A 57,088-nucleotide genomic window follows, 5' to 3' on the forward strand; every position below is an offset into this window, starting at 1 on the left:
AGGCGTGCCATCAACCCGCAAGCGGCGCTGGCTGGTCTTTGATCAGATTGGCGGGGTCCGGGGCGGAGCCCCGCGCCCTAAACAGGACACGCCCAGAGCAAGGTGACCACCCGCCCGGTCGCGTCTCGCACGGAACGTGACTCGCTCAACGCAAGGCGACCACCCGCCCGGTCGCGTCACGCACGGAACGTGACTCGCTCAACGCAACGCGCCCCACCCACAAAGCCGCGGATCACACGGAACGCAACTCGCCCAACGCAAGCCGACCACCCACCAGGCCGCGCCCCACCCGCGTCAGCACTTCTCCATCTGAGGAGTCCGGTTCTCAGGCGCCTCATCCACCTTGAGCTCCCCACCCTCCCACACCATCACATAAACAACCCGCCACCGAATACACCGCTCCGGCAACGCAACCGGCGCTTTCGCAACGTCCTGAATGGACACGAACGAGATCAACACCCGCAACCGCCGAGCCACCACATCGGACTCGATCCGCTGCACCACCACCCCACCATCCCGGGTGGTCTCATACGCAGCCGTCCAAGTGGACTCAACAGCCTGCGAAACCCGCCGCGAAGACACCACCGACCGCCATGCCGCGAAGTCCCGAGCGTTGATCGCGTCGAAGAACTTCTGCAGCACCGCCTGCACAGCGGTCCGATCGGGGTGGAAGAACGAGTCAGGACTCAACCGAACCTGAGCGACCCCGGGCAACGGCTCCCCGGACACCGAAGACGAGGGCACCACAGGCTCCCCCTGAGCCTCGGCCGGCCGCGAGTAGACCGTCCGCCCCACCATCCCGGCGGCCACCGCGGCACCGGTGATCACCACCACTGCCGGCACCAACCAACGGCTAGCCACACTCCCCACACAGGCAGCCTAGCCGCCCGCCCAGTCACCCAGCCCACGCCGCCAACCACACAGCCCACGCCGCCAGCCACTCACTCAACCCACGCCGCCAGCCACACGGCCCACGCCGCCAGTGACACGGCCCACGCCGCGCAACTGCCGCACCCCCGCGCGCATAACGAGGCCCACTCACAAAGGGTTCGTTGCATCGAAACATAAACCTTCACCCGAAAGACTACATTCGACACAGATGCAACTTGCATGTAGCAAGACAATGATTGCTACATAAAGCAGGAAACGCAATCTCATACTCCGAATGAGTTCTTTCGGGCTACCCCATACCGCCGATCGGCCGTACTAAACGCGCATTTGTAGCGTTTAGCAGCTTCACTCGAAAAGAGCACACAACACAGCGCGTGCATGACGGTTGCCAGCACCCAACTATACGTAGCGATCGACCTGGAATACCGCAGCTCACCGCTGTGCACCCATACGGAACGATACAGTGCCGTTTAGCATAATCCCAAGACGGGTGGGCTGACTGGCCACTCAGCAAACCTCGCAGCCGGGTGAGCTGGATCCAAACCTCGCCACGAAGCGTGACATACGCGCTGGTAACCGATCATCATTCGGACACGAACGGGCTACCCATATACCTCGAATGGCGGATTGGCCCTAGGCGCCGAATTGTGCGGAAATATGCCGCGTCAAACAAAACGCAAACGGGCCGAGGAGGGAATTCGGTGGACCTCAGATACGAGGCGTTCTGCTTCGCAGATCGACGGTTCTACGATCTGCAGAGCAGCACCGAAAGCGATCTCCCCGGCGACGACTTTTCGCGTGAGCTGCCCGAGCTCCCGGTCGACTGGGTGCAGATCGAGCGCAACGTGTGGCGTCACCTGCACCCCCGTGGAGTGCAGCTCCCCAAGCAGGGCTGGAAGATCCACGTCTCCGCTGGTCTCGACAACGCCGGCGCGGTTCTCAAGGCGACTTTCGACTACTGCGTCGAGCGGCGAATTCCGTTCAAGTACCTGCCGACGATCTCGGTCGTGCTGGCCCGCAACTCCAAGTACGCGCCCCGTGAGGGCAGCGGCAAGCTGATCACGATCTACCCGACCGGCACGGAGCAGCTCGAGCAGATCCTCTCCGAGCTCGGCGCGATCCTCGACGGGCAGCACGGCGCCTACATCCTGAGCGACCTGCGCTACGGCAAGGGCCCGCTCTACGTGCGCTACGGCGGGTTCTCCGAGCAGTGGCTCGAGGTCGACGGCCAGCAGGTGCTCGCGATCGAGGGCCCGGACGGCAAGCTCATCGCGGACAAGCGCAAGCCGGTCTTCAGCGTGCCGGAGTGGGTCGAGCTGCCGGAGTTCCTCGCGCCGCACCTGGCCGAGCGCAACGCCGGCGACCCGGAGCAGTTCCCGTACCAGATCAAGCGTTCGCTGCACTTCTCCAACGGCGGCGGCGTCTACCTGGCGACGCGCAAGAGCGATGGTGTGGAGGTCGTGCTCAAGGAGGCGCGGCCGCACGCCGGGCTCGACCGCGAGGGCCGCGACGCCGTGGCACGGCTGGAGCTCGAGCACGAGATCCTCACCAAGCTCAAGGGCGTCAAGGGTGTGCCGGAGGTGTACGACCGCTTCACCGAGTGGGAGCACCTCTTCGTGGCCATGGAGTTCATGCCGGGGCGCTCGCTCGGGCAGTGGCTCGGCCACAACTACCCCCTGACGCACAAGGAAGCGACCGACGAGACGCTCGCCGAGTACAGGGAGCGCGCGCTCACCCTCGTCGGCAAGGTCGAGGACCTCATGAACAGGGTCCACGAGCGCGGGGTCGTGTTCGGCGACCTGCACACGCTCAACATCCTGGTCGATGACGACGACGAGATCTCGCTGATCGACTTCGAGCTGTCGTCCACGATCGAGAACGTGCACCGGCCCACGCTGGGCGCGCCCGGTTTCCAGGCCCCGGCAGACCGCGAGGGCTTCGAGATCGACGAGCACCCGCTCGCCGCGCTCAAGCTGTGGATCTTCCTGCCGCTCAACACCGTGCTCGAGCTCGCCCCCGCGAAACTCCCCCAGCACGTCAAGGTCATCCAGCAACGCTTCGGGCTCTCCGGCGAGTACTGCCAGGCGATCATCGACGTGCTCGCCCCGCGCGTCGACCCGCCGGCCGACCCGGCGTTCACCGAGTTCGACGAGGACAACCCGGACTGGACGGTGGTGCGCAAGGAGATCGCCACGGCGATCCTGCACAGCGCGACGCCACAACGCCAGGACCGCCTGTTCCCCGGCGACATCGAGCAGTTCGAGGTCGGCGGCACGTGCTTCGGTTACGGCGCGGCGGGTGTGCTGCACGCGCTCGACGTCAGCGGTGAAGGCCGCTACCCCGAGCACGAGGACTGGCTGATCAGGACCGTCCGGCGGGACCCGCCGAAGCAGCCGGGTTTCTTCGTCGGCGCACACGGCATCGCACACGTGCTGGAGAACTTCGGCCATCACGACGTCGCGACCGAGCTCGTCGAGAGCTACGCCGCACTGGTTCCCGCCACGCAGGACCACGGGCTGAGCGCCGGACTGTCCGGCATCGGACTCAACCTGCTGCACTTCGCGGACACCCGCCACGACGACAGCTTCGCGATCAAGGCCGAGGAGCTGGCAGAACGGCTCGCGAAGCAGCTGGCCGACGTGCCAGGACCGGGCGACAAGGCGCGGGCCGGGTTGATGCACGGCTGGTCGGGACCGGCGTTGTTCTTCCTGCGGATGTTCGAGCACACCACCGAACGACGCTGGCTGAAGCTCGCGGAGCAGGCGCTCGAACGCGACCTGGCCGAGACGATGGTCGCGCTCGACGGCTCGCTGCAGGTGCGGGACGGCACGTTCCGGAGCCTGCCGTACGTCGGCATCGGCGGCGCGGGAATCGCGATGGTGCTCACCGAGTTCGCCGCGGTCGCGCCGGAACGCCCGTGCGTCGAGAAGCTGCCCGGACTGCTCAGCGGCTGCACCGGAGAGTTCGTCATCCAGCCCGCGTTCACGCTGGGCAGGGCCGGTCTGATGGCCACCCTCGCCCACGCGATCAGGACCACGCCGGACGAACGGCTCGAACGCTCGGTCCAGAAGCACCTGCGGGCACTCGGCTGGCACGCCGTGCGCTTCGGCGACGGGCTCGCGTTCCCCGGCGTGCAGCTGCGCAGGCTCTCCATGGACCTCAACACCGGTGGTGCGGGCGTGCTGCTCGCCATCGCCTCCACAGTGGACGGAAGTCCACCACTTCCCTTCCTCGGAAGGGCTCAGGCCCCGGTCCTCTCGGACCGGTAGCAGTAACCCCCGAAAGATCCTCTAAATAAGGAGATCATCATGGGCTTCATCCTCGACATGCAGGAGCTCGAGACCCCCGAGGCGCCGAGCAACGCGATGGCGTCGGGCGGCGGCGGTGGCGGCGGCTCCACGACCGCGTCCAACGCGTCGCTGCTGCTCCCGTGCTCGCACTCCACCGTCAGCCTGCTGGCCTGCTGACATCGCCTCAACTGAAACACCGCGGTGAGTGAGCGGCATAGGCGAAGTATGCCGCTCACCCGCCAACTGCAGGGCCCGGCAGCCGGCCAGCTGTCGGGCCCTCGCTCATGATGCGCCCTGACGACTCCCGGAGGAACAGCGATGGCCAAACCCGGTGACGCTCTGCTGTTCTCCACGGTCAGACGTGACTTCCGCCCGTGGTTGTTGCTCCTCAACGCCGCTGTGGCGACAACCGGTGGCCTGCTGCTCCCCACGGCGCTCGCGAGTGCCGTGGACATGGCGTTGAGCGGGAAGTTCGTGCTGGTCACCGTCCTGTGGCTGCTTCTGCTGGCAGGCACCGAGATCATCGGCGACGCGATCGGCATCGTGCTCGCCGCGAGCATCACCGCCCGTGCCACGGCGTGGCTGCGCAAACGGCTCTCCCGCCACCTTCTCGCGCTCGGTCATCCGTCCCGTTTCGCCGCGGGCGACGCAGTGAGCCGGTTGACCGGCGACTGCGGCAACGCGGGCAGCGTCGTGGTCACCTTGATGTCCTTGATCATCACCGTGGTGTCGTCGGTGGGCGCGATCGTGGCGCTGGCGTTGCTGGACTGGCGGCTCGCCGCCGTGTTCGCGGTGAGCGTGCCGCTGGCGATGTTCCTGGTGCGCACGCACATGCAGCTCACCGCCGACGACGTGCTGGCTTATCAGGAGGTCTCCGGCGAGATCTCGGCCCGCCTGCTCGACGCGGTGGCCGGCAGGCACACGATCGCCGCGGCGGGCATCGCCGACCGCGAGGCCGGACGTGTGCTGCAGCCGCTCCCCCGCCTCGCGGCCGCCGGCGGCGGCATGTGGCGCACCCAGGCGAAGATGATGTGGCGCGCGGGACTTCTGCTGCCCGTCGTGGAGCTGGCCGTGCTCACCGCCGCCGGTTTCGGCATTCTCGAAGGCAGGCTGAGCACCGGTGACGTGCTCGCCGCACTCGGCTACACCGCGCTCGGCATGGGCATCGTCGGCCAGATCACGCAGCTCACCGTGCTGGAACGCACCCGCGCCTCGGCCACCAGGATCGCCGAGGTCCTCGACACCCCGCCACCACATCGCCCCGCACTCCTCAGCAGCACGGGAATCGAGCTCCGCGGCGTCAGCGTCGACGGCGCCCTGCACGACGTCAGCCTCACGATCCCCGACGGCGCGTTCGCCGCGATCGTGGGCAGCTCCGGCGCGGGCAAGTCGACGCTGGCCGCGGTGCTCGGCGGACTGTCCCCAGTGGACAGCGGCACGGTGGCCAGAGACGGCGCGGTCGGGTACGCGTTCGAACGTCCGGCACTGCTCGGCACCACGATCGGCCGTTCCATCGGCTATGGAACCGACGCCGGCGAGATCCAGGTTCGTGACGCCGCTGTCGCCGCCCAGGTGCACGACGTGCTGATCCGCTTGCCGCAGGGCTACGAGACACCGGTGTCCGACGCTCCCCTGTCCGGTGGTGAGGCCCAGCGGATCGGCTTGGCGCGCGCGATCGTCCGCGACCCCGAGGTCCTGGTGCTCGACGACGCCATGGCCAGCCTGGACACGGTCACGGAAGCCAAAGTGGACGCGGCGCTGACAACGGCGCTACCAGGCCGGACACGGGTCGTCGTGACACATCGGCCGGCGACGGCAGCGCGTGCGGACGTCGTGGTGTGGCTGGAGAACGGCCGGCTCAGAGGTACCGGAACCCACCAGGAGCTGTGGGACGACGAGGACTACCGCGCCGTGTTCACCGGGGGCGAGTGATGCGTTTCTACCTCTCCACGCTGGCAGGACACCGCAGAGGCGTCCTGATCCTGCTCGGCTGGTCCATGCTCGAAGGCGTGCCCGCGTTCTTCGGCGGCAAGCTCGTCGGCACCGCGGTCGACAAGGGCTTCGCCGCGGGAGATCCGCTGTCCGGCGTCCTCTGGCTGCTCGCCTTCGCCGCACTCGCGGTCGCCGGAGCGCTCGGCCAGCGCCAGGTGTTCGCGAGGCTCGGCGACGTCGTCGAACCCATGCGCGACGCCCTCGTCACGCAGGTCGTCAAAGGTGTGCTGAACGACCCGACGCACCGCCGGACCCCGGACGCAAGCGCCGTGGCCATGATCACGCGGCACGTCGAGGTCGTCCGCGACGCCACCGCCGGCGTTCTGGTGCAGGCCCGTGCACTTCTGGTCACCACCGTCGCCGCGCTCATCGGTCTCGCGACCACGGCGGCCGCGCTGATCTGGCTGGTGGTGCTGCCGATCGTCGCGGCACTGGTGTTGTTCGCGCTCATGCTTCCCTCGCTGGCCAAGCGGCAACGCGACGTCGTGATGGCCGACGAACGCACAGCGGAAGCGGCCGGCGCGGTGCTCACCGGACTTCGCGACGTCGCGGCCTGCAACGCGTCCGAGGAGGCTTACGAGGACATCGCCGCGCAGATCGACCAGCAGGCCAGGGCCACCGTCAGCGTCGCCTGGGCGAACTCGTTGCGCGCCACGGTGATCGCGGTCGGCGGCTTCGCCCCGATCGTGCTGCTGGTGGCGTTCGCTCCCCCGCTCGTCGCATCGGGCCGGCTGACCACGGGCGCGGTGCTGGCAGCCGTCGTCTACCTGACCAGCAGCGTGAACCCCGCGCTGCACGGCCTGGCCCGCACCACCAGCACCGTCGTGATGCGGCTGATGGTTGCCCTCAAACGACTCCAGGAAGCCGCGCCGCAGGACGTCAAGGAGACCGGCGAGGAAACGCCGTCGAACGGCGAGTTCGTGCTGAAGGACGTCACGTTCGGCTGGAGCCCGGACGCGGAACCCGTGGTGCGCGGACTGTCGCTCAGCCTGCGTCCCGGCGACCACCTGGCCGTGGTCGGGCCGTCCGGCATCGGCAAGTCCACAATGGCCAGTCTGCTGACCGGCCTGATGCCACCGGACGGCGGTTGCGTCCTGTTCGGCGGCGCACCGGTCGACCTGGTGATTCCCGAGGTCCGGCACCACGCCGTCGCGCTGATTCCACAGGAGACGTACCTGTTCACGGGCACCGTGCGGGAGAACCTGACGCTGCTCGCGCCGTGGGCGACGGACTCCGATCTCGTCGAAGCGGTGAAAAAGGTTGGCGCCAAACCACTTCTGGACCGGCTCGGCGGCCTGAACGCGTCGATCGGCCACGCGGGCGAAGGGCTTTCCGCTGGTGAGGCGCAACTTCTGGCACTCGCGCGGGTCTACGTCACGTCCGCGAGCGTCGTGATCCTCGACGAGGCGACCTCACATCTGGACCCCGCGGCGGAAGCCAGGGTCGAACGAGCTTTCGCCCAAAGGGACGGCATTCTCGTGGTGATCGCGCACCGGCTGAGCTCCGCGCTGCGGGCGAACCGCGTGCTGGTCATGGACGGCGGCAAGCCCCTGCTCGGCACCCACGAGCACCTGCTCAAGACGTCCGCGCTCTACGGGCAGCTCATGCTGGCCTGGGATCCCACGCGCCACGAGGAAACCCCGCTGCCCAAACGGTAGCGGGGTCCACTCAGGACTATCCGACCCGATGTAGCCAGGTCACCGGCGCGCCGTCTCCCGCGCGCCGGAACGGTTCCAGCGCGTCGTCCCACGCCGCGCCGAGGAGCTCGTCGACGCCGTGCGCGAAGGACTCACCACCACGGGCTCTGACCGCAAGCGCGCGGAGCTGGTCCTCGTTGACCACGATGTCACCGTTGGCCGACGTGCGGGCGTGCCACAGGCCCAAAACGGGCGCGAAGCAGAAGCGCTCGCCGTCCTGACCGGGGGACGGTTCCTCGGTCACCTCGAAGCGAAGCATTGGCCACGCGCGCAGCGCAGCCACGAGTTTCGCGCCGGTACCGGCGTCTCCGGTCCATGCGCATTCAGCGCGCAACTGGCCTGGTGCCGCGGGTTGCGCTGCCCATCTGAGGTCGACTCGTTCACCGAGGGTGCCCGAGATCGCCCACTCGACGTGCGGACAGACCGCAGACGGCGACGAGTGGACGTAGACCACGCCACTGGTGCTGCCACGGGTGCTCACTGCTGACCTCCGCTACTCGACGAGGGACGTCTTCCCCTACGCCTTTGCCGAGTGAGGTGATCACCGTGAAAGCCCGTTCGCTGCATTCTGCCTTGACTTGAGCCATGTCCGCCATAAGAACCAGCTCGATCATCACCCGACCGGGGCAGATACAGGTCTTAAGTCCCGATCTCCCCGGCCGAGTGATGCGTGATCGTGATCTACAGAGCGTTTACCGCGGCGACGACGTCGACTAGACCAGTGCCCTTGTCGAACGACGACGTGTACGGACCCACGGGCTGGTAGCCGGTGCCGTACTTGTGGGCCGAGGACTTCAGCGCCCGCTCGATGTCGGCGGGGGTCGCGGAAGGCTTGGCCTGGAACAGCTGCGCGACGATGCCGGCGATCTGCGGTGCCGCCATCGACGTGCCGCTGATGGTGTTGTACGTGCCGAGGTCCAGCAGCCCCGGACCGTTCTGCGGGGCCAGGCCGGTCGAGCAGATCGGCAGGTACAGACGGCAGGCGGAGACGATGTTCTCACCGGGCGCCGAGATGTCCGGCCAGGTCGAGGGATCGGTCTTCAGGCCGCGCGACGAGAAGTCGGACACCGCGCCGTCACGGGTGCCCGTGCCCTGGTCGTTGTACGAGGCCGCCGAGATCACGCCGGGCGTCGGGTCGATACCGGGCGGGTTGGACAGGTTGGTGGTGCCGTCACCGCCGTCGTTGCCGTTCGCCCACACGACGACGACGCCCTCAGCCACGAGCTGACGCTGCAGCTTGACCGTCACCGACTCGGGGTCGAACGCACCGCCACCAGTCGGACCATACGAGTTGTTGATCACCTTGATCGGCGGGCACGTCGCCGCGGGCACGCCGGCGCCGCACGGGGCGTTGTGGTTCTCCAGCACCCAGTTCAGCGCGGCGTCCGCGCCGAGGATGAGGATCGCCGCGCCGGTCGAGATGACCACGCCCTTCGCGCCCGGCGCGGACCCGCCGACCTGGGTGCCGTCGGCGAGCTTGTAGGGCGTGCCGATCGCGATGCCGGTGACGTGCGTGCCGTGGCCGCCCAGCGAGGTCGTGTCGGTGTCGACGATGTTCGGCACCGGGACGATGCAACTGGTGTCCGTGGACCCGTCCGCGACGCAGAGGCTCTTCAGGCTGCGGACGATCTTGCCGCCGGCGAACGCGGGGTGCGTCGGGTCCACGCCCGAGTCGATCACCGCGACCGAGACGCCGGCGCCGGTCAGCCCGGAGGACTGCTGGGCCTCGGCGCTGCGCGTGGCGGTCGTGCCGGACGAGCCCAGGAACCTGGCCGCCCTCGCCACCTCGACGGTGCGGACGCCCGGCTTGGCGCGTGCCGAGGAGATCTGCGCGGAGGTGCCGCGAGCAGCGACGACGCCGATCTTGCGGAAGCTCGTGAGCTTCTGCAGACCGGCCGCCTCCACCGCCTGTTCGGCGGAGGTGAGATCAGTGCCGTGGACGTAGACCGTCGAGGTCGGCGCGGCCGTCGCGACAGGGGTTGAGGCGGCCACGAGCACTACAGCGAGGAGTGCGGCGCGTTTGAACATGGACCCTCCGTGAACATAGGCAGGCAATCCATCTAACGAGTGATCCACTTTCCGGTGACGGGTGTCACGCAACGTCTCGACTGGCTGCGGTCGATCGACCCCAGACCGCTACCGTGTCCCCCCGTGCGGAAAGGTGGGGTCTCGTGCGGCTGATCCGTCTGGGTGCTGAACCCTCGGCCATTGGGGCGGACATCCGCGCCGCCCTGACGGCGTGCGGCACGGGAACCTCGGCCCTGGGTGGAGTCGCGCTGATCGGCGTGCAGCCACCGGACTGCCCTGTGCCGCTGGACGCGATCGTCGTGCTGCCCAAGGGTGTTCTGGTGATCGTCGGCGTCGACCTGCCGGACCCGGCGGTGAAGCTCGAGGCACCGCTGGGCGGACAGTGGAAGATCGACGGGTGGCCGCTGGTCAGCCAGGACGGCGCGGCGAACCCGGCGACCGAGGCGGTGGCGGCGGCCACGGCGGTGGCGCAGCGGATCCAGGCGATGCGCGCGGAGCCGTTGCCGGTGAGCACGGTCGTGGCGGTCGGGCCGTTCGTGAGCCAGGTCGTGCAGCCCACCTCGGACCTGAACCGCGGCGTGCGGGTGCTACACCCCAAACCGTCCACTTTGCTCTCCGCGGCCCGTGAGCTCGCGACGTCCTCGGTGCTGTGCACGGCGGACCACGCGGTGAAGCTGCTCGCGATCCTGCAGACCACCGGTACGCCGCCGGACGCGCGGATGTTGCTGTCCGAGGGGTTCAGCGACGCGGTCTCCCCCGATCTCGCGGCCGCCAGCACGATGCTGATCCCGAAGATCCAGGCCGCGCCGTTGATCAGCAGCAAACGCTTGCCCACCAAGGTTCCGCTGCCGTACCTGGCGATCGGCGCACTGGTCGCGGTGCTGCTCATCGTCTGGCTGCTGGTCGCCCTGCCCGGCGACGACAAGCCGGCCGACGCGACGCCCGTGCCGTCGGCGACCCAGCCGACGACGGTGGTCGTGGACGGCACGACGTTCGTGCCCAAGGACGTCAAGAAGGACAAGGACTGCCAGGCCCAGGCGTTCGGTGACGCGAAGGCGTGGCTGATCGCGAACGAGTGCGGCCAGCTGCAGCGCGCCATCTACGAGACGAGCGTGCAGGGCAAGCAGGCCACGGTGCTGGTGGCGGACCTCGACCTGCTGGACTCGCCGAGCGCGACCGCGTTCCACAAGATCGTCACCGCGCCGGGGTCCGGCGGCGTGCACGGGCTCGACGGCAAACCGCTGGAGAACGCGGCGTTCGCGAGCGGCGTGAAGGGCTCCCACGTGCAGCTGGCGTTCGTGGTGTGGTCCGGCGGCGCGGGCGACCAGGCGCTGGACCCGATCGCGAAACAGGCGTTGCGACTGCCCGCCGCCCGGTAGAGGGTTGGGGGCATGATCGGACAACTTCGTTCTGTGGTGCTCGACTGCCCTGACCCCTCCGCGCTGGCGTCCTTCTACGAGAAGCTGCTGGGCGCCGAACGCCTGGCCGGTGGTGACGAGACCTGGCAGGTGATCGTCGCTTCCGGCACGCGCGTCGCGTTCCAGCTCGCTCCCGAGTACCAGCCGCCGACGTTCCCGGATCCGCACGGCTCGCAGCAGTTCCACCTCGACGTGCTGGTCGAGGACATCGAGGAGGCCGAACCTCGGGTGCTGGAGCTCGGCGCACGGTTGGTGCAGAAGGACAACGACGACACGTTCCGGGTCTACGCGGACCCCGTCGGGCATCCGTTCTGCCTCGTGTGGCTTTCTTGATCGAGGCCTACTGTGGCGGGCATGGACTTCGACGTCATCGTCATCGGTGGTGGCCCTGTTGGTGAGAACGTGGCGTGGCGGACGGCCGCGGGAGGCCTGTCCACCGCCATGATCGAGAAGGAGCTGGTCGGCGGCGAGTGCTCGTACTGGGCGTGCATGCCGTCGAAGGCGTTGCTGCGACCCGGTCACGCGCTCGCGGCCGCCCGGCGCGTCCAGGGTGTGAACGCCGGGTCGCTCAACCCCGCCGAGGTGCTGGCGCGGCGCACGAGTTTCACGTCCAACTGGGACGACTCCGGCCAGGTCAAGTGGGCCGAGTCGGAGAACATCACGGTCATCCGCGGTGAGGGTGAGGTGACCGGCGAGCGCGAGGTCACCGTCGGCAACGAGGTGTACCGGGCGCGCCAGGCCGTCGTCGTGTGCACGGGCAGCGTGCCGAAGATGCCGCCGCTGGAAGGCATCGCCGACACTCCTGTGTGGACGTCGCGGGATGCCACGTCAGCGCGCGAAGTTCCGGACTCGCTGGTGGTGCTGGGCGGCGGTGTGGTCGGCGTCGAGATGGCGCAGGCGTGGTCGCGGCTCGGGTCGAAGGTGACGCTGGTGGTGTCCGGCGACCGGCCGTTGCCGCGCCTGGAGGACTTCGCCGGGCCGCTGGTCGTCGAGGGTCTGCAGGAAGACGGCGTCGAGGTGTTGCTGAACGCTCGTGCGTCAGCGATCGCGCCGGGTGCGCTGACGTTGCAGGACGGCCGGGTCGTGAAGGGCTCGGAGATCCTCGTCGCGACCGGACGCGTGCCGGCGACCAAGGACGGCAAGCCGCTGACCATCGACGACAGCTGTCTGGTGTCCGGTGTGGACGGACGCTGGCTGTACGCGGCGGGTGACGTCACCGGACGGGCGCTGCTGACGCACCAGGGCAAGTACCAGGCGCGGGCGGCCGGCTCGGCGATCCTGGAGCGGTCGCGCGGGTTCGAGCCGAAGCAGTGGTCGGCCGGGCAGGCGTGGGCGGACCACGTGGCGGTGCCGCAGGTCGTGTTCACCGACCCCGAGGTGGCGTTCGTCGGGCACACCGCGGAGGAGGCGCGCAAGGCCGGTCGCGAGGTCAAGGTGGTCGACCTGGACATCGCGGTCGCCGGCTCGTCGCTGCACGCGGACGGGTACAAGGGCAGGACCCGGATGGTCGTGGACGAGCGCACGCGGACGCTGGTCGGCGTCACGTTCGTCGGCCAGGACGTGGCCGAGCTGCTGCACTCGGCGACCGTCGCGATCGTCGGGGAGGTCACCGTGGACCGGTTGTGGCACGCGGTGCCCTCGTACCCGACGATCAGCGAGGTCTGGCTGCGGATGCTCGAGGCCTACGGACTCTGAGCGACCTGACCGTCCAGGACTGATCCCAGCATTGTGGTGAGCAGTTCGTTCGCCGTGCCGACCACGTACGCGCGGTCGTCCTCGTCGACGCGTTCGGCGAGTTTGAACAACGCGTCCGCGGTCTGCACGGCGATCCGGAAGGTGAGCATCACCGGTGCGTCGCCGTGCGCGCCGAAGCGGTTGACGAACATCTCCGCCAGCCGTTCGGCCATGAGTTCGTACTGGTCGACACTGGAGTCGAGCCGGTGGCTGTCCAGCATGTCGCTGAACCGCACCCGGCCGAAGCCGGGCACCTCCGTCAGCATCCGCATGTAGACGCTGACGATCTGCGTCATGGCCTCACGCCACGTCTCGGCGAGGAGGTCCGTGGCGAACAGCTCCTCGACCTCGCGGAGATAGGTCTCCATCCCGCGAAGTGCCAGAGCGTGGACAACGGATCTTTTGTCCGGGAAGTACTGATAGAAGGAACCAATGGGCACTCCGGCCACATCGACGATGCGCGCCGTGGTGATGTCGTCGTAGTCGTATTCGTTCAGCAGGCTCGCACAAGCGTCCAGGATCGCGGAGACAGTAGCCGCGCCACGCTGTTGCACCGGCTGTCGACGCATCACCCTGGCTAACCTGCCTTTGGCCGGGTCTTCATGCACGCGAACATCTTTATCCATACGACCCGCTAAGCCCAAGCACAGGTTCCCGACAGGTTTCAGCCTGGATCTCCACGCCGTTTGCGGTGAACTACCCAACCGAAGTCCACAACGCAGACAACGGCGAGTAGTAAAAGCACGATCCCGAGCCACGCGAGGTCAGCTCTGAGTGCCAGCCACCCGGCGACCGAGTTGAAGACCAGGCCAAACCCGGCGAGCCACAACCGCAGCGTCAGAGCACTGCGCGGAGGTGCCGGGGGTGGCAGGTAGTCGCTCACCTCACCCGGTTTCCCTCAGCAGGGGTGCCTCAACCCGTCGCAGAGGCCTCGGAGGTTTCGTCACATAGGGCCTAACGAGACGCGTCAGGGCCAGACCAGGAGCGATGAGCGGGACCACGGCGGTCAGCACGGCGGCTGTGACGCCCGCTCGCATCACGTCCCTGGGCATGACGGCGATCTTGTCGACGACGAACGCCCTGCGGCCGGTGAGCGACACGGCCGCCAGGATGATCAAGAACACGACCATGCTGAGCATCGCGCGCTGGACCGCGTGTTCGTATCCGGCTGCTTCTCCCGCGATCAGCACCGCGAACCAGCCGGCGAGCGCGGGCAGCTGAGCCTGCTCGGTGGTGGCGGCCCAGCTCAGGCCGCCGAGGGTCGCGAGCCAGGCGAGAACGCTCTCCCGTTCCTGCGCCCAGATGGAGGCCGCGTCGAGGGGAATACCGGTCCAGGCGAGTACGCCGAGCGGGGTGAGGGGTGTGTCGGCGAGTTGGCCGAGCACCCAGGCGAGCGTCCACGCGGACAGCAGGACCGCGAGGACGAGCTGCCACCTCGGCCTGCGCACCACACAACGGGCGAGCCGGACGATCTCCGCACGCGTCATACCCCCACCATGCCGTTCCCAGGTGGTTTGCGGAGAAACGTCACCCCAACGCTCACCCTCCTGGACCTCCGCCAGGGCGGTTGATCACGCAGCGCTATCCACGATCGGGGGACAGATCTTTTCTATGCTGAGGACATGAGCATTGATCAGCTTCTGCGGCTGCCCAGCTACCTGATGCTCCAGCTGGTCAGGGAAGCCCGCCGGCTGGCGCGGGGCGACCTGCGTCCGCCGCACGTGACGGTGCTGGCGTTCCTGGCCGAGCAGGAGGCGGTGGCGCAGAAGCGGATCAGCGACGGCGTGCGGATGGACGCCAGCGACCTGGTGTCGGTGCTCGACGATCTCGAGGGACGTGGGTTCGCCCAGCGCAAACGGGACGAACGAGACAGGCGCCGCTTCACCGTGTCGATCACGGACGCGGGTGTGCGGGCCCTGCACGAGCGACTGGAGACGGCTCGTGCGCATGAAGAGGAGCTGCTGGCGCCGTTGACCGTGTCCGAGCGCGTTGAACTCACCACACTGCTGCGGAAGGCGTACCTGCATCACACTGACTTGCGTGTAGATTAGACAGTCTGCGCTCACACGAACGGGGTGCGGGCAAGGAGATGCGGAACGGGATTAAAACCCGACGCCGCATTATATCGAGAAATGAGGCAAGTTGTCAAGCCCCTCCGATGACCTCCGGCTCGCCGAAATGGAGCCGGAGCAGGAATACGTGGCCATGTTGTACGGCCGGCTCGACGACCTCCGTGAACAGACGTCGAAACGACTCGCACAATCGTTGCGACAAACTGGCGGCACGCACCAGATGCGGTCAGAACGCGACACCTCGGTCGCGATGTACACAGATCAATTGGCTCAGTACAGCGCGGTGGAGAACGGGCTCGCGTTCGGCAGGCTCGATTTCCACAACGAAGACCGCTTCTACATCGGCCGAATCGGTCTGTTCGACGAGGACAAGGAATACGAGCCGCTGCTGATGGACTGGCGCGCTCCCGCCGCCAGGCCGTTCTACCTCGCGACCGCCGCGTCCCCGGACGGCGTGCGCCGGCGCCGCCACCTGCGGACCCGCTCGCGCAAGGTGATCGGCCTCGACGACGAGGTGCTCGACATCAACTCGGCCGACGTGTCCCGCAGCGAGTCCCTGACCGGCGAGGCGACGCTCCTGGCGGCGTTGAACGAGTCGCGCACCGGCCAGATGAGCGACATCGTCGCGACGATCCAGGCCGAGCAGGACACCATCATCCGCTCCGAGCTCAACGGCGTCGTCGTCGTGCAGGGCGGTCCGGGCACCGGCAAGACCGCGGTAGCCCTGCATCGCGCCGCATACCTGCTGTATACACACCGTCGACAGCTGGCGAAACGCGGCGTTCTCGTGGTCGGCCCGAACACGACGTTCCTGCGATATATCAGTCAGGTCCTCCCCTCCCTCGGCGAGACAGGCGTCCTGCTGTCCACAGTCGGCGAGCTCTATCCAGGTCTGACGGCCACGGGTCGCGAGTCCGCGGAGGCGGCGGCCGTGAAGGGCCGCATCCAGATGGCCGACGTGATCGCCGCGGCCGTGCGCGACCGCCAGGAGGCCCCGCCGTCCGTCGAGATCCGCTTCGACAACGACACGCTGCGCCTCGATCGCCGCGCCATCTCCGACGCGCGGGGCAGGGCGCGCCGGACCCGCCGCCCGCACAACGAGGCCCGCCGCACGTTCGCCCGCGAGATCATCTCGACGCTGGCGGGAATGGTGGCCGGTCGCCTCGGCGGGCACCTGCTCGACAAGGCGGACATGGACGACATCCGCCGCGAGCTCCGCGAGTCGGAGGAGGTCCAGGCCGCGATCTCGTCGCTGTGGCCAGTGCTGACCCCGTTCTCGCTGCTCTCCGAGCTCTACGCGAACCCGAAGCGCCGCAACCGCGCGATGTCGCGGTTCACGCGCGAGGAACGCGACCTGCTGCAGCGTTCGTCGGACGACTGGACCCCGGCCGACGTCCCATTGCTGGACGAGGCGGCCGAACTGCTGGGCGAGGACGACTCGGAGGCCAAGGCCCGCGCCGAACGCCAGCGCCGCCAGGCCATCGAATACGCCCAGGGCGTCCTCGACATCCTCGACCTGGAAGACGACGCCGACCCCGACATCCTGATGGCCACGGACCTGATGGACGCCTACCGCCTGGCCGAACGCCACGGCGTGGACCGCTACGAAACCGCAGCGGAACGCGCCGCCGCCGACCGCACCTGGACATTCGGCCACATCATCGTGGACGAGGCCCAGGAACTCTCGGCCATGGCCTGGCGCACCCTGATGCGCCGCTGCCCGTCGAAGTCCATGACGGTCGTCGGCGACATCGCCCAGACCGGCGACATCGGCGGCGCCACCTCCTGGGACACCGTGCTGTCCCCGTACGTGCAGAACCGGTGGAGGTTGACCGAGCTGTCGGTGAACTACCGCACCCCGGCCGAGATCATGGAGGTGGCCGCAGACGTCCTCGCGTCCGTCGACTCCTCCCTGGTCCCGCCGACGTCCGTGCGCGAAACCGGTGTGCCGCCTTGGGTTTCCTCGGTGCCGTCACTGGTCTCCGAGCTCCCGTCTCTGATCTCCGACGAGGTCGCCGCCGTCGGTGACGGCAAGGTGGCGGTCATCGTGCCCGCCGCGCTGCTGCCGTCGGTGGGCTCGGCGATCGTTGCCGGGGTGCCGGGGTCGTCGATGGGCAACGACCTGGAGGAGGCGCAGGTCGTGGTGCTGGGGGTGACCGACGCCAAGGGCCTGGAGTTCGACTCGGTCGTTGTTGTCGATCCGGTTGGAATTCTTGGGGAATCTCCCCGTGGCGCTTCGGATCTGTACGTGGCGCTGACCCGTGCGACGCAACGACTCGGCGTCGTGCATACCGGCACACTGCCGGATGTGCTATCCCGACTGAAGGACGGTTCGTAGCGGATAGGAGACCCGGATGGCGAGCATCGAGTCAGCTGTCATCCGGGTCGTCGCCACCGTCAGCAACCAACTCTCACCCACGCTCAATCAGCTCGTTCCCGCCCGCTCCGCTGCCATCTCCCCACCCCTGCTCAACTACCTGGACTCGCCGGACTTCGCTGAGGTGACCAGGCAAGTCGTGCTGTGGCGCACGATGCGAGGTGATCTCGACTCTGGTCTCGCCGCCGACCTGCGCGAGCAGATCGTCCAAGGTCTACGCCTGTCCGGCGCCTCCGGTGATCCAAAGGAAGTCCTGGACGCCTTGACAGCTGTAGATCCGTTGAGTGCGAACGCACTCGACACCCAGACCGCGGTCGCGGTGGCACATCTGGCGACCGCAGCTAGGAACAACACACTCGTTCTCCGACGAGCAACATCACTGGAAGACTTCCACGAATACGCCCGGAAGCTGCGCAGGCCGATCGCTGCGATGCACGCCGTAATGCGATTACCCCACATCGGGGTCAGTAGATCCGTGCCATACGACGAGCTGTACGTGCGGCCGACGGTGAGGCTCAGCGTTTCTGTTGAGCAGCTGACGCTGCCGGGCAGGCGAACCGTGCTGCTCGGCAACCCCGGCGCAGGGAAGTCCACGCTGGCCAACAAGTTGACCTATGACGTGGCCAAGGCACCTGACGGCCGCGTTCCGTTCTTGCTGGTACTGCGCGACCACACCTCGTGGTTTCGTGAGGGCGGCCGGGAGCTGCTGAAGTACCTTAAGCATGTATGTCGCGACCCGTACAACCTCGCTCCGCCACGTGACGCTCTGGAATACCTGTTGCGCAACGGCCGCGCGGTCGTGGTGCTGGACGGACTCGACGAACTCGTCGAAACCGAGCTCCGCCGCCGAGTCGTCCGGCTGGTCGAGGGATTCGCACACCAGTTTCCGCTGACTCCCGTCGTGGTTACCGCGCGCAAGATCGGCTACGGCGAGGCACCGCTCAGCGAGTCGTTGTTCGCCAAGGGCACAGTGGAGGACTTCGCCCCAGACCAGGTATCCGAATACGCGGTGCGCTGGTTCGCGCTGGACGCGAGCACACCGAGCCACCAACGTCGGCAACTCGCCGATGCCTTCCTGCGTGAAAGCAAAACGATCGAAGATTTGCGGCGGAACCCGCTTCTGCTCGCGCTGTTGTGCGCCATGTACTCGAGCGAACACTACCTGCCGCACAACCTGGCCCAGGTCTACGAACGTTGCGCTCTCATGCTCTTCGACCGGTGGGACAAGATGCGCGGCATTTCGTTGCCAGTGCAGTTCCACGGCCGCCTGCGCAGCGCGGTGCAACACCTGGCGTGGCACCAGTTCACCGCGAAGAAATCCGGGGCGCCACAGCCTCGCAGCCGGATCGTGCAGTTACTTGCCGATTACCTTGAGTCCAAGTCCTTCGACGCTGATGAGGCGCTGGAGGCAGCTGAACACTTCGTGGAGTTCTGCACGGGACGTGCATGGATCCTCACAGACCTAGGAGCAACGCGAACCGAACCTCAATTCGGGTTCACCCATCGCACGTTCCTCGAATACTTCGCGGCTGAGCACTTGGTGCGCAAACACACCAGCGCCCAGGAGCTGTGGCAGGCGCTGAAGCCGAAGAGCGAGCAAGTCCCCTGGGAAGTGATCTCCCGGATCGCCTTGCAGCTGCACGACCGCAACGCCGAGGACGGCGCTGACGAGATTCTGCTCGCCGCATTGGCGGACGACGCCGTCGACTTCGCGACGGACGCACTCGGCTATGTCACGCCACGACCCCAGGTGATCGCGGAAATCGTCGCCAGGATCATCACGTCTGTTGTGGACAGCGATGCCTACAACCAAGGGCAACGCAAGGAGTTGCTGAGAAGGTCCCTGCAGGACAGTCTTCCCGCGAACACGTCGATCGTGAACCGGGCCGTTCTCCACCACGTCACCGCGATGTGTGACGCGCAGCATCCCGCAACCTCAAGTGTCGTGCGCTTATTGCTGGTCACCAGGTGGTTGGATCCCGAGTACCGCCCCGCAATACGCAACCTGCACCGCAAAGGCCTCGAAGAGGTGGAGAGGTTGCCCGACAACTGGCCGTGGCTGCCAGAGGTGGACACCCTGCTCGACCTCGTCAGCCACGTGCGTCAATGTGGCCCGAGCACATTGTTCGACCAGCACTCCTTCCTGGGCGAGTACATCCCCGCACCAGTTAGCTCACTGTTGTCCTTCAGCAACGTCACCCCGTTCGATCGAACCGACGCCGACCAACTCTCCGTCGTGATCGCGATCCACCTCACGCCTTGGATGTCAGGTAACCGCTGGCTGTCGGACTACGACCTGGCCTCGACGCGCAAACTCGTACCGCAGGGCAAGCTGCATACCGGGCTGACGGCGTTGCTGTGCCTGCCCTACCTGGAAATGCATGTAGACCACGGCCAGGCATTGCCTTTCCAGTCGATGGCGATCCACGAGCACCTGGCCGAAGGCCGGCGCGGGCACCACGCTCAGACCGTGGACGCCGAGTCGAACTACGGCCCGGTGCCAGCCGAAGTCGAGAACCTCCTGGACCTGTGGATGCGGAGGCAGTTCGATGTTTTCGACTGGCACAGAGATGAACCCGCGCTGCCCCAGCAAACTGGACCTGCCGATGATTGACCGGCTCATGCCTCATTTCGAGTAGAACAGCGCCGGGATCAGCCCGACAGACCCAGACCTGCAGCCGCCGCACCCAACCCCAACGCGACGCTGACCACGACGTTCAACAGTGCTGGGCGGTACTTCTCGGTCTCCAGCAGCTTCACCGTCTCGTAGCTGAACGTCGAGTACGTCGTGAGCCCGCCGCAGAACCCCGTCCCCAGCAACGGCATCCAGTCCGTACCAACGACAAGCCCGATCAGGAAGCACCCCACGACGTTCACCGTCAATGTGCCCCAAGGGAAATCGGACTCGTGCTTCGACTGCACGAACCGGTCGAGCAGGTACCGGCAAGGCGCGCCCAAGGCAGCGCCCAGAAACACCACCAGAGCCGTCATCGCGTCACCCGCAGCCCGAGAAACGCTGCCAGCACAGCACAAACCGGCGTCACCAGCAGCGCCCACGACCACGACAGCGCGTACGACGAGAAGGTCGTGAACCCGCCGAGAAGCCCAACCCCGAAGAAGGCGCGCACCAACGGCCGGGGAACCAATCCCATCAGCACGCCGATCAGGAACGACCCGAGCACGTTGATGACGAACAACCCCCACGCACCCGGCACCGCCAACGACAACCCGTAGCGCGCAACGCCTCCAAGCCCGCCGCCCAGCGACACCAAAGCCACGAACGGCAGGTGGAGCTCGGTGCGTTGGGCCGGGACGTGCAGGTCGACGTCCGGGTCCACCGGATCAGGCTGTGGGTTCGGCAAGGTGCTCGACCAGATGATCCAGGGCCTTCAGGGCGCGCACGACATCCTCGCGCTCGGAGGCCTCCAGCTTGCCCAGCGCGGCACCGATTCTCTTCTCGTGTTCGCGCTGCCACACGAGCAGCTGTTCGTGTCCACGGGGTGAGACGGATAGTCGTGCTACCCGCCTGTCCTTGGGGTCTCCGCCGCGCACGACGAGGCCTGAGTCGATCAGCTGGGACACCAGGCCGGAGACGGTGTTGGGGGCCAGGCGAAGGGCCGAGGCAAGATCGCCGACCTTCATCGGCGGGCGTTCCGCGAGGGTCTGCAGCAGTTCTACCTGCGCCATCGGCAGGGATTCCCAGGGCCAGTCCGCCCGGATGCTCGTCCGCAGCGCCCGGCGCAGGCGAGTGACGACGTCGGTGAGCGTGCGGGCTTCGTCTGACATGCAGAAATACTACTGAACTTCGAGCAATAGCTCTGGGTCAGATATAATCTGGATACGATGAACTGGTTCGTCACGGAGTCCCCCAGGCCGGCGTGGATCGCGCGCCGGTCGTATGCGCCGTGGCTGGTCATCGCGACGGTCTGCTTCGGGGCGTTCATGGGGCAGTTGGACGCCTCGATCGTCACGCTGGCGTTCCCCGCGATGGGTCAGCACTTCGCCGCGGATCCCGAGTGGATCTCGCTCAGCTACCTGATCACGCTCGTGGCGCTGCTCGTCCCAATGGGCAGGATCGCGGACCGGCTGGGCCGCAAGATCGTCTACATCTACGGCTTCGCGGTCTTCACCGGCGCGTCCATCGCGTGTGTGTACGCGCCGAGTTTCGACGCGCTGATCGCGGCCCGCGTCGCGCAGGCTGTCGGTGCGGCGATGTTGCAGGCCAACAGCGTCGCGCTGGTCACCACCGCGGTCGCGCCCGATCAACGACGCAGAGCGCTCGGCGTCCAGGCCGCCGCGCAGGCGACCGGGCTCGCCGCCGGGCCGATCCTCGGCGGGTACCTCACCGAGCACCACGGCTGGCAGGCGGTGTTCGCGATCAACGTGCCCATCGGGGTCGTCGCCATGATCGCGGGCCACTACCTGCTCCCCCGCACGAAGACCAAGCCGGAGAAGGCGAAGCCGGGCTGGAAGGTCCTGCCGGGACTGACGGGCGTGCTGCTCACGTACGCCGCGTTGTTCGCGCCGATGACGTTGCTGCCGTTCACGATGAAGCAACCGTTGGCGCACATAGGACTCACGACGGCCGCTCTGCCGCTCGGGTTCGCCGTCGCGGCGACGATGCTCCACAGACCGGGCATCAGGACCGGGGCGCTCATCACGGCGACGGCACTGATCATGCCTGTGCCACAGGTGCTTCAGCTCGTCGTCGCGGGCATCGGGCTCGGGATCATCGCGCCGGCCTGCACGAAACGGGTGATGAGCGCGCTCCCGGAGTGCTCGGCCGGGGTCGGGAGCGGGCTGGTCAACGTCGCGCGGGGGCTCGGGACGGCGCTGGGCGTCGCGGTCGCCACCGCGCTGGTTCACACTTTCCAGTGACGGCAGCGGGTTTCGATGGGCCAAAAGGGCTCCACCCCTGCCGCACGCGTGTGGCGCGTCAGTAGCCTGGGCGCATGTCTGAACGGGTGAGCTGGGTTCCGGACGGCGTCGACACGGGGAAGCCGAGCGCTGCTCGACTCTACGACTACCTGCTCGGTGGCGGGCACAACTTCGCGGCCGACAGAGCGCTGGCGGAGAAGTTCCTGCAGGCCCAGCCGAACGCGCGGACGATCGCGCGGCTGAACAGGGGGTTCCTGCGCCGGGCCGTGCTGTTCATGATGGACAACGGCATCCGGCAGTTCCTCGACCTCGGTTCCGGCATCCCGACGGTCGGCAACGTGCACGAGATCGCGCAGAAGGCCGACCCGGAGACCCGCGTGGTGTACGTGGACTTCGAGGAGGTCGCGGTCGCGCACAGCCAGCTCATCCTGGAGCACGACCCGCGCGCGACGATCATCCAGGAGGACATGACCCGCCCCGCGGACGTGCTGAAAGCCGCGGAGGGAAGCGGTCTCATCGACTTCACGCAGCCCGTCGGCGTGCTGACCTCCGGTGTCTTCCACTTCGTGCCACCGGAGGCCGATCCGCGCGCGATCGTGGCGGCGTACCGCGACGCCGTGGCTCAGGGCAGCTACCTGGCGGTCTCGCAGTTCACCCAGGACCTGCAGCCCGAGGAGATGGCCGGGGTCGTCGAGGTCATGAAGAAGAGCCAGAACCCGATGTTCCCGCGCACGAAAACCGAGATCGAGGGGTTCTTCGACGGGTTCGAGCTCGTGGAGCCGGGCATCGTGCCGCTGCCCCTGTGGCGGCCGGAGAGCACGAACACCGATGATCCGGACAAGGCGGGCATTTACGCTGCTGTAGGCCGGAAGGCCTAGCCGCTTGTCGATGTTGGCCCACGGGCGGTGAGTCCGTACGCTCTGTGCACAGAATGGAACTTCCGGAGCTCGCCGCCCGCTGGATGAACGCGCTCACTCAGACCGCGTACATCCCGCTGTCCCACGCCGAAATCGAGCAGGTTCTTCTCGATTCACTGGTGGCGCTGCCCGAGTCACCTGAATCGGTAGCCGATCAATTGGTGTCACTGCACGCAACCGGACCGGACTCGTTGCGTGCCACGATCGAGGTTCTTTCGCCCACCTTCGAACTACCTCTGCTCGCCAGGTTGAGCTCCGCGTACGCGCAGGCCATGCGGATGGACGCGTTCGACCAGCAGGAGCAGATCAAGGTCGCGATCGTGCGGGCCAAACAGCGGGTCGAACGCACGCTGAAGGTCAGCCAGGCGCGGTTCCGGGAGGTCTTCGACTCCGCCGCGCTGGGCATCGTGATCACCGACCTCACCGGCAGGTGCGTCGAGGCGAACGACACGCTCGCCGAGATCGTCGGGCTGGAGTCGGGTGCCGAGCTGAACGACCGCGACCTGACCGAGTTCTACCACCCCGAGGACGTGGCAGCCCTGGGCGCCTCGTACCGGAAGGTGCGCGAGGGGCACCTCGACAGGTTCCGCGACCAGCGCAAGCTGATCCGCGCCGACGGCGAGCCGGTGTGGGTGTACCTCGCGGTGTCGTTGCTGCGCGACGCGGACGGCGAACCCACCCACCACGTCACGATGGTCGAGGACATCAGCGAGCTGCACCTGTTGCAGCGCAGCCTGGACCACCAGTTGCTGCACGACTCGCTGACCGGCCTGTCGAACCGCCAGCACTTCGTCACGCAGGTCGAACGACGCGACACGAACAACCCGATCACGTTGTACCACCTGGGTTTGGACGCGTTCTCAGTCGTCAACAACGGCGTGGGCCACGAGACCGGCGACAAGCTCCTCAAGATCGTCGCGGCGCGCCTGGGCAAGCTCGCCGGTGAGAAGAAGGCCGTGCTGGCACGGATCGGCGGTGACGAGTTCGCGATGATGACCTTCTCCGACACCGTCACGACGACCATCGAGGAGATCCAGGAGGCGCTCGCCGAACCGACCTTTGTGGACGATCACGGCATCGCGCTGTCGGCCAGCATCGGCGTGGTGGACCGGCCTCCGGCGTTCGCGACGGCCAACGAGCTGATGCGGTGCGCCAATGCCGCGTTGCGCCAGGCGAAATCGCGCGGCAAGCGGCAGTGGGCGTTGCACGACCCGCACGACGACGCCCGCCGCCGCGGCAGGTACGCGCTGGCCGCGTCGATGCCGGGTGCGTGGGAGCACGGCGAGCTGGAGATCCTCTACGCGCCGGTGCACGACCTCGAGACACGCGAGGTGCTCGGTGCCGTCGCCCGCCTGCACTGGGACGACCTGAGCCACAACGACACCATGGCGCTGGCGGACTCGACGGGCCTGTCGCTGCCGATCGGCAGGTGGCTGCTGCGCGAGGCGTGCGCTCAAGCCGCGAGATGGGTCGAGGAGTTCGGCGACCGGGCGCCCGCGCTGCACATCGCGTTGGGCGCCCTGCAGTCTCGCGACGAGGACCTGGTCGCCGACGTCAAGCGAGCGCTGGACGAGACGGGCCTGCCGCCCGACCGGCTGCGGATCGCACTCGACATCTCCTCGGTGCTCGCCGGCGACGACAACGCCGTGGTGCTGCACGACAGCGGCATCGTGACGGCGCTGGACGGCTTCCACGGCGGGCACGACGAGCTGACGGTGCTGACCGAGGTGCCGGTCCGCACGGTGATCACCCGCGCCCCCGCGCCGGGCACGGACTCCCCGCTGCGTCAAGCGATGCGCGACCTCGTCACCGCCGTGCACAGCTTCGGCGTGCGGTTCGCCGTCGACGAGGTGCACACGCTCGACGACGCCGAGCACTGGCGTTCCGTCGGCGCGGACGCCGTGATCGGGTTGCTGCCCGCCCTGTCCGCGGCCGAGGTTACCGAACTGCTGGCTACAGCTGTTTCACCGCCGCCAGCAGCTTCGTGAGCGAGTCCTTGGCGTCACCGAACAACAGCGTCGTCTTGGGGTTGTAGAGCAGCTCGTTGTCCACACCAGCGAAGCCCGGCCGCATCGACCGCTTCATGAACACCACGGACTTCGCGCGATCGACGTCGAAGATCGGCATGCCGTAGATCGGGCTGGACGGCTCGTCGCGCGCACCGGGGTTCACGACGTCGTTCGCGCCGACGACCACCGCGACGTCGACCGACGTGATGCCGGGGTTGACGTCGTCGAGCTCCTTGAGCTGCTCGTACGGCACGTCGGCCTCGGCCAGCAGCACGTTCATGTGCCCGGGCATCCGGCCCGCCACGGGGTGAATCCCGTACGCCACCGAGACTCCCCGGCGTTCGAGCTGCGCCACGAGCTCGCGCACGGCGTGCTGAGCCTGCGCGACGGCCAGCCCGTATCCGGGCACTACGACGACGTTGTTCGCGTACCCCAGCAGGATCGCGACGTCCTCGACCGTGCCGGACTTGACCGTCCGCTGCTCTTCACCCTGCGCCACCACAGTGGTGGCCTTGAACGCGCCGAACAGGATGTTCGTGAGCGATCGCCCCATCGCCTGCGCCATCAGCCGGGTCAGGATCGTGCCGGACGCGCCGACGAGCGTGCCCGCGACGATCAGCAGGGTGTTGGCCAGCACGTACCCGGACGCCGCCACCGCGAGACCGGTGAACGCGTTCAGCAGCGAGATCGCGATCGGCACGTCCGCGCCACCGACCGGCAGCACGAACAGCACGCCGAGCGCGAGTCCGACGGCGGCCAGCAGCCACAGCAGGAAGCCGTTCGGCGTCGCGATCGTCAAGGCGCACAGGGCGACCGACGACACACCGGCCGCGATCGCGAGCTGCTGCCCGGCCGGAAGCAGCACCGGCCGGGTGGTCATCAGCTCCTGCAGCTTCAGGAACGTGACCACCGAACCGGAGAAGCTGACCGAGCCGATCAGGACCGTGAGCACCGACGCGAGCAGGAACAGGAAGTCCGGATCGCGCACGGTGAAGAACTCCGCCAGCGCCACCAGAGCCGCCGCCGCACCGCCGACTCCGTTGAACAGAGCCACCATCTGCGGGATCGCGGTCATCTTCACCGACCGCGCGGCCGGGATGCCCACGCCCACACCGAGCGCGACCGCGATCAGGATCCACAGTCCGTTGTGGACGACGCCGTGCAGGTACGCGGTGACGACGGCGACGAGCATGCCGAACGCGCCGACGAAGTTGCCGTAGCGCGCGTATTTGGGCGAGCTCAAGCCTTTCAGCGCCAGGATGAAGCACAGCGCCGCGACGAGGTACATCAGCTGGACCGTCATTTCCTGAACATCTCCAGCATCCGGTCGGTCACCACGAAGCCGCCGACGACGTTGACCGTGGCCAGGAAGACCGCGAGCAACCCGAGAACCAGCTCCAGGGTGCTCTCGGCCGACCCGGTGATCAGGATCGCGCCGACCAGGATCACGCCGTGGATGGCGTTCGCACCGGACATCAGCGGCGTGTGCAGGATCGTGGACACCTTCGAGACCACCTCGAAGCCCACGAACACGGCCAGCACGAAGATCGTCAGCAGGTCGATCACGGCAACTCCTTGCGGATCTGACCGTCGTGGGTGAGGCAGCAGCCGTCGAGCACCTCGTCGTCGAGGTTCGGCTGCACCACGCCGTCCACGATCATCAGCTTGAGCAGGTTCAGGACGTTGCGCGAGTAGAGGCGGCTCGCGTGCACCGGCATCGACGACGGCAGGTTCAGCGCGCCGTGCACGAGCACCTCGCCGACCCAGGTCTCTTGCCCCGCAACGGATCCCGCGTAGTTGCCGCCGGACTCCGCGGCCAGGTCGACCACCACCGAACCGGGTGCCATGGCCTTGAGCATGTCGGTCGTGACGAGCACCGGGGCCTTGCGGCCGGGGATCGCGGCGGTGGTGATCACGACGTCGGACTGGGCGACGTGCTCGCCGATGAGCTCTCGCTGGCGTTCCAGGAACTCCTCGGACTGCACCGACGCGTAGACGCCGGACTGCGTCTCCAGGTCGAGCTCGAGGAACTTGGCACCGAGACTGCGGACTTCCTCGCCCGCGGCCTTGCGGACGTCGTAAGCCTCCACGACGGCGCCGAGACGGCGCGCGGTCGCGATCGCCTGCAGTCCCGCGACACCCGCACCCAGCACCAGCACCTTGGCTGGAGGCACGGTGCCGGCGGCCGTGGTGAACATGGGCAGGAAGCGCGGTAGTCGTTCGGCGGCGACCAGGACGGCCCGGTAGCCGGCGACCAGTGCCTGCGAGGACAGGGCGTCCGCGGTCTGGGCACGCGTCACCCGTGGCAGCAGGTCGAAGCTGAACGACGTGACGCGGCGGTCGCGGTAGACCTCGAGCAGCTCACGCTCATTGGCGGGCTGCAGGAAGCTGATGGTGACGGCGCCGGGTTTGAGCAACGCGGCCTGGCCGGTGGTCAGCGGCTGCACAGACACGACGACGTCGCACTCGGCCATCGGGTCGTCTGGCGTCACGGTCGCCCCGGCGGCGCGGTACGCGGCGTCGGGAGCGTGGGCATGACGCCCGGCGCCTTCCTGTACGTGCACGGTCAGTCCAGCGTCGACCAACGACGACACCGTTTCCGGTACGCAGGCGACTCGGCGCTCGGCGGGCCGCGACTCTGCGGGTGTTCCCACTTTCACCGTACGCACGTTACGCGATCAAAGGTGACCTGGGCCATATTACCTTTTGCTCCGAAGGGATGCCCCGGATCTTCAGGCCGGGGAGGAATACGGGCTCCGCAGGTGCGGTCCGGCGGGAGCCGGGGTGATCCGGGCCCGCAGCACGCCGGCAGCCGTCCTGGCTGGTGGTGCGATGTCCACGACCACCAGACCGAGCCGAACATTTGTTCGATAAGATCGCCTGCGTGGCAGATTCGATGAGTGTGGCCCGGTATACCTATCGGCTGCGCTTGTCGTCGTCGGCCCGTCGGATGTTGCTGGCGGAGTGGGATCGGTGCCGGTGGGTGTGAAATCAGTGCGTCGCGAAGTCACGTGAGACGCATCGGCACAACCGCGAGAATCCTGGCGATCCGCGTACGTGCGGCCCGGCGCAGTTGGACAGGATCCTGACGGGTTGGCGTGCCGGGCAGGTGTGGTTGCGGGCCGGATCGTCGGTTGCGCAGCAGCAGGTAATCCGGGATTTCGGTGCGTCGCGTGCCAAGGCGCTCGAGGATGTGCGGGAGCGGGTGCCGCAGTGGCGGCGTGCCGGGATGCCACGGTTCAAGAAGCGGTCACTGGCCGAGCCGACACTCAACTACACGCAGCGCGGGTTCCGGCTGTGTGACGGCGCGCTGCGCCTGGCGGGCGGGATTGTGGTGCGGCCGGTGTGGTCGCGGGAGTTGCCAGCCGTGCCGTCGTCTGTTCGTGTGTACCGCGACAACCTCGGCCACTGGTACTGCTCCTTCGTCGTCCGGACGCACGTCCAGACTTTGCCAGGAACCGGCCGGGTGATCGGTGTCGACTGGGGCGTGAAGCAACTCGCCACCACCACCAGCGACGCGCATGACTTGCCGCACCCTCAGCACGGCAGGAATGCCGCGAAGGGCCTGGCGCGGTATCAGCGGATGATGGCTCGTCGCCGTCCGGTCAAGGGCCGGCCTGGTTCGAAGGGCTACCAGCACGCCAAGCGGCAGGCGGCGAAGATCCAGAAGAAGGTCGCCCGGCGGCGGCAGGACACCGGCCGCAAATGGGCCAAGCGGGTTGTTCGCGACCATGATGTGCTCGCTGTGGAGGACTTCCGGCCGAAGTTCCTGGCCAAATCCACGATGGCCCGCAAAGCCGCGGACGCCGCGATCGGTGCCACCAAAAGCGAGCTGATCGCGATGGCCCGCAAGCACGGCCGCGACCTGCGGCTGGTGAATCCGAAACACACCACGATGGACTGCGCGGCATGCGGTGCGAGAACCAAGCACACGTTGCCGCTGTCCGAACGCACCTACACCTGCACCTCATGCGGAGCCGCGTCCCCCAGGGACAAGAACTCTGCGGCGGTGATACTGGTCCGGGCAGGTTTGAACCCGGTCGGCGCTGATGGCACAAGACCTGCTCGTCCGCCGGACGAGCAGGCAGCCTGAGCCGAGAATTCCACACGGCCCGTACAGGGCCGGGAGCATTCAAAGTTGCCAGAGAACCGCACCAGCGAGGATCAGGCACCCTGCCAGCCCAATCGCTGGCACGACGCGCTTACCGAGCGTCCACGCGCTGGCGTTGGCGATCGCGTAGTAGAGCAGTACGCAGAACGAGCTGAACACGATCGCCTTCGTGACGTCGACAGCGAGTACCAGCGCGATCGCCGCCAGTCCCGCCACGATCTCCGCGGCACGCAGATCGGTCAGCAACCCCGGCAGCCGGCGGTCGCGAGCCATGGCCAGCGCGGTCCGGCTCACCCCCAGCTGCAGCGAGAGCAACGAGCCGAGCGCGGCCAGGCAGGCGGCGACCCTGATCACCGGGGCCAGCGCCGGGGACACGTCGGCCAGCGTCTTCGTGGCCAGATCGCCGCCCAGTGCGTTCAACGCGGTGACGGCCACGACCGCGTAGACGATCAACGTGATGGCCAGAGCGATGATCACGGCCCTGGGGATCGTCCTGCGCGGTTCCTTGACCTCTTCGCCGAGGGTGGCGATGCGCGCGTAGCCGGCGAACGCGAAGAAGAGAAGTGCGGCGGCGGGAAGGATGCCCGCTGCCTTGAAGTCGGCGGGCACGGCCGCCTCCCGGGCGGTGACCGTGGTGGCCGCGAGCGCGAGAATGACGGCGATCACGATGATCCTGGTGGCCATCGCGGACTTCTGGACGCCGGTCAGGTTGAGGACGGTCAACGCCACGATCGCCGCGACCGCCACGAGTTTGGGCGCGCCTGCGTAAGTGCCGACCGTCAACGCCATGGCCGCGCACGACGCCGTCTTGCCCAGCACGAACGCCCAGCCGGCCAGGTCACCCCAGATCCGGCCGAGGCGTTCGCGCCCGTAGACGTAGGTGCCGCCCGACTGCGGGTACTCGGCCGCGAGCCACGCGCTGGACAACGCGTTGCAGCATGCGATCACGCCCGCGATGACGAGGCTGACGAGCAGTGCGGACCCGGCCGCCGCCGCGGCCGGGGCGAACACCGCGAACACGCCCGCGCCGATCATCGAGCCGAGCCCGACGAAGACGGCGTCGGTCAGGGACAGACTCCGGGTCAGTTGCACCCGGACAGTGTGCCGCCGCGAATCATTGCGACATAGGACAACCCTGCGATGAACTGCCTGCGGGGAAGAAGTTCGGCAGCAGTTCACCCGAGTCGTAGTAGCGGTGGTAGACCGGTGTGAGCCCGCCCGACACGGGTGGCACGATCCACGACCAGTCAGCGGGGCACGAACGGCCCGCCGCCTCCTCCTTCTCCAGGTGCGTCAGGAACCGCTTGGACTCGGTGTGGTGATCGGTGATCGTGACCCCGGCCTCGCCGAACGAGTGCAGGACGGCGCGATTGAGCTCGATCAACGCTCGGTCGCGCCACAACGTCGCCTCCGACGACATGTCCAGGCCCATTCGTTTGGCGATGTACGGCAGCAGGTCGTACCGGTCGTGGTCGGCGAGGTTGCGGGCGCCGATCTCCGTGCCCATGTACCAGCCGTTGAACGGCGCCGACGGATAGTCGATGCCGCCTATGCGCAGCCGCATGTTGCTGATCGCGGGAACGGCGTGCCACTTCACGCCCAGCGTCGCGAGCCACGGGAGATCCGGGTGCGACAGCGGGACCTCCAGCACGGCGTCGGCGGGGATCTCGACCAGCGCCGGGTCGTGGCCCTTGCAGGACACCATCAGCGGCAGCACGTCGAACGGACCGCGCGCCGCCGGTGGCTGCCAGCCGCGCTTCAACGCGAGCTCCGTCAGGGCCAGGTTCCGGGCGTCACCGAGCACACCGCCGTCGGTGCCGCGGTAGGCGGCGTAGCGGACGATCTGCTCGTTCAGGATCGACGGGGCCGGCATGCCGGGCTCGGCGGGGGCGAAGATCGTGATGACGGGACGGATCTTGCCGTTGTTCGTCGCCACGCGGAGGTGTTCGACGCACTCCGCGGCCACGTCGGCGGGCGTGGAGGTCTCGCGCTGGTCGCGCACCTTCAGGCTGCGCCAGTACAGGCGGCCGATGCAGCGGGAGCTGTTGCGCCAGGCCACCCGGGCGCCGAAGGTCAGCTCGGCGGTCGTGTGGCGGTAGGTGCCGGTCGCGGCGATCTCCGCGTGCACCTCGGCCAGTCTCGCCTCGACCGGACCGATCTCCGGGTTCTCGGCGTGGTGCTGGCGGACGAAGTCCTCTGCCTCGGCGATGTCGATTTCGCCGGTGTTCTCGACCTGCGCCGGGGGAAGCGCCGTGAGGGAACGGGGCATCACAACAGTCGGGACGGGGGTCATGGCGAGGCACCGTAGTTGCGCTTTCGTGTACCGGAAACCGCCTCTCGCGTTACGCCATCTGGATCACTGGACCGCGTCCGACACGCTCAGCAAGTGCTTGATACCGCAACCGGGTGACAAACGGCGCGACAAAGGGTGGTTTTCGACTGTTATCTGGCCGAGATCAAACATTGACCAGTGATCCAGTTCACCGCTGGATTCGACCCGTTCGAGTGAACTTCAGATTGGGCACGCCGCCGAAGTTCGGCGATTGCCGTACGCGCCAGGCGATTCCTCGATGTCACCCTCGCGACCGTCCGGAACCGAACGCACCGGCATCTCGCTCGCGTGCTCCACACCGTCCACTGTGTACGAACGTCATCGTGGCATCGCGGGCACCTGCCACGAGGTGAAACGGCCCATCCCGCGCAGGGCCACCGAGCCGGGCAGCGCGCGGAATGCGAAGTTCCGCACCGCCAGCCCGAGCGGCGACCGCAGTTCGATCCCGAACTTCCCCGCCCGCTTCGAGCCCTTCCACACTGCCTGCGTGCGTGGCCTGCGCACCGCGTCGTACCGGGCGAGATCACCGTCGACGGAAGCCAGCGTCACCGCGTCCTCCAGCGCCATGCACGCCCCCTGCCCGAGGTACGGCACCATCGCGTGCGCCGCGTCGCCGAGCAACGCCACCCTGCCCTTCACGAACGTGGGCAGCAGCGGCAGTTCGTAGATGTCGTGCCGCAGCACGTCGGCCGTCGACCTCACCAGTTCCGGCAGCGGATCGTGCCAGTCCGCGAACAGCTCGACGGGGTCGAGCGAGGCCTGCGCGGGCGCCGCCGTAGCGACGTACCAGCAGACCCTGCCGTCCCCCAGCGGCAGGATGCCCGCCTCGCCACCGGGACCGAACGTCTGCGTGATCGGGAGATCGAACGGACCCGGCGCCACCCCTCGCCACGCCGTGGCCCCCGCGTACGCCGGTCCCGGCGCGTCGGGCAGCAGCTCCGCGCGAAGGCGGCTGTTGATGCCGTCCGCCGCCACCACGAGGTCTGCGTCCAGCTCCTCAACGCTGGTCACCTCGACGTTGTTGAAGAGGATCTCGGACGGCAACGCGCGCAGCAGAACGCCGTGCAGATCGGCCCGGTGAATCGCGATGACCCGTTCCTGACCGGCCTCGGGCAGGTGGATCAACCAGCGCCCGTCGGACGCCCGCACGCCACCCGACACCCGTGGGGTGCCGAGCTTCCTGACCTCGTCGGCGACGCCCATCCACTCCAGCGCCCGCAGCGCGTTCGGCATCACGCCGATACCCGCCCCGATCTCGCCGAACTCCGCGGCGCGCTCCAGAACCTGGACCTCCCAGCCGACGCGCCGCAACGACACCGCCGTCGCCAGCCCGCCGATGCCGCCACCCACCACGATCGCCTTCATCCCCGCCTCCTCTACAGATGTAGAAGACACTACACCTGTAGACTACAGCTGTAGAGGGAGACGGGGAGCACAGTGCGCAAGGACCTGATCACCGACACCGCGATCCGGATCGTGGCCGAGCACGGCATGCGCGGGCTCACCCATCGCGCGGTCGACCGCGAGGCGGGCCTGCCGGAGGGGTCCACCAGCGCGTACTTCCGCACGCGCAAGGCGTTGGTCGAGGGGTTCGTGGAACGGCTCGCGACCCTGGAGCGGCTGGACGTGGCTCCCGACCCCGACGACGTCGCGGGCAGCATCGCGAGGACGCTCGACAGCTGGCTCGTCGAACGGAACCGGACGCTCGCCAGGTACGCGGCGATGCTGGAGGCGACGCACCACCCCGAGCTCAGGTCGATCCTCGTCCACACGCCGCGTGAGCAGGCCACGGCACTCGCGAAAGCCCTTGGCCACGAGGATCCGGAACGGGCCGGCGCCCACTTCACGGCGTTCCTGGAAGGCCTGATCTTCTACCGGCTCGTCGGCGGCGGCAGCACGTTCGGGCCGGCACCGGGCACCGAGGAAAGCGTGCAGGACCTTCGCGACGCCGTCGAAAAAGCGTTGCGACCGTAAGTACCGTGGATTTCATGGGATTCGGGTACGGGGTCTTCTACCTCTGATTCAGGACGTGAGCCACCAACGCATCACGTCCTGATTTCGCGTACCCAAAAGAGGATCCCGCATGCGCACGCATGTTCATTTGGCGACCCAAGACCTCACCAAGGGCTTTGAGGCCGGGCCCGTAGTCGACGGCATCTCCCTGAAAGTCTCCGCGGGCCAGCGCCTCGGCATCATCGGCGAGAACGGCCGCGGCAAGACCACACTCCTCCGTTTGCTCGCCGACGACCTGGTACCGGATCAGGGAACTGTCACCCGGAACGGTTCGTTGAGCCTTGTGCAACAGGAAATGCCGTTCCACGACAACGAAACGGTGGGGGACCTGCTGTCCGGAGCGCTGCGCGATAGCCGTCAGGCGCTGTCCGAACTGGACAGTGCGGCGGAGCCGTTCGACGAACAGCGCTACGCAAAGGCACTGGCCCACGCCGAGGCCATCGAGGCCTGGGACGCCGAACGCCGCGCGGAGATCGCGCTCGAAGCGCTCGACGCCGCGCACCCGAAGTCCAAGCGGCTCAAGGAACTCAGCGTCGGTCAGCGCTACCGCGTCCGGCTCGCGTGCCTGCTCGCCGAACGCGCGGACGTGCTGCTTCTCGACGAACCGACCAACCACCTGGACCTGCACGCCCTCACCTTCCTGACCGAACGCCTGCAGCAACACCACGGCGTCGTGGTGCTCGTGAGCCACGACCGCACGTTGCTGGACGACGTCTGCACACAGCTGCTCGACCTCGACCCGACCCCGGACGGCGAGGTGCACCTGCACGGCGGCGGCTACCGGGCGTTCAAGGAGGCCAAGCGCGCCGAACGTCAGCGGTGGGAACAGCGGTTCGCCCAAGAGGAAGCCGAACACGACGAGCTGGCCGAGAAGGTCGAACGAGCGCAGAGCCGGTTGAAGGACGCGTGGCGACCGCCGAAGGGCACGTTCAAGCACCAGCGCACCACGCGTGCGGCGAACAAGATGCGCAACGTCGCGCGGAGGCTGGAGGAGCTGGACGACCAGCGCGTCGGCGCTCCCCCGCCGCCGTTGCTCTTCACCCCGCCGGAGCTCACGGCCGACGGCGACCTGCTGCACGCGACCCCGCTCGAAGTACCCGAAAGACTGAACCTCACCGAGCCGATCTCGCTCGCGGCGGGCGAGAAACTGCTGATCACCGGCCCGAACGGCGCCGGGAAGTCGACGTTGCTGGGCGTCCTCGCGGGCCGCATCGCGCCTGCTCGCGGCACGGTGCACCACACCGGCGAGGTGGCGCTGCTCGCCCAGGAGTCGTCGTTCGCGAACGAGGACGCCACCGCGGCACAGCTCTGTTCGCGGGTGGAGGAACTCGGTCTGCTGAGAGGAAAAGACCTCGCGCGCCCGGTCTCCCGCCTGTCCACTGGACAGAGAAGGCGGCTGGAGCTGGCGATTCTGCTGAGCAACGGCCCGCACGTGCTGCTGCTCGACGAACCGACCAACCACCTGTCGATCGCACTGGTCGACGAGCTGACCGAGGCGCTGCGCCGGACGAGGGCCGCCGTGGCCGTCGCGACCCACGACCGGCGGATGCGGACAGATCTCGCTTCGTGGCGGACCGTGTCCCTGGAGTCACCTTCACAGATTGGTGAATGTTCTGTAGCTTCGAAAACAGGTCCTCTACCGAGCACTGGGAGGTGTGCGAGATGACCGAACTGATCTCCGAAGAACTGCCCACCCTGCGGCCGAACCCGTTCGACCCGCCGACCGAGGTCAGCGCGATCCGCGACAAGGCACGGATCAGCAGGCTCGAGTTCGCCGACGGCCATCTCGGCTGGCTCGTCACCGGTCACCACCAGGTGCGGGAGATCCTGGGGAGCCCGAAGTTCACCAACGACCCGGGGGCTCATCACCTGCCGGACAAGCGCCGCCAGGTGGACGAGAGCGGCACGAAGCGCAAGGTCGAACCCGGCATGTTCCTCAGCCAGGACCCGCCGGACCACACCCGGCTGCGCAAGATGCTGCAAGGCCAGTTCACGGTCAGGCGGATGAACCAGCTGTCGGAGTGGATCGGCACGATCGTCGACGACCAGCTCAAGCACATGCGGACGTTCGACGGGCACGCGGACCTCGTCAAGGAGTTCGCGCTGCCGGTGCCGTCGCTGGTGATCTGCGCGCTGCTCGGCGTCGACTACGACGAGAAGCACAGGTTCCAGGAGGACACGGCGAAGATGCTGAGCCTGGACACGCCGGTCAAGGCGGCCATGGCCGCCTTCGAGCGCATCCAGGCGTTCATGCGCGAGCTGATCGCCCGCAAGAAGGCCAGCCCCGGCGGCGACGACATGATCAGCGACCTGCTGGCCACGGGGGAGCCGACGGACGAGGAAGCGTCGAACATGGCGATGCTCCTGCTGCTCGCCGGGCACGAGACCACGGCGAACATGCTCGGCATCGGCACGTTCACGCTGCTGCAGCACCCGGATCAGCTGAAGATCCTGCGCGACGAGCCCGAGGTCGTCGACAACGCCGTCGAGGAGCTCATGCGGTACCTGTCGATCATCCACTTCGGACCGCTGCGCACCGCGACCGAGGACGTGGAGATCGACGGGCACCTGATCAAGGCCGGCGACACGGTGATGATGCACATCCCGGTGGCCAACCGGGACCCGGAGAAGTTCCCCGGCAACCCCGACGAGCTCGACCTGCGCCGCCCGGCACACGGCCACGTCGCGTTCGGGCACGGCATCCACCAGTGCCTGGGTCAGCAGCTCGCCCGCATCGAGATGCGGATCGCGTTCGCCAAGCTGTTCCAGGAGTTCCCCGACCTCCGGCTCGACGTGGACCCGGAGGAGGTGCCGTTGCGCACGAACATGGGGATCTACGGAGTCCACTCGTTGCCAGTAGCGTGGTCCGCATGAAGATTTCCGTCGACCAGTCGAAGTGTTGCGGTTCCGGGATGTGCGTCCTGACGGACCCGGACCTCTTCGACCAGAGCGAAGAAGACGGCACGGTCGTGCTCCTGGTGGAGCACCCGGACGCCGCGCACGAGGCCACCGCGAAGGAAGCGGCGAGCCTGTGCCCGGCGAGCGCGATCACCGTCAGTTGATCCGCACGAGGTAGCCGTTGGAGAGCAGCCAGGCGACATTCAGTGCCCCGTCGCCTGGCACCAACGTCCTGTCCAGCTTCTGCTGCAGCCCGCCGCCGGGCTGCTCGAACCACGGCGCGATCGGCCCCTCCCACACCGCGAACGCCTTTTTCACCTGGTAGGCGTGGTAGTTGCACCGGTAGGCCGGGTCGAACGTGTAGAGGCTCTGCGGTGGAATCGCGCGCGTCGAGTAGTGCGCGCCAAGGTATGCCAGGAACCCGCCGTACTCGCTGCCGAACCGGTCGAGCCTCGTTCCGTCACGCAGGGTCGTCTTGTACTTGATCGGCTCACCGTCCTGCCGGAGCCGGAAACCGTCCTGCGGCGGGTAGTTCCAGCTCGTGCCGTTCCAGTACCTGGTGAGGAACGCGTCCTTGCTCAGGTGCCCGAACCGCTTGTACCCGGCCACGAGCGGACCGACCGGTTGCTGCCACGGTCTCGGCAGCGTCTCGGGCCCGAGCCGGCTGTCTCCTTGATAAGCACCCGCGCACGCCTCGACACTCACCAACGGGTTTACTTGTGCGGTGCTGAATCCGGCATTGAGGCCGAACAGGACGAGTGTCGCGGCCGCTAACGCCGCCCAGAATCGTTTGCCTGCGAACATACTCGCATCTTGGCGCGGCGCACGGGTTTGCGCATTACCCTCATCCGCGTGAACCTCGCCCCGGGCTGGTACCCCGACAACGCCGACCCCCGCTTCGTGCGGTGGTGGGACGGCACCCAGTGGACGCCCCACACGCAACCGCGCCAGCAGCAGACCGACGCCCATCACATGGAAATGCAGATGGGCGGCACCGGTCAGGACCGCGTCGCGCAGCAGGTGCAGCGCGCGGGCGCGCAGGGAGCCGGCCAGGGCGGCGGCACGCTGTTCACCGAGCCCGTTCTGGTCGTGAACCAGAAGGCGACGCTCATCGAGTTGTCGAACTCCTACGTCATCTACGATCAGCACGCCCGCCACATCGGCACCGTGGAACAGGTCGGCCAGTCCGGCGCCGCCAAAGCGTTGCGCGCCTTCACGAAGCTCGACTCGATGCTGGACGTCCGGCTGGAGATCCGGGACGTGCAGGGACACCCGTTGCTGCGGATCACGCGTCCGGCGACGATGTGGAAGTCCAAGGTGCTCGTGGAGCGCGGCGACGGCATGCCGATCGGCGAGATCGTGCAGGAGAACGTGTTCGGCAAGGTCCGGTTCGCCTACGTGTGCAACGGGATGAAGGTCGGCGGGATCTACGCGGAGAACTGGCGGGCGTGGAACTTCTCGCTGCGCGACCACACGGACACCGAGGTCGCCCGGATCACCAAGACGTGGCAGGGCATGGCGAAGGCGATGTTCTCCACGGCCGACAACTACGTGGTGCAGTTCCACCGGCAGGTGCCGGACCCGTTGCTGAGCATGATCGTGGCGTCCGGCGTCACCGTGGACACGGTGCTCAGCCAGAACCAGAACTAGGCCGGCACCAGGGCTTGAGCCAGTACTAAGACGTGGCCAGGCGGAGTTCGTCGACCTCCGCCTGGAACCCGGCCGCCGTCAGCGTTTCCTCGGCCTGCCGCCAGTGCTCGCGAGCCTCCTCCACGCGCCCCGCGCGTTCCAAGGCGTCGCCCAGCACCCGCAACGACCGCCCGAACTCCGGCGGCGAGTCCATCTCCCGGGCGGAGTCCATCGCCAGCGAGGCGAGCCGCAGTGCCTCCTGCGGCGTGGGGGCGAGCGCGGATCTCAGGCGCCACACCCAGATCCGGCCGTGCATGTCGTCATGCTCCTCGAAGAACTCCCAGGCCAGCCGCAACTGTTCCTCGGCGAGGCTCACCTGCCCGGACCGGATCAGCGTGTCGGCGAGGAACACCCGCATGTTCGCGGCGAAGTCCGGGTCGCCGAGCTTCTGTGCGGCAGCCAGCGACGACCGCAGGAAGTCCGCGGACATCTGCAGCTCGCCGGTGAACTGGTGCAGCCGCCCCAGTTCCAGCGTCGCCATCAGCTCGCTCTGCTCGTCTCCCAGCCGGCCAGCGAGCAGCCGCGCCCGTTCCAGGTACTCCTGCGCCGCGGCCAGCCCACCGGCGCGTCGTTCGATGGCGCCCAGCGAACACAGCACCTCGACCTCGCCGTGCTGGTTGCCGGACGCCACGAACCGGGCCATGGCCTCACGGTGCGCCTCGCGGGCTTCCAGCGACCGCCCGCTCCACTCGTGCATCCACCCCAGGCCGTACCAGCCGTAGGCCTCTCCCCACACGTCACCGGCAGCGGCGAACCCCTCCTGCGCGGCGGCGAAGTTCGCGAACGCCTCGGTGTACTTGTGCAGCCGCGCGCACAGGATCCCGCGCTGCTGCAACAGGATCGGCTTGCGCTCCGGTGGCGCGCAGGACAGTCCGAGCTCGTTGATCTGCTCCCAGTCGTCGAAACGGGCACGCAGGTCGCAGAACGCCGTCGACCGGATGACCAGCTCGGCAGCCAGCGAACCCAGCCCCAGAGCCGCCGCCTGCGTGATCACGGCGTGCAGGTTCTGCCACTCGGCGTCGAACCAGCCGGCCGCGTCACCGAGGTCGAACCGGTCCAGCGCCAGCGGTTCCAGCCGGATCGCCTGGTGAGGCAGCTCGACGTCGGCCCGTGAGGCCAGGTCCAGCCACTGCTCGAACAACGCCTTCAGGGCGACGGAGGGATCCTCGTCAGCGGCTTCGCGGCCGAACGCCCGCAGCAGGTCGTGCAGCCGATATCGCACCTGTCCCAGCGCGTCCCGCCCGGCGTAGTCGACCAGCCGCGCGTCAACCAGCGCCTCGACGTGGTCCTCGGCGTCGTCGATGTCCAGGCCCAGCAACGGGGACGCCATCCAGGCGGGGAAGTCGGGCGTGTCGACCAGGGACAGCAACCGGAACGCCGTCCGATGCGACTCGTCCAGACCGTCGTAGGACAGGGCCAGCGAAGCGCGAACGTCGAGATCGCCCAGCGACAGCTCGTCGAACCGCCGGCGCTCGTCGGACAACCGCCCGGCCAGCTTCGCCAGCTGCCAGTGCGGGCGCGCCACCAGCCGGGCCGCCGCCACCCGCAGCGCCAGCGGCAGCTGTCCGCAGTAGGTCACGATCTCCTGGGCCGCGGCGGGTTCCGCGGCACACCGAGCCTCACCCACGGCGGCCTTCAGCAACGCCAGCGCGTCGGTGGAGGGCAACACGTCCAGCGGCACGACGTGAGCGGCCTCGAGCCCCGCCAGCGCCGCTCGCGACGTCACCAGAGCCGCACCGGAGGTGGTCCCCGGCAACAACGGCCGGACCTGAGCCTCGTTGATCGCGTTGTCCAGCACGACGAGGATCCGCCGGTCCGACAACAGGTCGCGGTACAGGTCGACCCGGTCGTCCACAGAGGACGGAATCGCCCCGCCGGAAACGCCGAGCCCGCGCAGCAACCGGTCCAGGGCAGCGGCCGGTTCGACGGGCTTCTGCTCACCACCGCGCAGGTTCAGGTAGAGCTGCCCGTCCGGAAACGCGTCCCGCACGACGTGCGCGCAGTGCACGGCCAGAGAAGTCTTGCCCACACCGCCGGGCCCGGTGATCGTCCACGTCCCGCCGGCGCGCAACCCTGCCGTGAGCCGCCCGACCTCGTCGGCCCGTCCGGAGAAGTCCCCGACCGCGGGTGGCAGCCAGGAGGGCCCGGCCTGCACCGCGACCGGCGCCGACGACCCGGCCAGCACCTCCATGTGCAGCGCGCGGAGCTCGGCGTTGGGGTCGATGCCGAGCTCGTCCGCGAGCACGTCGCTGGCGCGGCGGAACACGTCCAGGGCCTGCGCCTGCTGCCCCGTCCGGTGCAGAGCCAGCATCAGCTGGTACCAGAAGCGTTCGCGCAGAGGGTGCTCCGCCACGAGCGAGCGCAGCTCGTCGACGACCTGGTCGTGGCGCCCGAGCTGCAGCTCGGCGTCGTTGCGCCGCTCCAGCACCTCCCAGCGCTGCTCGTTGAGGCGCTGCACGTCGGTCTGTTCCATCCGCAGCGACGACACCTGGTCGAGCGCGGGGCCTCGCCACAACGCCGCGGCCTCGCCCAGCAGGCGGGCCTCGGTCTCCAGGTCGGGTGCGCGGCGGGCCTCGGCGCGCAGACGCTGGAACGTCAGCAGGTCGAGCTGGTCGTCGTCGACGTGGATCGAGTAGCCGGTGGGCCAGGTGCGGACGAGCTTGCGGTCCGCGAGGTCGTCGAGGGACTGGCGCAACCGCATGACGTACGTCTGCAGGGTCGCGCGCGCGGAACCGGACGGCTCCTCGCCCCAGAGGTGCTCCATCAGCTCGTACGACGAGACCGGCGCGTTGGCTTTCATCAGCAACGCGGCGAGCAGGACACGCTGTTTGGCCGAGCGCAGCTCCACGACCCGGCCCGAGTCGATGACCTGCAACGATCCGAGAACCTTGAACCCCCACCGCCGTTGCATGTGCCGATCCTAACCAGCCGGTAACCCGAGGTGTCAGCGAAATGTCAGCGGGCCACGTGATGCTTCTCGCCCATGAAGCGGACAACCTTCGTCGCCGTCGCCGCGTTGCTCCTGGGAGTGGCGACGTCCGGTCAGGCGCAGGCGGAGAGCGCTCCCGGCTGCGGCCCGGTGACCCAGATCGGCAAGACCGCCTACATCGGCGCGCACGGGCAGCGGTGGGCGTCGGTCAAGCAGTTCAAGGGTTGCAACAAGAACTGGGCCTACATCTACACCTGGTCCGAGGTCCACACCGCCGGTGCCCCGTACACCCCCGTGTTCGTGATCATCGAGAAGTGGGGCAACGAGTGGTCGCGTGAGCCGTACGGCCACGCGGGCCGGCGCGACGGCCGCTACCGGCAGCAGGAGCTGTGGTCAGGCGGCACCGACACGATCGACACGTGCACCTCCGCCTTCGCCGAGTGGTACTCCGGCGCGGAGACCTACCGGGCCAGCACCGACATCCGCTGCTGACCCGCCCAGAACGTGACCCGCCAGAACGTGACCCGCCCAGAACGCCGAGCGGCGCCAAGGCCCCCCAGCTAGGCGCCGTTCGGGCACATGGCATCGCCGGGGCTCGAAGCCCAAACCTCTCCTCGGGCCCCGGCGGTGCCTTCCACGTTTCAGGCCGCTCCCTGCGAAGACGACATGAACTCGCCGAGCCGCAACGACAGCTCGTCCGCGGCCTCGTTGCCGCGCAACCGTTCCGCTTCCTGCTTCAACGGCCGCATCCGGTCCCGCGTGCGCGCCGAGCGGATCGGGCCGGACACCGCGATCGCCTGTTCCCCGATGTCCCGCGCGTGCTCGGCCTCGTTCTGCACCAGGTAGTTGACGGCCAAGGCCGCGAGCCGGAACGACTGACTGCGCGACGGCTCGTCTCCGTCCGCGGAGATCGCCCTGGTCAGCAACGGGACCGCGGACCGCGCGTACTTCACGTCGCACGTGCGGGCGAGTTCGGTGTGGACCATGCCGCCGATCGACACCAGGTCGGCCAGGTCGAAGAAGCGCGCCCAGGGCGGTGCCTCCTCACCCGCAGCGCGTTCGAACTCTTCTTCCGCACGCGCGAACTGGCGCAACGCCTGTTTCTCGGCGCCCATCTTCGCGAACGCCCACGCTTCGTTGGCGTGCAGGATGGACACGGCCAATGTGGAGCCACTGGCCTGTGCGATCGGCAGACCACGTTGGAACGACGCCAGCGCGTCCTCCGCGAGCTCGTAGTGCAGGTGTACGCGGCCCATCCGGTAGTGGATGTTGGCCTCCAACGCACTGTTGCCCGACGCACGCGCGAGGTCCATCGCACGGCCGAAGTGCAGGTGCGCTGACTCCAGAAGTCCCATGTCGAACGACGCCCAGCCGGCCAGGTTGTGGAGGTCCGCGATGGCCACCTGGAGCCGCTGCAGCACGAGTCCGGACGAGCCGGCGTCGAGCAGGGGGTTCGCCCAGTTCAACAACGCGACGCAGGCGTCCCGGCAGGAGCCTCCACCGTATTCGTAGTCGAGCGCCCGCAGAGCGCTCGTCAACGTTTCCACGTGCCGCACGTCTGTTTTGTCCACGCCAGCGGGAAATGCTTCGCCGTTGAACATAGCTGGTCCTCCTGACGTGCGCCGGACACCCGCTGTACAGATACCCGCAACACATCGTCGGTACTCACCGCGCCGCCGTCACCATCTCGCTGTTCGACCTGGTCGGGAAGGGTCTTTCGGCTCTCCCGGAACGCATGGGCGCGACCACCACAACGCCGTGGCGGTCGCGCTTACGATTCTGGACGAACAGCGTGATCGGAAAGGGGCCATAGAGGTGTCACCGAGGAAGAGCTGAATCAATTTCCAGTGACGACATCTCACCGCAACGGCCGATCAAGTCACCCTTCCAGGCTCACCGCCTGAGCGGGACACCGGTCCACCGCGTCACGAACACCCGGCAACAGCCCGGACGGGGGTTCGGAGATCAGCACGAGACCGAGCCCGTCGTCATCGGACTGGTCGAACACCTCCGGTGCGACGAGCGCGCACTGGCCCGACCCGATGCACCGCGTCTGGTCTATCCGGACGGTCGTGCTCACCACTCCACCGGGATCTCTGCGGCGCCGTAAGTGATCATGTCGGTGCGGTAGTGCATCTCCGTCACGGGCGTCACCGGGCGCAGGTTCGGGAACCGGGTGAACAGCGAGCGCAACCCGATCTGCAGCTCCACGCGGGCCAGGTTCGCGCCGAGGCACTGGTGCGGCCCGAAGCCGAAACCGACGTGCGACACGACCTCGCGGTCCAGGTCGAGCTCTCCGGCGCGCGGGCAGAGCTCCTCGTCGAGGTTCGCGTAGAGCGACACGCTCACCCAGTCGCCCGCCTTGATCAGCACGCCGTCGACCTCGACGTCCTCGGTCGCCCTGCGGGTCAGGCCGGCGCCGCCGAGCTGGCCGACCGTGTACCGCAGCAGCTCCTCGACCACCACGTCGGCGCGGCTCGGGTCGCGCCGCAGGATCTCCCGCTGGTCGGGCTTCTCGAACAGGTGCAACGTGAACATGCCGAGGAAGTTCGCCGTGGTCTCGTGGCCGGCCACGAGCAGCCCGATGCAGAGGAAGATCAGCTCTTCCATGCTGAAGTCGGTGTCGTTGGCCATCAGGCCGATCATGTCGTCGTTGGTGCCCGCGGCCCTCTTCTCCGCGACGATCGGCGCGAGCACCTCGCCGAGCCTGGTGGCCTGCGCGGTGTACTCGTCCTTGGAGCCGTTCTTGCCGAACATCTCCCTGGCGGCCGCCTGGAACAGCTCCTGGTGCTCCGGCGGCACGCCCAGCAGCTCGGCGATCACCAGCGACGGCAGCGGCAGGCACAGCGAGGTGACCAGGTCTGCGGGAGCACCCTTGGCCTCCATCACGTCGAGGTGCTCGTCGACGATCTGCTGGATGCGCGGGCGCAGTTCGTTCATGCGCTTGACCATGAAGCCGCGCGAGAGAGGACGGCGCAACCGCATGTGCGCCTCGCCGTCGATCCCGTTGATGTTGCCCGGCTGGTCGGCGTCGACCACGGCCTCGCCCTCGTCGGTGCGCATCTCCGGGTGGCCGCCCTTGCGGGTGACGAACCGCGGGTCGGCCAGCACCTGCCGAGCACCGGCGTAGCTGGCCACGATCCAGGCCTCGACACCGTTGAGCCAGCGCATCTTGACCGGGCCGCGGCTGACGGCCTCGGCGAACCCGATCGGCGGCAGGAGCGGATGATCTCGTTCGTGCGGAAGTGGGCAGACGGCAGCTTCAGTCACGGGAGTCCCTTCAACAGAACAGAACTGTTCTTTTGAAACCATGACCGAACGTAGTGAAGAAACTACGGCCTGACGAGTTATTTGGCCCTAAAAATTCCGATTAGCGGTCTCAACAGGCCGTCGACGATGCTGTCGATGACGCCCCGCTCGTCCGATCGAAGCACGAACGTCGAGATCAGCGCGGTGATGAGGACGTCGGTGTCCAGTCGGTCCGGCAGTTCGCCGCGCGTCTTCGCCCGGTCGACCGCGACCCGCAGGTGCTCGGTGTAGGCGCGGTCGATGTGCTCCTCGCGCAGGCACGCGAGGTCGGCGTCCTGGCGGCTGCCCTCCAGCAGCCCGAGGAAGATGCCCGCCGTGTCGAACGGCGTCGGCTCGCCCCACGCCCGCATGATCACCCGGACGTCCTCGGTGAACGTCCCCTCGTCCGGCTGTGGCAGTTCGGGCAGGTTCGCCTTGAGGGCGTCCGTGATCAGCCGCGCCTTGGACGGCCAGCGCTGGTACAGACTCGCCTTGCTCGCCCGCGCACGGAGCGCCACGAGGTCCATGTTGAACCGGGCGTAGCCGACCTCGGCCAGCACGTGGAGCACGGCGGCGAAGACCTCCTGCAGACGCTCCGGTGCGTCCAAGGGCGTACGACCCACCGCGCTCCCTTACCAACTGCCGTCTAAGTGACGTGCACCGTACCGCCGGGCGCATCCGTGAGCAGACCCGTCCGCCGCACCGACATCCACCGCAGCTGCGTGCCGTGCCACGCGGTGATCAGCGACTGGATCACCACCAGGTACATCAGCTGCCTGTATACGATCTGCTGTAGCGGGTATACCCACAACGGCTTGAGCGACTCGCCGTCGAGCCTCAACGCGTATCCCGCGCTCGCGGTCTGCAGTAGCAGGAATACCGTCCACACGATCAGCGCGAACGGTGCGTCCGCCACCAGAAAACCGTATACGACATACAGGTCCATCACCGGTGCGAGCAGCGGCAACAGCAGGTGGAACGCCAGCAGGTAGATGAGCCCGAACCGGCCCATTGGCCCGTTCTCCAGCAACGCTCCACGATGTTTCCACATCGCCTGGAATGTTCCGTACGACCAGCGGTAGCGCTGACGGAACAGCCCGCGGACCGTGCTCGGTGCCTCGGTCCACGCCTTCGCCTGCTGCCGGTACGCGACCCGCCACCCGGCCCGCGTGACCGCCATCGTGAGGTCGGTGTCCTCGGCGAGCGTGTCGTCGCTGACCCCGCCGACGTCGGTCAGCGCGGCCCCGCGAAACGCCCCGACCGCGCCCGGCACGGTCGGGATGCAGTGCAGCGCGTGCAGGATCTGCCTGTCCAGATTGGACCCCGCGCAGTACTCCAGGTGCTGCCAGCGGCCCAGCAGGCCCTTGCGGTTGCCGACCTTGGCGTTGCCGGACACCGCGCCGACCTGAGCGTCCGCGAACGGCTGCACGAGCTCGCCGATCGTGTCCGGCTCGAAGATCGTGTCGCCGTCGAGCAGCACCAGCACGTCGTGCTTCGCCTTGCGGATACCGGTGTTCAGCGCGGCGGGCTTGCCCTGGTTGGTCTGCCGGATCACCGTGACACCGGGCAGGTCCAGCTCCTCGGCGCGGTCGCCCGTGCCGTCCGTCGAGCCGTCGTCGACCACGATCACCTCGACGTCGGCGCAGTGGTTGTTGGCCGCGATGGACCTCACCGTGGCCGCGATGTTCAGCGCCTCGTTGTACGCCGGGATGATCACCGAGACCGGCGGCGCGAACCACGGCGGCGGCTCCTGCTCGCCTTCCCGCCGCAGCCTGCGGTCGGTGTGCGCGAGACCGAGCTGCATCAGGGTCCGCAGCAGGCCCAGCAGTGCGGCGATCGCGATCGAGGTGCCGAGCAGCATCAGCACGATGCCGCCGTTGCGCTGCGACCACGTGGTGACCGCGCCCGTGAAGCGTTCGGTCGCGGTGGCCTCGACCGGGCGGTCGTCCGTGACCGTCACGAACCGGTAGCCGGGTGCTTTGGCCAGCTCACGGGCGATGTCGGCACCGATGCTGCCGTCGTCGTGCAGCCGGACGACTCCCCCGCCGTGCTGCAGCGACATCTTCACGAGCGTGCCGATGTCCTGGTAGTCGCGGTCACCGCTGTCGACCTCGGCGGGCGCGCCGACGAGCCGCGTGTGCGTGCCCAGCACGTCGGCCAGCGCGGCCTGCGCGAACGCGAGGTTCAGCGGGTTGCCGAGGTCGCCCTCGACGCGGAACCCGTCGAGCGCGATCTGGTGCCCCTCGTCGGCGATGCGCCTGGTCACCTCGGGATTGCGGGTGACCTGCGTGCCGGTGACGAAGAAGGTCGCCTTGACGCCTGCTTCCCGCAGCGCGGTCAGCAGGCGCGGTGTCCACTTCGGATCCGGGCCGCCGTGGAACGCCAGCGCCAGCGTGCGTTCCGGCAGCTCACGGTGTTCGCGGGCGTGCTGCACAGGCTCGGGTTTGATCGCCGTGTAGGCGTGGAACGAGACCACGCTCATCAGCACGAGCAACCCGAGCAGGATCGAGACCCAGTGCAGCCGTGGTGCGCGCTTCACCACATTTCCAGGAGCGTGCCACCGACCACGGCGGCGAACACGATCAGTCCACATGCGACGGTCAGACTGACCAGCCGCGCCACCATCCGTCTACCGCCGTTGGCGTCGACGAAGATCTGCATTCCTTCTTCCCCCCACAACCATGCGGACGACCACGACCACCACGGCCGCGCCGACCGACGCCGCGAGCCACGGGAACCCGTTGACGAACCACGGGACCGCGTCCGCGGCGAACTCCTTGCTGCTCCCCCAGAACGACTTCCACTGCGACTGACGCCGCCAGGCTGCGTTGCCCACCGCGACGATCAGGAACACGACAGGTGGCGCCGGTGCCACCGTCCACAACCCCACACGGCGCACGAGTGCCGAAGCCAGCACCGCGCCCGCAATCATCCAGACGCCGAAGGACCAGCCGAGGTTGTCCCCGTCCACCCAGATCCCCGCCTGCGTGAACACCGCCAGCACCGCGAGCGCCGCCAGACTCGGCAGCTGTACCCCCATGACCACGTAGAATAACCGCGGGGGTGTCCTTTTCATGCAATCACGTGGCCGCTATCACCGCACGGCCTTTCTCGTCTTCATGCGCACCGCGTGGGTGGTCGTGTGCGCCGCCGTGCTCGTCGTGTCGGGCATCGCGTGGGCCACCGTGTCCACGATCTCGAACGGCGTGGAGCGCTCCGACGCGATCCCCGACGACGCTCCGCGCTCGTCGTCCGGCCGCAACATCCTGATCATGGGGCTCACGACCCGGCTGGACATGCACGGCGAACCGCTGCCCGACGACGTCCTGCGGCGCATGCAGGCGGGCGAGAGCGACCGCGGCGGCTACAACGCGAACACGCTGATCCTGTTGCACATCCCCACATCCGGGCCCGCGATCGCGATGTCGGTGCCGCGCGACAACCTCGTGCCGCTGTCGTCCGGTGGCGAGGGCAAGATCAAGGAGGCGTACGGGCGGGCCAAGGTCGCCGAGGAGGACCGGCTGCAGGCGGCCGGCCAGCACGACAAGCGGACGCTGGAACGCGCGGGGCGTGAGGCCGGGCGCAAGGCCCAGGCGCAGACGGTGGCGACGTTCCTCAACCAGCCGATCGACCACCTCGTGGAGATCTCGCTGATCGGGTTCTTCCACATCGCCGAAGGGCTCGGCGGCGTGGACGTATGCCTCAAGAACGCGACGAAGGACCCGTTGTCCGGCGCGGACTTCCCGGCCGGCAGGCAGCACCTGGACGCCGGTCAATCGCTGTCGTTCGTGCGGCAGCGGCACGGCCTGCCCAACGGCGACCTCGACCGCACGAAGCGCCAGCAGGCGTTCCTGTCGGCCGTCGCGCGCCGGCTGAAGGGCGCGGACGTCTCCGCGATCCAGGCGATGATCGACATGGCGAAGCAGGACGTCGTGCTGGACTCCCGGTTCGACCTCGGCGAGTTCGCGAGCAGGATCCCGAGCGAGGTGCGGTTCGACACGCTGCCGGTCGAGGGCGGCGCGAACATCGACGGTCAGGACGTGAACAAGGTCGACGCGGAGAAGGTGCGCAAGAAGGTGACCGAACTGGCCAGCGCACCGCCTCCTCCTCCGACCAACGACGGCATCCCCTGCATCGACTAGGTGCGTCTCTCGGTGACCCAGGTGGCGATCTGGGCGCGTGAGGTGAAGCCGAGCTTCTGCAGGATCCGTTCGACGTGTCCCTCGGCGGTCCGGCGCGCGATCACCAGCCGGGCCGCGATCTCCTTGTTCGTCAGGCCACCGGCGATCAGGTCCGCCACCTGCTGCTCGCGCCTGGTCAACGGCGTGGCCACCACGGTCACCGGCTCTGGCGGATGTTCCTCGCCGATCGCGAACGAGATGGCGTCGTCGAGCTCCAGGTCCATGCCCTTGCGGAACACGGCGCGGAACTCCTGCTCGCCCAGCGCGGCGATGGTCTTGGACTCGCATTCGCCGTGCGGTGCGCCGAAGTACCGCGATCCGAACATCGGGTAGCCGACCGACTGCCAGATCTCGGTGGTGGCGCCCAGCAGCGTCGCCGCGCGCACCACGTTGCCCTGCGAGGCCGCGATCCAGGCCAGCACCTCGATCGCGAGCACGATGCCGAGCAGGTCGTGGAACGACCGCTTGATCCGCAGGCACTCGCGGCCGAGCTGGTCGGCCCGCGCGAGGTCGCCGCTGACCCACGCGCACAACGCCAGCACGTAGATCGCGTACGCCTGCGCCCACAGCTCGCCGTGCTCCTCGCCGACGGTCTTCGCCCGCATGCAGAGCCGTTCCGCGGCGGCGAAGTCGTGCTGGAACGTCGCCGAGATCGCCAGCTCGATGTCGGCGAGCATGGTGTGGCTGTTGACGGTGCCCAGCTTGCCGTAGAGACGGACGGCCTCCTCGAACAGCCCGTCGGCCTGGTCGAGGTCGTCGCCGACGAGGTACGTGCACGCCAGCCGGTGCGTCGCGTAGGCCAGCGCCGGCCCGTCGCCCACGGACTTCGCGTACTGGCGGCACTCCTCAAGCATGGTCGTCGACGCGGTGAGGTCGCCCTGCAGCGTCGCCACGTATCCGTTGACCCACAGGGCTTTCGCGCGGTCGGCGTCGGGCGCGGGGGTGAGCAGCGCGCGGTCGAGCCAGTGCCTGCCCTCCCCGAGCATCCCGCAGCACGCCCAGTAGAACCACAGCGTCGAGGCCAGGTGCACGCCCCGCTCGCTGCCCTCCTCGAAGCAGAAGTCCAGCGCGGACCGCAGATTCGCGTGTTCCAGGCGCGTGCGCGAGAAGATCTGCGGCTGGACCGGGCCGAACCACTCCTTCTCGCGGCGCTCCGCCCACTCGATGAAGTGCTCGCGGTGCCGTTCCCGCATCACCTGTTCGCGGCCGGCGCCCCGCAGCTTCTCCAGGCCGTACTGGCGCAACGGTTCCAGCAGCCGGAAGCGCGTGCCGGACGGGTGCTGCTCGGCGACCACGACCGACTTGTCCACCAGGCCCGACAGAGAGTGCATGACCTCCTCGGGCGCGACGCTGTCACCGGAGCAGACCCGTTCGGCGGCCTCCAGGTCGAACGTGCCGGAGAAGACCGACGCCCGTGCCCACAGGATCTGCTCGGAGCGGGTGCACAGGTGGAAGCTCCAGTCGACGGCGGCCTGCAGCGTCTGGTGGCGGGGGTCGCCGCCGCGCTTGCCGTCCGCGAGCACCCGGAACGTGTCGTCCAATCTGGACAGAAGGTGGTCGAGCGTGAGCACCCGCAGGCGCACCGCCGCCAGTTCGATGGCCAACGGGATACCGCCCAGCAGCACGCAGATCTGGGTGACCTTCTCGTGGTTGCCCACGTCGACGACGAATCCCGGCTCGACGGCCGCCGCTCGTTCCGCGAACAGGGTCAGGGCGGGGTCCCGTGGCAGCGGCGCGACCTGCCAGAGGTGCTCGCCGTCGACGCCGAGCCGTTCCCGGCTGGTGATGAGGACGCGCAGTCCGGGCACGCTGCGCAGCAACACGTCCACGAGACCGGCGGTGGCCTCGATGACGTGCTCGCAGTTGTCGAGGATCATCAGCAGCTGCCGGTCGCGCAGGTGTTCCACCAGGACGGTGCGGTGCTGGCGGACCGTGTCGTCGTGGACGCCGAGCTGCTCGAGGACGGTGTGCACGACCAGTTCCGGGTCCGTGACGCCGCTCAGTTCGACGAACCAGACCCCGTCGCGGAAGGCACGGGACGTCTCGGCGGCGGCCTTCAACGCCAGCCGTGTCTTACCGACGCCACCAACACCCGTAAGGGTGACGAGGCGAGACTCGGACAGGAGTCTTCTCACCTCGGTGACGTCGGTCCTGCGGCCGACGAAACTAGTTGTGTCGGCAGGCAAGTTGCCTTTGCGACCTGGGGAAAGCGAACCGCCCACAGCCGCACCCTAGGTCTGCGCGATCTCTTGCTGCAACGCGGTCCCCCGGAGGCACCAACGGCGAAACACGGGTAGTTACCCCCTAGGGCTCCTGTTGTGACATCACCAGTCTTGAAAGCTGGGAGACGCCTGCGGGAGGGGACGGATCATGACCGGTGACTTTCTCGACGTGAAGATCCGCGAGCAGAACGGTGTGCTCGTCGTCCGGTTCAGCGGCCGCCTCGACTGGTCGACGTACATGCGCGTGCAGGACGTGTTGCTCGACTGCGCCACGAAAGAACTCGTCGGCGTCGTGGTGGAACTCGACGACCTCGTCGCCGAGTCGCCCGCGCTGCTCGTGGTGTTCGACGTCGTGTGGCTGTCCGCGGCGCGCTGGCCGGGCATCTCGCTGAGCCTCGTCGTCAGTGACCACCAGCTGCGGTCCACGCTGGGATCGCGCGGTCTCCCCCGCCACATCCCGATGTACACGACGACGCAGGCCGCGCTGGCCGCCGTCGTGCGGCTGCGGCACGAGGACCGGGTGGACGCGGCGCTGCCGTCGTGCCGGTGCCTGCCGCACGTGGCCGAGCGGATCACCGAACGTGCCTGCGAACGGTGGGGCGTCCAGGCACTGCTCGACGTCGCGCCGCAGGTGGCGGTCGAGCTCGTGTCGCACATCGAGGACGACGACAGCCCGTTGGCGCTGCTGCTGCGCATGCGCGGCGACAAGATGTCCGTTGCCGTGCGCACGACCGCACGCCTGGACCTCAGGCAGTGGCACATCATGCGGCGCAACGTCGCGTCCATCGCCGTCTGCAACTTCTCCATGGGCGAAACGCCGGCCGGTGGCGGGCGGCACATCATCTGGGCGCTGCTCGACGTGCCGGAGGACAGCCAGCGGCCCCCGAGCTATCTCCCGGAGGCCGCCGTCTTCACCCACCAGGCTTAACGCTTCCGGGTCGTTCTACTGTGCGCACCCCAGGGCGTGCATCGCCGCAAGGCTCGTGCTGCACGCCCTGACGACCTGGCGATTCGCCGCCGTGTCCGGCGTTCCTGTTCCACACCTCGGACAGAAGAGGCGCGCTGTCGTCTCGTCGACATGTACCTCGAGAGCGCTGCCGCACGGGCGGCACCAGCGGTGGCCGGTGACGGGGATGACGTGGTCCGGCGAGGCCACGCACTGGTGCAACCAGCAACGATGCAGGCCGCACGTCACTCGGGCGTGGGGATCGAGGCCGAGCTCCTCGGCAAGATCTTCGGCGCTCAGGACCGCTGTCAAGGTCAGGTCCACGGCCTCGGAGGAGGTCACCAGCCGCAGGTGCGCGCGTCGCCTCATAGGAAGAATCTTGCGCCGTCGGCGGAATCAGGTATACCCGCATTAATACCTGTTTAATCGCCGCTTGCGCCGAATTCCATTCGGCGTCGAACCCTCTTCTCACCCGCTCGTGGGCACCCTACGCTCGACTTCTGACGGCGCGGCGCAGAGGTATTCCACATGGCAGATCCTGCGTACTTCCCACCACCGCACTCCGCCCGCATCGGGATGAGCGATGTGGAACAGCTGGAGTCGCAGACGCGTTCGCTGAGGTCGGTCGACTACCAGTACGGCGGAGGGGCGTGCCGCGACGCCGTCGTCGTGCGGATCTACTGGGCCCAGCAGCTGCTGGCGGCTTCCGCTTCGGACGCCGTGCGGTCGCGTCTGCTGTCCGCGGTGGCCGATCTGCACAACCTCGCGGGATGGACGTCGTTCGACAGCGGTCAGGTCGGGGCCGCGTACCACCACTTCGACCGTGCGCTGGACTTCGCGCGTCACGACGAGGATCTGACCACCAACATCGTTTATCGCCGTGGACGCGTGCACCTCCATCACGGCGCACCGGGTGATGCGCTGGCTTACTTCCAGAGAGGTGCGTTCGCGCCGTTGGCGGCGAGCATCATGCACTCGAACGAAGCGTGGGCGTACGCGCGTCAGGCCCGTTCCGCGGAGGCGTTGCGTGCGATGGGCAAGGCGAAGGACTCGTTCGAGCGCGCGGACCACACGCACGTGCCGGACTGGGCCCGTTTCCACGACGAGACCGACCTGACGGCGATGATCGGGACCATCTACGCCGAGCTCGGGGACACCCGGCACGCGATTCCGGCGTTGTCGTCGGCGATCGAGCGGTTCGGGCCCGCGATGGCGCGCAGCTGGACGTTCTGCCTGATCGCGCTGGCCTCGTGCCACTTCCTGGACGGCGACACCGATCAGGGCCGGACCATCGGGATGCAGGCCGTCAGCGCGGCCGAGGGACTGCGGTCCGAGCGGGTGTGGGACCGGATGCGGCCGATGGTGCAGGCGGCGGCCTCTCGCGGGGTGTCGCTGCGGTAGTGATCTTCGCCAGTGATCTTCGGGATCTTTGCACAACCCGAACATTCGGCGGACTCGGTTCTGACGGTGCTCGGTCATCGTTCTGTGCCATGAACATTTCGCGAATCGGTGGGCTCGTGGCGGGGATGCTGCTGTTGGGCGCGGGGACCGCGTCGGCGCAGGAACCGATCACGATCAGCCCGGAGAAGGTGCAGCAGATCTGCTCCAACCGCGTGCCCCGGGTCGAGGCTCGGGTCAAGGCGCTGACCGACAAGATCAACGGCAGCCCCGAGACGCTGGGCTCGAAGAAGTGGATCGAGCAGAAGGCCGCTGACGCTCGCAAGGCGGGCAACACGGCGCGTGCGGACGTCCTGGACGCCCGGCTGAAGCTGCGTGACGCGCAGCTGGTGAAGCTCGCCAAGGCTGGCGAGCGCGTCGAGAAGTTCAAGTCCGAGCACTGCGGGTCCAAGTGAGGTGGATCGCGGTTCTGGCTCTGCTGGTGTCGCTGACGGCGTGCCGGAGCGAGGCCCCGCCGTCGGACCTCGATGATGTGGAGTCGACGCTGAACAGCATCGAGTCGGACATCAACCAGCCGGGGTGAACGCGTGGAACGTGGCCTGGTGCTCGTCGTGGAGGACGAACCGGCGATCGCCGAGCTCGTCGCGCTCTACCTCAGGCGCGACGGTTTCGGCGTGCAGGTCGAGTCCTCGGGGGACGCGGCACTGGCCGCGGTCCGCGCTCTCTCGCCGGTCGCTGTCGTGCTGGACGTCGGCCTGCCGGGCATGAACGGCATCGAGGTCTGCCGCGCGTTGCGTGCGGCGGGCGACTGGACGCCGGTGCTGTTCGTGACCGCGCGCGACGACGAGGTGGACCGCCTGCTCGGCCTGGAACTGGGCGCCGACGACTACATCACCAAGCCGTTCAGCCCGCGCGAACTGGCCTTGCGCGTCCGAACCGTGCTGCGGCGCTCCGCCGGTGGCGTGCCGGACGTCCTGCAGGTGGGGTCGGTGCGGCTGGACGTCGGTGAACGTCGTGCGTTCGCCGGATCCGCCGAAGTGTCTTTGACCTCAACGGAGTTCGGTCTGCTCGCCTACCTGATGAAGCATCCGCGCCAGGTGTTCTCGCGCGAGCAGCTGCTGAGCGCCGTGTGGGGTTACGCCTCGGTCGCCGGCACGCGCACCGTCGACGTCCACATCGCCCAGCTGCGGTCGAAGTTCGGGGAGTTGAGTCCTATCAGGACAGTGCGTGGCGTCGGGTACTCGGCGGACGCGTCATGAACCTCGCCGTCCGCATCGCCCTGCTGTGCCTGGGAGTCGCGTTCGTCGCCGTCCTGGTGGCCGGTGTCGTGTCCGTCCGGCTCGTGCTGTCCACCTCGCAGCAGGTGAGCCGCGAGTTCCTGCGCAGCCAGGCCGACGTGGTCTCCGGTCAGATCTCCAACAACCGCATCGAACAGGTCCTCGAGGGCCAGGGCATCGCGATCGTCCGCATCTCCCCCGCCGGCGAGCTGTCGGGCTCTGACCGCGCCGCCGTCCGCGCCGCTCGCGAGGTCAACGTCGAACGTGTGCGCAACGGCCCACCGGTGTCCGGCGTGAGCGGCCGGCTGAACGTGGAAGCCCGCGCGTCCGGTGCCGGCGGTTTCGCCCTCGTGCAGGAGACGGAGACCGGCAACACCTACCGCAAACTGGTCCGCAACATCATCTTCGCCCTGGGCATCGGTCTGGCCGTAGCCTGCCTGGCCGGCCTCGCCCTGGGCACCGTGCTGGCCCGGCCACTGCGCCGCGTGGCGTCCGTGGCCCACTCGATGAGCGCGGGCCGCCGCGACCTGCGCGTCCCGGTCGTCGGCACCGTCGAACTGGCCGAGGTGGCCACGTCGGTCAACTCGCTCGCGGATGCCTTGCAGCGCAGCGAGTCCCGTCAGCGCGACTTCCTGCTCTCCGTCTCCCACGAGCTGCGCACCCCGCTGACCGCCGTGACGGGCTTCGCGGAGTCGCTGGCCGACGGCGTGGTCTCCGGTGAGCAGGTGGCCCCCGTGGGCACCGTGATCCTCGACGAGGCACGGAGGCTGGACCGCCTGGTCACCGACCTGCTGGACCTGGCCCGCCTCGGCGCCGACGACTTCGGCCTGGACCTGGCCGCCGTGGCACTGGAACCCGTGGTCCGCTCGGCCGCCGAGGTCTGGCACGCCCGCTGCCACGCGCGCGGCGCGGTGTTCTCCCTGGACATCACGGCGTCGCCGACGGTCTGGGCCGACGCGCGCCGGTTGCGCCAGGTCATCGACGGCCTGATGGAGAACGCCCTGCGCGTCACCCCACCGGGCCGGCCCGTGGTGCTCGCGCTGTCGTCCGTGCTGGAGGTGCGCGACGGCGGCCCCGGCCTGGCGCCGGAGGACTACCCGGTGGCGTTCGACCGGGGCGTGCTGCACGCCCGCTACCAGGACAGTCGCCCGGTCGGCACCGGCGTGGGCCTGGCGTTGGTGCACGGTCTGGTGACGCGGATGGGCGGCACGATCAAGGCGGGCCCGGCCCCGGAAGGCGGCGCCGCCTTCACCGTCACGCTGCCTACTTCGCCTGGGGCAGCTTGACCTTCTTCTTCACTCCTGGCGACGAGGGCGGCGGGACGACGGGCCCGATGTCCCCGTCCGGAGCCTCGTCCAGATCCACGATCACCGGCGCGTGGTCGCTGGGCCCGGTCCCCTTGCGCGCGTGCCGGTCGATCCACGCCGCCCGCACGCGAGGCGCGACGCTGTCGCTCGCCAGGATGAGGTCGATCCGCATGCCGAGGTCCCGGTGGAACATGCCGGCGCGGTAGTCCCAGTAGCTGAAGATCCGTTCAGCAGGCCACCGGTCCCGCACCACGTCGTGGAACCCGAGCGCCTGAATGGCCTGCAGCGCGGCACGTTCCGGTTCGGTGACGTGCGTCTGCCCGATGTAGGCCTCCGGGTCGAACACGTCGGCGTCGGCGGGAGCGATGTTGATGTCACCGCACACCACGGCGTCGGCCGGCCCCGTCTCCAGAACGTCGCGCAGGGCCGCGAGCCACTCCAGCTTGTACTTGTAGTGGTCCGACTCGGGCTCACGACCGTTGGGCACGTAAAGCGAATGCACCCGCACCCCACCGCACGTGGCGGCCACGGCACGAGCCTCGACGTGCGGAAATCCGGGCGCCCCAGCGACCCCGACCTCGACGTCGGCCAGACCCACGCGGGACAGCAGCGCCACGCCGTTCCACTGCGTCTCGCCGAACAGCGCCACCTCGTACCCGCGGGCTTCGAGCTCGGACCCGAGCAGCGCGGTGAACGCGTCGTCGGCCAGCTTGGTCTCCTGCAGGCACACGACGTCGGGCTTGCGCTGGTCCAGCCAGGGCAGGAGCCTCGGCACGCGTTGCTTGACTGAGTTCACGTTCCACGTCGCCACTCGCACGTGTTCAACCGTAGTCAACGGAACTCAAGCCCGCATCGAACAGCGAAACTCGACTCGCTGCGACGCAAGGCGGCCTGCGACCTCGATGAGGTGAAGGGACCGATCGATCTGTTCTGAACTCGCTGAACGCGTTGCAGGCGAAGGGGCTCAGGCTCCACCCCGACCCGAAGAAGTTCAAGAACCGCTGGGCGGAGTGGCAGGCGGAGTACGACCGGTTCGACGCGAAGTCGGCGCTGATCCTCACGCAGGTGGAGTTCCCGAAGGACGCGACGCAGTTCACGTTCGACATGTTCAGCTAGTGGTGTGGCCCGGAAGGTTGCCGGGGGAATTCGCGGTCCGGAGTACAGGTACTACGCGATCGTCCGCAGCGGCTGGAC

At 68.1% G+C, this 57,088-nt stretch carries 54 protein-coding genes and 1 pseudogene (1 of these 55 cut by a window edge); 29 read left to right on the top strand and 26 right to left on the bottom strand.

What is annotated here, in order from left to right; translation table 11 throughout:
- Positions 1-294 precede the first annotated feature (294 nt).
- Positions 295-843 (bottom strand): hypothetical protein, encoded by a 549-nt coding sequence (locus ABZ345_RS31650; RefSeq protein WP_359856741.1) that lies wholly within the window; start codon positions 841-843, stop codon positions 295-297.
- Positions 844-1,592: 749 nt separating this feature from the next.
- Here ABZ345_RS31650 and lanKC point away from each other — a divergent pair.
- The 4 genes from lanKC to ABZ345_RS31670 all read left to right on the top strand — a co-directional run bounded on the left by lanKC (position 1,593) and on the right by ABZ345_RS31670 (position 7,831).
- Positions 1,593-4,160: a class III lanthionine synthetase LanKC gene (gene lanKC, locus ABZ345_RS31655; protein ID WP_359856743.1), complete on the top strand. Its 2,568-nt coding sequence runs from the start codon at positions 1,593-1,595 to the stop codon at positions 4,158-4,160.
- Positions 4,161-4,199: 39 nt separating this feature from the next.
- Positions 4,200-4,358 (top strand): SapB/AmfS family lanthipeptide, encoded by a 159-nt coding sequence (locus ABZ345_RS31660; RefSeq protein WP_359856746.1) that lies wholly within the window; start codon positions 4,200-4,202, stop codon positions 4,356-4,358.
- A 141-nt stretch (positions 4,359-4,499) separates the two neighbouring features.
- Entirely contained in the window at positions 4,500-6,113 is a 1,614-nt protein-coding gene (locus ABZ345_RS31665; RefSeq protein ID WP_359856749.1) for an ABC transporter ATP-binding protein, read from the top strand.
- Positions 6,113-7,831 (top strand): ABC transporter ATP-binding protein, encoded by a 1,719-nt coding sequence (locus tag ABZ345_RS31670; protein ID WP_359856752.1) that lies wholly within the window; start codon positions 6,113-6,115, stop codon positions 7,829-7,831. The genes ABZ345_RS31665 and ABZ345_RS31670 overlap by 1 nt, the downstream gene beginning before the upstream one ends.
- A 16-nt stretch (positions 7,832-7,847) precedes the next feature.
- On the opposite strand, the gene ABZ345_RS31675 is transcribed toward ABZ345_RS31670, so the two are convergent.
- Both ABZ345_RS31675 and ABZ345_RS31680 read right to left on the bottom strand, forming a co-directional pair.
- Positions 7,848-8,351, bottom strand: a complete 504-nt coding sequence (locus ABZ345_RS31675; RefSeq protein WP_112263647.1) for a DUF3145 domain-containing protein — start codon at positions 8,349-8,351, stop codon at positions 7,848-7,850.
- 200 nt (positions 8,352-8,551) lie between these two features.
- Positions 8,552-9,898 carry a S8 family serine peptidase gene (locus tag ABZ345_RS31680; RefSeq protein WP_359856755.1) on the bottom strand — a complete coding sequence of 449 codons (1,347 nt, stop codon included), beginning with the start codon at positions 9,896-9,898 and terminating at the stop codon, positions 8,552-8,554.
- Between the two features lie 143 nt (positions 9,899-10,041).
- Here ABZ345_RS31680 and ABZ345_RS31685 point away from each other — a divergent pair, with 143 nt between their 5' ends.
- From ABZ345_RS31685 to ABZ345_RS31695, 3 genes are read left to right on the top strand one after another with little or no spacing between them, the layout of a single operon-like run.
- A complete protein-coding gene (locus ABZ345_RS31685; RefSeq protein WP_359856758.1) occupies positions 10,042-11,277 on the top strand; it encodes a hypothetical protein in 1,236 nt (411 codons plus the stop codon).
- Between the two features lie 12 nt (positions 11,278-11,289).
- Positions 11,290-11,649 (top strand): VOC family protein, encoded by a 360-nt coding sequence (locus ABZ345_RS31690; protein ID WP_359856760.1) that lies wholly within the window; start codon positions 11,290-11,292, stop codon positions 11,647-11,649.
- Between the two features lie 21 nt (positions 11,650-11,670).
- Complete coding sequence (locus ABZ345_RS31695) at positions 11,671-13,011, top strand: NAD(P)/FAD-dependent oxidoreductase (protein ID WP_359856763.1); 1,341 nt, start codon at positions 11,671-11,673, stop codon at positions 13,009-13,011.
- Here ABZ345_RS31695 and ABZ345_RS31700 read toward each other — a convergent pair.
- From ABZ345_RS31700 to ABZ345_RS31710, 3 genes are all read right to left on the bottom strand, one after another.
- The gene (locus ABZ345_RS31700) at positions 12,999-13,619 is read right to left on the bottom strand and encodes a TetR/AcrR family transcriptional regulator (protein ID WP_359856765.1); all 621 of its coding nucleotides are present in this window, start codon (positions 13,617-13,619) and stop codon (positions 12,999-13,001) included. The genes ABZ345_RS31695 and ABZ345_RS31700 overlap by 13 nt on opposite strands.
- Positions 13,620-13,714: 95 nt before the next feature.
- On the bottom strand, positions 13,715-13,933 hold the full coding sequence (locus ABZ345_RS31705) for a DUF6343 family protein (protein ID WP_359856768.1): 219 nt from the start codon (positions 13,931-13,933) through the stop codon (positions 13,715-13,717).
- A gap of 1 nt (position 13,934) precedes the next feature.
- Complete coding sequence (locus ABZ345_RS31710) at positions 13,935-14,537, bottom strand: hypothetical protein (RefSeq protein ID WP_359856771.1); 603 nt, start codon at positions 14,535-14,537, stop codon at positions 13,935-13,937.
- A gap of 135 nt (positions 14,538-14,672) precedes the next feature.
- On the opposite strand from ABZ345_RS31710, the gene ABZ345_RS31715 reads away from it, so the two are divergent.
- The 3 genes from ABZ345_RS31715 (at position 14,673) to ABZ345_RS31725 (ending at position 20,113) form a co-directional block, all read left to right on the top strand.
- On the top strand, positions 14,673-15,101 hold the full coding sequence (locus ABZ345_RS31715) for a MarR family transcriptional regulator (protein WP_359856774.1): 429 nt from the start codon (positions 14,673-14,675) through the stop codon (positions 15,099-15,101).
- Between the two features lie 91 nt (positions 15,102-15,192).
- Entirely contained in the window at positions 15,193-17,460 is a 2,268-nt protein-coding gene (locus ABZ345_RS31720) for an AAA family ATPase (RefSeq protein ID WP_359856776.1), read from the top strand.
- 16 nt (positions 17,461-17,476) lie between these two features.
- Positions 17,477-20,113, top strand: a complete 2,637-nt coding sequence (locus tag ABZ345_RS31725; RefSeq protein WP_359856779.1) for an NACHT domain-containing protein — start codon at positions 17,477-17,479, stop codon at positions 20,111-20,113.
- Between the two features lie 38 nt (positions 20,114-20,151).
- Here the strand turns inward: ABZ345_RS31725 and crcB are convergent, their stop codons facing one another.
- From crcB to ABZ345_RS31740, 3 genes are read right to left on the bottom strand one after another with little or no spacing between them, the layout of a single operon-like run.
- Positions 20,152-20,490 carry a fluoride efflux transporter CrcB gene (gene crcB, locus ABZ345_RS31730; protein ID WP_359856782.1) on the bottom strand — a complete coding sequence of 113 codons (339 nt, stop codon included), beginning with the start codon at positions 20,488-20,490 and terminating at the stop codon, positions 20,152-20,154.
- Positions 20,487-20,837 (bottom strand): CrcB family protein, encoded by a 351-nt coding sequence (locus ABZ345_RS31735; RefSeq protein ID WP_359856784.1) that lies wholly within the window; start codon positions 20,835-20,837, stop codon positions 20,487-20,489. Before ABZ345_RS31735 ends, crcB begins: the two co-directional genes overlap by 4 nt.
- A gap of 4 nt (positions 20,838-20,841) precedes the next feature.
- Complete coding sequence (locus tag ABZ345_RS31740; RefSeq protein WP_359856787.1) at positions 20,842-21,285, bottom strand: MarR family transcriptional regulator; 444 nt, start codon at positions 21,283-21,285, stop codon at positions 20,842-20,844.
- Between the two features lie 57 nt (positions 21,286-21,342).
- On the opposite strand from ABZ345_RS31740, the gene ABZ345_RS31745 reads away from it, so the two are divergent.
- From ABZ345_RS31745 to ABZ345_RS31755, 3 genes are all read left to right on the top strand, one after another.
- Positions 21,343-22,377, top strand: a complete 1,035-nt coding sequence (locus ABZ345_RS31745; protein ID WP_359856790.1) for an MFS transporter — start codon at positions 21,343-21,345, stop codon at positions 22,375-22,377.
- Between the two features lie 74 nt (positions 22,378-22,451).
- A complete protein-coding gene (locus ABZ345_RS31750; protein ID WP_359856793.1) occupies positions 22,452-23,255 on the top strand; it encodes an SAM-dependent methyltransferase in 804 nt (267 codons plus the stop codon).
- 53 nt (positions 23,256-23,308) lie between these two features.
- A complete protein-coding gene (locus ABZ345_RS31755; RefSeq protein WP_359856795.1) occupies positions 23,309-25,282 on the top strand; it encodes a diguanylate cyclase in 1,974 nt (657 codons plus the stop codon).
- Here ABZ345_RS31755 and ABZ345_RS31760 read toward each other — a convergent pair.
- From ABZ345_RS31760 to ABZ345_RS31770, 3 genes are read right to left on the bottom strand one after another with little or no spacing between them, the layout of a single operon-like run.
- On the bottom strand, positions 25,248-26,606 hold the full coding sequence (locus tag ABZ345_RS31760; RefSeq protein WP_359856798.1) for an NAD(P)(+) transhydrogenase (Re/Si-specific) subunit beta: 1,359 nt from the start codon (positions 26,604-26,606) through the stop codon (positions 25,248-25,250). The two genes, ABZ345_RS31755 and ABZ345_RS31760, sit on opposite strands and share 35 nt — an antisense overlap.
- Positions 26,603-26,869: an NAD(P) transhydrogenase subunit alpha gene (locus ABZ345_RS31765; protein ID WP_045309221.1), complete on the bottom strand. Its 267-nt coding sequence runs from the start codon at positions 26,867-26,869 to the stop codon at positions 26,603-26,605. Before ABZ345_RS31765 ends, ABZ345_RS31760 begins: the two co-directional genes overlap by 4 nt.
- A complete protein-coding gene (locus ABZ345_RS31770) occupies positions 26,866-27,963 on the bottom strand; it encodes a Re/Si-specific NAD(P)(+) transhydrogenase subunit alpha (RefSeq protein ID WP_359856801.1) in 1,098 nt (365 codons plus the stop codon). Before ABZ345_RS31770 ends, ABZ345_RS31765 begins: the two co-directional genes overlap by 4 nt.
- Positions 27,964-28,304: 341 nt before the next feature.
- Here ABZ345_RS31770 and ABZ345_RS31775 point away from each other — a divergent pair.
- Positions 28,305-29,396: pseudogene (locus ABZ345_RS31775) on the top strand (transposase); the annotation flags it as partial.
- Between the two features lie 39 nt (positions 29,397-29,435).
- Here the strand turns inward: ABZ345_RS31775 and ABZ345_RS31780 are convergent.
- The 3 genes from ABZ345_RS31780 to ABZ345_RS31790 all read right to left on the bottom strand — a co-directional run bounded on the left by ABZ345_RS31780 (position 29,436) and on the right by ABZ345_RS31790 (position 33,111).
- Positions 29,436-30,506 (bottom strand): APC family permease, encoded by a 1,071-nt coding sequence (locus ABZ345_RS31780; RefSeq protein ID WP_359856804.1) that lies wholly within the window; start codon positions 30,504-30,506, stop codon positions 29,436-29,438.
- Between the two features lie 22 nt (positions 30,507-30,528).
- The gene (locus tag ABZ345_RS31785) at positions 30,529-31,683 is read right to left on the bottom strand and encodes a nitric oxide synthase oxygenase (RefSeq protein ID WP_359857098.1); all 1,155 of its coding nucleotides are present in this window, start codon (positions 31,681-31,683) and stop codon (positions 30,529-30,531) included.
- A 381-nt stretch (positions 31,684-32,064) separates the two neighbouring features.
- Complete coding sequence (locus ABZ345_RS31790; RefSeq protein WP_359856807.1) at positions 32,065-33,111, bottom strand: FAD-dependent monooxygenase; 1,047 nt, start codon at positions 33,109-33,111, stop codon at positions 32,065-32,067.
- 72 nt (positions 33,112-33,183) lie between these two features.
- Between ABZ345_RS31790 and ABZ345_RS31795 the strand changes: the two genes are divergently transcribed.
- The 4 genes from ABZ345_RS31795 (at position 33,184) to ABZ345_RS31810 (ending at position 36,821) form a co-directional block, all read left to right on the top strand.
- Positions 33,184-33,720 (top strand): TetR family transcriptional regulator, encoded by a 537-nt coding sequence (locus tag ABZ345_RS31795; protein ID WP_359856810.1) that lies wholly within the window; start codon positions 33,184-33,186, stop codon positions 33,718-33,720.
- Positions 33,721-33,829: 109 nt separating this feature from the next.
- A complete protein-coding gene (locus ABZ345_RS31800) occupies positions 33,830-35,425 on the top strand; it encodes an ABC-F family ATP-binding cassette domain-containing protein (protein WP_359856813.1) in 1,596 nt (531 codons plus the stop codon).
- Positions 35,422-36,633 carry a cytochrome P450 gene (locus tag ABZ345_RS31805; protein WP_359856816.1) on the top strand — a complete coding sequence of 404 codons (1,212 nt, stop codon included), beginning with the start codon at positions 35,422-35,424 and terminating at the stop codon, positions 36,631-36,633. Before ABZ345_RS31800 ends, ABZ345_RS31805 begins: the two co-directional genes overlap by 4 nt.
- Positions 36,630-36,821: a ferredoxin gene (locus ABZ345_RS31810; protein ID WP_359856819.1), complete on the top strand. Its 192-nt coding sequence runs from the start codon at positions 36,630-36,632 to the stop codon at positions 36,819-36,821. Before ABZ345_RS31805 ends, ABZ345_RS31810 begins: the two co-directional genes overlap by 4 nt.
- Here ABZ345_RS31810 and ABZ345_RS31815 read toward each other — a convergent pair.
- Entirely contained in the window at positions 36,814-37,461 is a 648-nt protein-coding gene (locus tag ABZ345_RS31815; RefSeq protein ID WP_359856822.1) for a TNT domain-containing protein, read from the bottom strand. The two genes, ABZ345_RS31810 and ABZ345_RS31815, sit on opposite strands and share 8 nt — an antisense overlap.
- Positions 37,462-37,509: 48 nt before the next feature.
- Here ABZ345_RS31815 and ABZ345_RS31820 point away from each other — a divergent pair, with 48 nt between their 5' ends.
- Positions 37,510-38,307, top strand: coding sequence for a phospholipid scramblase-related protein (locus ABZ345_RS31820; protein ID WP_359856823.1), 798 nt, complete (start codon positions 37,510-37,512; stop codon positions 38,305-38,307).
- A 25-nt stretch (positions 38,308-38,332) separates the two neighbouring features.
- On the opposite strand, the gene ABZ345_RS31825 is transcribed toward ABZ345_RS31820, so the two are convergent.
- Entirely contained in the window at positions 38,333-41,257 is a 2,925-nt protein-coding gene (locus tag ABZ345_RS31825) for a BTAD domain-containing putative transcriptional regulator (protein WP_359856826.1), read from the bottom strand.
- A gap of 72 nt (positions 41,258-41,329) precedes the next feature.
- Between ABZ345_RS31825 and ABZ345_RS31830 the strand changes: the two genes are divergently transcribed.
- On the top strand, positions 41,330-41,767 hold the full coding sequence (locus ABZ345_RS31830; RefSeq protein WP_359856828.1) for a hypothetical protein: 438 nt from the start codon (positions 41,330-41,332) through the stop codon (positions 41,765-41,767).
- Between the two features lie 149 nt (positions 41,768-41,916).
- On the opposite strand, the gene ABZ345_RS31835 is transcribed toward ABZ345_RS31830, so the two are convergent.
- From ABZ345_RS31835 to ABZ345_RS31865, 7 genes are all read right to left on the bottom strand, one after another.
- Positions 41,917-42,846 (bottom strand): hypothetical protein, encoded by a 930-nt coding sequence (locus ABZ345_RS31835; RefSeq protein WP_359856831.1) that lies wholly within the window; start codon positions 42,844-42,846, stop codon positions 41,917-41,919.
- A 308-nt stretch (positions 42,847-43,154) separates the two neighbouring features.
- Positions 43,155-43,355: a ferredoxin gene (locus tag ABZ345_RS31840; RefSeq protein ID WP_359856833.1), complete on the bottom strand. Its 201-nt coding sequence runs from the start codon at positions 43,353-43,355 to the stop codon at positions 43,155-43,157.
- Entirely contained in the window at positions 43,352-44,545 is a 1,194-nt protein-coding gene (locus ABZ345_RS31845; protein ID WP_359856836.1) for a cytochrome P450, read from the bottom strand. Before ABZ345_RS31845 ends, ABZ345_RS31840 begins: the two co-directional genes overlap by 4 nt.
- A 77-nt stretch (positions 44,546-44,622) precedes the next feature.
- Positions 44,623-45,186: a TetR/AcrR family transcriptional regulator gene (locus tag ABZ345_RS31850; protein ID WP_359856839.1), complete on the bottom strand. Its 564-nt coding sequence runs from the start codon at positions 45,184-45,186 to the stop codon at positions 44,623-44,625.
- 23 nt (positions 45,187-45,209) lie between these two features.
- Entirely contained in the window at positions 45,210-47,102 is a 1,893-nt protein-coding gene (locus ABZ345_RS31855) for a bifunctional polysaccharide deacetylase/glycosyltransferase family 2 protein (RefSeq protein ID WP_359856842.1), read from the bottom strand.
- Positions 47,099-47,224, bottom strand: coding sequence for a hypothetical protein (locus ABZ345_RS31860; RefSeq protein ID WP_359856844.1), 126 nt, complete (start codon positions 47,222-47,224; stop codon positions 47,099-47,101). The genes ABZ345_RS31855 and ABZ345_RS31860 overlap by 4 nt, the downstream gene beginning before the upstream one ends.
- Positions 47,193-47,603 carry a DUF6542 domain-containing protein gene (locus ABZ345_RS31865; RefSeq protein WP_359856847.1) on the bottom strand — a complete coding sequence of 137 codons (411 nt, stop codon included), beginning with the start codon at positions 47,601-47,603 and terminating at the stop codon, positions 47,193-47,195. Before ABZ345_RS31865 ends, ABZ345_RS31860 begins: the two co-directional genes overlap by 32 nt.
- A 34-nt stretch (positions 47,604-47,637) precedes the next feature.
- Between ABZ345_RS31865 and ABZ345_RS31870 the strand changes: the two genes are divergently transcribed.
- Positions 47,638-48,705 (top strand): LCP family protein, encoded by a 1,068-nt coding sequence (locus tag ABZ345_RS31870; RefSeq protein ID WP_359856850.1) that lies wholly within the window; start codon positions 47,638-47,640, stop codon positions 48,703-48,705.
- On the opposite strand, the gene ABZ345_RS31875 is transcribed toward ABZ345_RS31870, so the two are convergent.
- Entirely contained in the window at positions 48,702-50,879 is a 2,178-nt protein-coding gene (locus ABZ345_RS31875; protein ID WP_359856853.1) for a LuxR C-terminal-related transcriptional regulator, read from the bottom strand. The genes ABZ345_RS31870 and ABZ345_RS31875 overlap by 4 nt on opposite strands.
- 235 nt (positions 50,880-51,114) lie before the next feature.
- Between ABZ345_RS31875 and ABZ345_RS31880 the strand changes: the two genes are divergently transcribed.
- The 6 genes from ABZ345_RS31880 to ABZ345_RS31905 all read left to right on the top strand — a co-directional run bounded on the left by ABZ345_RS31880 (position 51,115) and on the right by ABZ345_RS31905 (position 55,873).
- Positions 51,115-51,894: a hypothetical protein gene (locus ABZ345_RS31880; protein ID WP_359856856.1), complete on the top strand. Its 780-nt coding sequence runs from the start codon at positions 51,115-51,117 to the stop codon at positions 51,892-51,894.
- A 546-nt stretch (positions 51,895-52,440) separates the two neighbouring features.
- Positions 52,441-53,313 carry a hypothetical protein gene (locus ABZ345_RS31885; protein ID WP_359856858.1) on the top strand — a complete coding sequence of 291 codons (873 nt, stop codon included), beginning with the start codon at positions 52,441-52,443 and terminating at the stop codon, positions 53,311-53,313.
- Between the two features lie 89 nt (positions 53,314-53,402).
- The gene (locus tag ABZ345_RS31890) at positions 53,403-53,765 is read left to right on the top strand and encodes a hypothetical protein (protein ID WP_359856861.1); all 363 of its coding nucleotides are present in this window, start codon (positions 53,403-53,405) and stop codon (positions 53,763-53,765) included.
- On the top strand, positions 53,762-53,893 hold the full coding sequence (locus tag ABZ345_RS31895) for a hypothetical protein (RefSeq protein WP_359856864.1): 132 nt from the start codon (positions 53,762-53,764) through the stop codon (positions 53,891-53,893). The genes ABZ345_RS31890 and ABZ345_RS31895 overlap by 4 nt, the downstream gene beginning before the upstream one ends.
- 4 nt (positions 53,894-53,897) lie before the next feature.
- A complete protein-coding gene (locus ABZ345_RS31900; protein WP_359856867.1) occupies positions 53,898-54,569 on the top strand; it encodes a response regulator transcription factor in 672 nt (223 codons plus the stop codon).
- The gene (locus ABZ345_RS31905; protein ID WP_359856869.1) at positions 54,566-55,873 is read left to right on the top strand and encodes a HAMP domain-containing sensor histidine kinase; all 1,308 of its coding nucleotides are present in this window, start codon (positions 54,566-54,568) and stop codon (positions 55,871-55,873) included. The genes ABZ345_RS31900 and ABZ345_RS31905 overlap by 4 nt, the downstream gene beginning before the upstream one ends.
- Here ABZ345_RS31905 and ABZ345_RS31910 read toward each other — a convergent pair.
- On the bottom strand, positions 55,851-56,711 hold the full coding sequence (locus tag ABZ345_RS31910) for an exodeoxyribonuclease III (RefSeq protein ID WP_359856872.1): 861 nt from the start codon (positions 56,709-56,711) through the stop codon (positions 55,851-55,853). The genes ABZ345_RS31905 and ABZ345_RS31910 overlap by 23 nt on opposite strands.
- A 131-nt stretch (positions 56,712-56,842) precedes the next feature.
- On the opposite strand from ABZ345_RS31910, the gene ABZ345_RS31915 reads away from it, so the two are divergent.
- Positions 56,843-57,010 carry a hypothetical protein gene (locus ABZ345_RS31915; RefSeq protein WP_359856875.1) on the top strand — a complete coding sequence of 56 codons (168 nt, stop codon included), beginning with the start codon at positions 56,843-56,845 and terminating at the stop codon, positions 57,008-57,010.
- Positions 57,011-57,014: 4 nt separating this feature from the next.
- Positions 57,015-57,088, top strand: the 5' portion of a protein-coding gene (locus tag ABZ345_RS31920; RefSeq protein WP_359856878.1) for a hypothetical protein. 220 nt of this gene lie beyond the right edge of the window; only the first 74 of its 294 coding nucleotides appear in the window; its start codon is at positions 57,015-57,017; the stop codon falls past the right edge of the window.

Source organism: Lentzea sp. NPDC005914 (genome assembly GCF_040629405.1).
Classification (GTDB): Bacteria; Actinomycetota; Actinomycetes; order Mycobacteriales; family Pseudonocardiaceae; genus Lentzea.

Bases quoted from the DNA above. Each gene is read 5' to 3' on its own strand.
- ABZ345_RS31700 (WP_359856765.1), bottom strand. From the start codon at position 13,619: ATGCGTCGACAGCCGGTGCAACAGCGTGGCGCGGCTACTGTCTCCGCG.
- ABZ345_RS31755 (WP_359856795.1), top strand. From the start codon at position 23,309: ATGGAACTTCCGGAGCTCGCCGCCCGCTGGATGAACGCGCTCACTCAG.
- ABZ345_RS31750 (WP_359856793.1), top strand. From the start codon at position 22,452: ATGTCTGAACGGGTGAGCTGGGTTCCGGACGGCGTCGACACGGGGAAG.
- ABZ345_RS31860 (WP_359856844.1), bottom strand. From the start codon at position 47,224: ATGCAGATCTTCGTCGACGCCAACGGCGGTAGACGGATGGTGGCGCGG.
- ABZ345_RS31815 (WP_359856822.1), bottom strand. From the start codon at position 37,461: ATGTTCGCAGGCAAACGATTCTGGGCGGCGTTAGCGGCCGCGACACTC.
- ABZ345_RS31800 (WP_359856813.1), top strand. From the start codon at position 33,830: ATGCGCACGCATGTTCATTTGGCGACCCAAGACCTCACCAAGGGCTTT.
- ABZ345_RS31725 (WP_359856779.1), top strand. From the start codon at position 17,477: ATGGCGAGCATCGAGTCAGCTGTCATCCGGGTCGTCGCCACCGTCAGC.
- ABZ345_RS31660 (WP_359856746.1), top strand. From the start codon at position 4,200: ATGGGCTTCATCCTCGACATGCAGGAGCTCGAGACCCCCGAGGCGCCG.
- crcB (WP_359856782.1), bottom strand. From the start codon at position 20,490: ATGACGGCTCTGGTGGTGTTTCTGGGCGCTGCCTTGGGCGCGCCTTGC.
- ABZ345_RS31665 (WP_359856749.1), top strand. From the start codon at position 4,500: ATGGCCAAACCCGGTGACGCTCTGCTGTTCTCCACGGTCAGACGTGAC.
- ABZ345_RS31830 (WP_359856828.1), top strand. From the start codon at position 41,330: ATGAAGCGGACAACCTTCGTCGCCGTCGCCGCGTTGCTCCTGGGAGTG.
- ABZ345_RS31870 (WP_359856850.1), top strand. From the start codon at position 47,638: ATGCAATCACGTGGCCGCTATCACCGCACGGCCTTTCTCGTCTTCATG.
- ABZ345_RS31715 (WP_359856774.1), top strand. From the start codon at position 14,673: ATGAGCATTGATCAGCTTCTGCGGCTGCCCAGCTACCTGATGCTCCAG.
- ABZ345_RS31880 (WP_359856856.1), top strand. From the start codon at position 51,115: ATGACCGGTGACTTTCTCGACGTGAAGATCCGCGAGCAGAACGGTGTG.
- ABZ345_RS31745 (WP_359856790.1), top strand. From the start codon at position 21,343: ATGAACTGGTTCGTCACGGAGTCCCCCAGGCCGGCGTGGATCGCGCGC.
- ABZ345_RS31710 (WP_359856771.1), bottom strand. From the start codon at position 14,537: ATGACGCGTGCGGAGATCGTCCGGCTCGCCCGTTGTGTGGTGCGCAGG.
- ABZ345_RS31810 (WP_359856819.1), top strand. From the start codon at position 36,630: ATGAAGATTTCCGTCGACCAGTCGAAGTGTTGCGGTTCCGGGATGTGC.
- ABZ345_RS31825 (WP_359856826.1), bottom strand. From the start codon at position 41,257: ATGCAACGGCGGTGGGGGTTCAAGGTTCTCGGATCGTTGCAGGTCATC.
- ABZ345_RS31680 (WP_359856755.1), bottom strand. From the start codon at position 9,898: ATGTTCAAACGCGCCGCACTCCTCGCTGTAGTGCTCGTGGCCGCCTCA.
- ABZ345_RS31760 (WP_359856798.1), bottom strand. From the start codon at position 26,606: ATGACGGTCCAGCTGATGTACCTCGTCGCGGCGCTGTGCTTCATCCTG.
- ABZ345_RS31670 (WP_359856752.1), top strand. From the start codon at position 6,113: ATGCGTTTCTACCTCTCCACGCTGGCAGGACACCGCAGAGGCGTCCTG.
- ABZ345_RS31905 (WP_359856869.1), top strand. From the start codon at position 54,566: ATGAACCTCGCCGTCCGCATCGCCCTGCTGTGCCTGGGAGTCGCGTTC.
- ABZ345_RS31690 (WP_359856760.1), top strand. From the start codon at position 11,290: ATGATCGGACAACTTCGTTCTGTGGTGCTCGACTGCCCTGACCCCTCC.
- ABZ345_RS31890 (WP_359856861.1), top strand. From the start codon at position 53,403: ATGAACATTTCGCGAATCGGTGGGCTCGTGGCGGGGATGCTGCTGTTG.
- ABZ345_RS31885 (WP_359856858.1), top strand. From the start codon at position 52,441: ATGGCAGATCCTGCGTACTTCCCACCACCGCACTCCGCCCGCATCGGG.
- ABZ345_RS31790 (WP_359856807.1), bottom strand. From the start codon at position 33,111: ATGAAGGCGATCGTGGTGGGTGGCGGCATCGGCGGGCTGGCGACGGCG.
- ABZ345_RS31695 (WP_359856763.1), top strand. From the start codon at position 11,671: ATGGACTTCGACGTCATCGTCATCGGTGGTGGCCCTGTTGGTGAGAAC.
- ABZ345_RS31785 (WP_359857098.1), bottom strand. From the start codon at position 31,683: ATGCCCCGTTCCCTCACGGCGCTTCCCCCGGCGCAGGTCGAGAACACC.
- ABZ345_RS31805 (WP_359856816.1), top strand. From the start codon at position 35,422: ATGACCGAACTGATCTCCGAAGAACTGCCCACCCTGCGGCCGAACCCG.
- ABZ345_RS31740 (WP_359856787.1), bottom strand. From the start codon at position 21,285: ATGTCAGACGAAGCCCGCACGCTCACCGACGTCGTCACTCGCCTGCGC.
- ABZ345_RS31865 (WP_359856847.1), bottom strand. From the start codon at position 47,603: ATGGGGGTACAGCTGCCGAGTCTGGCGGCGCTCGCGGTGCTGGCGGTG.